At 62.0% G+C, this 56400-nt stretch carries 52 protein-coding genes and 2 pseudogenes (1 of these 54 running past the window's edge); 33 read left to right on the forward strand and 21 right to left on the reverse strand.

Annotated features, from left to right (window positions below; all coding sequences use genetic code 11):
* The 5 genes from gatA to CXK96_RS13135 form a co-directional block, all read left to right on the forward strand.
* On the forward strand, positions 1 to 1164 hold the 3' portion of the coding sequence (gene gatA, locus CXK96_RS13115; protein ID WP_102837054.1) for an Asp-tRNA(Asn)/Glu-tRNA(Gln) amidotransferase subunit GatA. It extends 288 nt beyond the left edge of the window; only the last 1164 of its 1452 coding nucleotides appear in the window; the start codon falls outside the window, past its left edge; it ends in the stop codon at positions 1162 to 1164.
* An 11-nt stretch (positions 1165 to 1175) separates the two neighbouring features.
* Complete coding sequence (gatB, locus tag CXK96_RS13120; RefSeq protein ID WP_102836896.1) at positions 1176 to 2621, forward strand: Asp-tRNA(Asn)/Glu-tRNA(Gln) amidotransferase subunit GatB; 1446 nt, start codon at positions 1176 to 1178, stop codon at positions 2619 to 2621.
* 152 nt (positions 2622 to 2773) lie between these two features.
* Positions 2774 to 3154: a septal ring lytic transglycosylase RlpA family protein gene (locus CXK96_RS13125; RefSeq protein WP_102836897.1), complete on the forward strand. Its 381-nt coding sequence runs from the start codon at positions 2774 to 2776 to the stop codon at positions 3152 to 3154.
* Between the two features lie 28 nt (positions 3155 to 3182).
* Positions 3183 to 4265, forward strand: coding sequence for a calcium/sodium antiporter (locus CXK96_RS13130; protein WP_102836898.1), 1083 nt, complete (start codon positions 3183 to 3185; stop codon positions 4263 to 4265).
* Between the two features lie 37 nt (positions 4266 to 4302).
* Positions 4303 to 5394, forward strand: coding sequence for a calcium/sodium antiporter (locus tag CXK96_RS13135; RefSeq protein WP_102836899.1), 1092 nt, complete (start codon positions 4303 to 4305; stop codon positions 5392 to 5394).
* Positions 5395 to 5411: 17 nt separating this feature from the next.
* Here CXK96_RS13135 and CXK96_RS13140 read toward each other — a convergent pair whose 3' ends face one another.
* The 3 genes from CXK96_RS13140 to CXK96_RS13150 form a co-directional block, all read right to left on the reverse strand.
* The gene (locus tag CXK96_RS13140; protein ID WP_102836900.1) at positions 5412 to 6353 is read right to left on the reverse strand and encodes an AEC family transporter; all 942 of its coding nucleotides are present in this window, start codon (positions 6351 to 6353) and stop codon (positions 5412 to 5414) included.
* Positions 6354 to 6483: 130 nt separating this feature from the next.
* Positions 6484 to 7044 (reverse strand): response regulator transcription factor, encoded by a 561-nt coding sequence (locus CXK96_RS13145; RefSeq protein ID WP_102836901.1) that lies wholly within the window; start codon positions 7042 to 7044, stop codon positions 6484 to 6486.
* 32 nt (positions 7045 to 7076) lie between these two features.
* Complete coding sequence (locus CXK96_RS13150) at positions 7077 to 8333, reverse strand: ATP-binding protein (RefSeq protein ID WP_102836902.1); 1257 nt, start codon at positions 8331 to 8333, stop codon at positions 7077 to 7079.
* A gap of 149 nt (positions 8334 to 8482) precedes the next feature.
* Here CXK96_RS13150 and CXK96_RS13155 point away from each other — a divergent pair, with 149 nt between their 5' ends.
* Positions 8483 to 9178 (forward strand): SIMPL domain-containing protein, encoded by a 696-nt coding sequence (locus CXK96_RS13155; protein WP_102836903.1) that lies wholly within the window; start codon positions 8483 to 8485, stop codon positions 9176 to 9178.
* 158 nt (positions 9179 to 9336) lie between these two features.
* Here CXK96_RS13155 and CXK96_RS13160 read toward each other — a convergent pair whose 3' ends face one another.
* The gene (locus CXK96_RS13160) at positions 9337 to 10500 is read right to left on the reverse strand and encodes a type III PLP-dependent enzyme (protein ID WP_102836904.1); all 1164 of its coding nucleotides are present in this window, start codon (positions 10498 to 10500) and stop codon (positions 9337 to 9339) included.
* A gap of 437 nt (positions 10501 to 10937) precedes the next feature.
* Here CXK96_RS13160 and CXK96_RS13165 point away from each other — a divergent pair, with 437 nt between their 5' ends.
* Positions 10938 to 12521 (forward strand): peptide chain release factor 3, encoded by a 1584-nt coding sequence (locus tag CXK96_RS13165; RefSeq protein WP_102836905.1) that lies wholly within the window; start codon positions 10938 to 10940, stop codon positions 12519 to 12521.
* A gap of 145 nt (positions 12522 to 12666) precedes the next feature.
* Positions 12667 to 13119, forward strand: a complete 453-nt coding sequence (locus CXK96_RS13170) for an REP-associated tyrosine transposase (protein WP_102836906.1) — start codon at positions 12667 to 12669, stop codon at positions 13117 to 13119.
* Positions 13120 to 13245: 126 nt separating this feature from the next.
* Here CXK96_RS13170 and CXK96_RS13175 read toward each other — a convergent pair whose 3' ends face one another.
* The 4 genes from CXK96_RS13175 to ptsP all read right to left on the reverse strand — a co-directional run bounded on the left by CXK96_RS13175 (position 13246) and on the right by ptsP (position 21355).
* On the reverse strand, positions 13246 to 15651 hold the full coding sequence (locus CXK96_RS13175) for a membrane-bound PQQ-dependent dehydrogenase, glucose/quinate/shikimate family (RefSeq protein ID WP_102836907.1): 2406 nt from the start codon (positions 15649 to 15651) through the stop codon (positions 13246 to 13248).
* 123 nt (positions 15652 to 15774) lie between these two features.
* Positions 15775 to 17514: a fructose-specific PTS transporter subunit EIIC gene (locus tag CXK96_RS13180; protein ID WP_102836908.1), complete on the reverse strand. Its 1740-nt coding sequence runs from the start codon at positions 17512 to 17514 to the stop codon at positions 15775 to 15777.
* 20 nt (positions 17515 to 17534) lie between these two features.
* The gene (pfkB, locus tag CXK96_RS13185) at positions 17535 to 18473 is read right to left on the reverse strand and encodes a 1-phosphofructokinase (RefSeq protein WP_102836909.1); all 939 of its coding nucleotides are present in this window, start codon (positions 18471 to 18473) and stop codon (positions 17535 to 17537) included.
* Positions 18473 to 21355, reverse strand: coding sequence for a phosphoenolpyruvate--protein phosphotransferase (ptsP, locus tag CXK96_RS13190; RefSeq protein WP_102836910.1), 2883 nt, complete (start codon positions 21353 to 21355; stop codon positions 18473 to 18475). The genes pfkB and ptsP overlap by 1 nt, the downstream gene beginning before the upstream one ends.
* A gap of 182 nt (positions 21356 to 21537) precedes the next feature.
* Between ptsP and cra the strand changes: the two genes are divergently transcribed.
* From cra to CXK96_RS13220, 6 genes are all read left to right on the forward strand, one after another.
* Positions 21538 to 22527 carry a catabolite repressor/activator gene (gene cra / locus CXK96_RS13195; RefSeq protein ID WP_102836911.1) on the forward strand — a complete coding sequence of 330 codons (990 nt, stop codon included), beginning with the start codon at positions 21538 to 21540 and terminating at the stop codon, positions 22525 to 22527.
* Between the two features lie 66 nt (positions 22528 to 22593).
* A complete protein-coding gene (locus CXK96_RS13200; protein ID WP_102836912.1) occupies positions 22594 to 22899 on the forward strand; it encodes a nucleotide pyrophosphohydrolase in 306 nt (101 codons plus the stop codon).
* On the forward strand, positions 22896 to 23645 hold the full coding sequence (locus CXK96_RS13205) for a methyltransferase domain-containing protein (RefSeq protein ID WP_102836913.1): 750 nt from the start codon (positions 22896 to 22898) through the stop codon (positions 23643 to 23645). Before CXK96_RS13200 ends, CXK96_RS13205 begins: the two co-directional genes overlap by 4 nt.
* Before the next feature lie 18 nt (positions 23646 to 23663).
* Positions 23664 to 24293, forward strand: a complete 630-nt coding sequence (locus CXK96_RS13210) for a DUF4136 domain-containing protein (protein ID WP_102836914.1) — start codon at positions 23664 to 23666, stop codon at positions 24291 to 24293.
* A gap of 30 nt (positions 24294 to 24323) precedes the next feature.
* A complete protein-coding gene (locus CXK96_RS13215; protein ID WP_102836915.1) occupies positions 24324 to 24884 on the forward strand; it encodes a DUF4136 domain-containing protein in 561 nt (186 codons plus the stop codon).
* Between the two features lie 69 nt (positions 24885 to 24953).
* A complete protein-coding gene (locus CXK96_RS13220) occupies positions 24954 to 25403 on the forward strand; it encodes a DMT family transporter (protein WP_102836916.1) in 450 nt (149 codons plus the stop codon).
* Between the two features lie 14 nt (positions 25404 to 25417).
* Here CXK96_RS13220 and CXK96_RS13225 read toward each other — a convergent pair whose 3' ends face one another.
* The gene (locus CXK96_RS13225; RefSeq protein ID WP_102836917.1) at positions 25418 to 26353 is read right to left on the reverse strand and encodes an SdiA-regulated domain-containing protein; all 936 of its coding nucleotides are present in this window, start codon (positions 26351 to 26353) and stop codon (positions 25418 to 25420) included.
* Positions 26354 to 26567: 214 nt separating this feature from the next.
* On the opposite strand from CXK96_RS13225, the gene CXK96_RS13230 reads away from it, so the two are divergent.
* From CXK96_RS13230 to CXK96_RS13255, 6 genes and pseudogenes are all read left to right on the forward strand, one after another.
* Positions 26568 to 26861 carry a hypothetical protein gene (locus CXK96_RS13230; RefSeq protein ID WP_045424622.1) on the forward strand — a complete coding sequence of 98 codons (294 nt, stop codon included), beginning with the start codon at positions 26568 to 26570 and terminating at the stop codon, positions 26859 to 26861.
* A gap of 115 nt (positions 26862 to 26976) precedes the next feature.
* On the forward strand, positions 26977 to 28353 hold the full coding sequence (locus tag CXK96_RS13235) for an MATE family efflux transporter (RefSeq protein ID WP_102836918.1): 1377 nt from the start codon (positions 26977 to 26979) through the stop codon (positions 28351 to 28353).
* Positions 28354 to 28371: 18 nt separating this feature from the next.
* Entirely contained in the window at positions 28372 to 28830 is a 459-nt protein-coding gene (locus tag CXK96_RS13240) for a DUF2214 family protein (protein ID WP_102836919.1), read from the forward strand.
* A 168-nt stretch (positions 28831 to 28998) separates the two neighbouring features.
* Complete coding sequence (locus tag CXK96_RS13245; protein ID WP_102836920.1) at positions 28999 to 30105, forward strand: catalase family protein; 1107 nt, start codon at positions 28999 to 29001, stop codon at positions 30103 to 30105.
* A 228-nt stretch (positions 30106 to 30333) separates the two neighbouring features.
* Positions 30334 to 31164, forward strand: a complete 831-nt coding sequence (locus CXK96_RS13250; RefSeq protein WP_102836921.1) for an NYN domain-containing protein — start codon at positions 30334 to 30336, stop codon at positions 31162 to 31164.
* 105 nt (positions 31165 to 31269) lie between these two features.
* A pseudogene (locus CXK96_RS13255) lies at positions 31270 to 31638 on the forward strand (hypothetical protein); the annotation flags it as partial.
* 257 nt (positions 31639 to 31895) lie between these two features.
* Here CXK96_RS13255 and CXK96_RS13260 read toward each other — a convergent pair.
* From CXK96_RS13260 to CXK96_RS13285, 6 genes are read right to left on the reverse strand one after another with little or no spacing between them, the layout of a single operon-like run.
* Positions 31896 to 32822: an ABC transporter permease gene (locus CXK96_RS13260; protein WP_102836923.1), complete on the reverse strand. Its 927-nt coding sequence runs from the start codon at positions 32820 to 32822 to the stop codon at positions 31896 to 31898.
* Entirely contained in the window at positions 32822 to 33958 is a 1137-nt protein-coding gene (locus tag CXK96_RS13265) for an ABC transporter permease (protein WP_102836924.1), read from the reverse strand. Before CXK96_RS13265 ends, CXK96_RS13260 begins: the two co-directional genes overlap by 1 nt.
* Entirely contained in the window at positions 33951 to 35528 is a 1578-nt protein-coding gene (locus CXK96_RS13270) for an ABC transporter ATP-binding protein (protein ID WP_102836925.1), read from the reverse strand. The genes CXK96_RS13265 and CXK96_RS13270 overlap by 8 nt, the downstream gene beginning before the upstream one ends.
* A complete protein-coding gene (locus tag CXK96_RS13275) occupies positions 35525 to 36628 on the reverse strand; it encodes a BMP family ABC transporter substrate-binding protein (RefSeq protein ID WP_102836926.1) in 1104 nt (367 codons plus the stop codon). Before CXK96_RS13275 ends, CXK96_RS13270 begins: the two co-directional genes overlap by 4 nt.
* A 25-nt stretch (positions 36629 to 36653) precedes the next feature.
* Positions 36654 to 37040, reverse strand: coding sequence for a VOC family protein (locus CXK96_RS13280; RefSeq protein ID WP_102836927.1), 387 nt, complete (start codon positions 37038 to 37040; stop codon positions 36654 to 36656).
* On the reverse strand, positions 37037 to 38047 hold the full coding sequence (locus tag CXK96_RS13285) for an isopenicillin N synthase family dioxygenase (RefSeq protein ID WP_102836928.1): 1011 nt from the start codon (positions 38045 to 38047) through the stop codon (positions 37037 to 37039). Before CXK96_RS13285 ends, CXK96_RS13280 begins: the two co-directional genes overlap by 4 nt.
* A 375-nt stretch (positions 38048 to 38422) precedes the next feature.
* Here CXK96_RS13285 and CXK96_RS13290 point away from each other — a divergent pair, with 375 nt between their 5' ends.
* On the forward strand, positions 38423 to 40567 hold the full coding sequence (locus CXK96_RS13290; RefSeq protein ID WP_102836929.1) for a TonB-dependent siderophore receptor: 2145 nt from the start codon (positions 38423 to 38425) through the stop codon (positions 40565 to 40567).
* 177 nt (positions 40568 to 40744) lie between these two features.
* Here the strand turns inward: CXK96_RS13290 and CXK96_RS13295 are convergent.
* Positions 40745 to 41242, reverse strand: a pseudogene (locus tag CXK96_RS13295) (tyrosine-type recombinase/integrase); the annotation flags it as partial.
* 316 nt (positions 41243 to 41558) lie between these two features.
* On the opposite strand from CXK96_RS13295, the gene CXK96_RS13300 reads away from it, so the two are divergent.
* The 5 genes from CXK96_RS13300 (at position 41559) to CXK96_RS13315 (ending at position 46200) form a co-directional block, all read left to right on the forward strand.
* Positions 41559 to 42059 carry a hypothetical protein gene (locus tag CXK96_RS13300; protein ID WP_102836931.1) on the forward strand — a complete coding sequence of 167 codons (501 nt, stop codon included), beginning with the start codon at positions 41559 to 41561 and terminating at the stop codon, positions 42057 to 42059.
* An 80-nt stretch (positions 42060 to 42139) separates the two neighbouring features.
* Complete coding sequence (locus tag CXK96_RS20645; RefSeq protein WP_146030703.1) at positions 42140 to 42772, forward strand: hypothetical protein; 633 nt, start codon at positions 42140 to 42142, stop codon at positions 42770 to 42772.
* Positions 42773 to 43229: 457 nt separating this feature from the next.
* Positions 43230 to 43679, forward strand: coding sequence for a DUF2231 domain-containing protein (locus CXK96_RS13305; protein ID WP_423835192.1), 450 nt, complete (start codon positions 43230 to 43232; stop codon positions 43677 to 43679).
* Entirely contained in the window at positions 43676 to 44968 is a 1293-nt protein-coding gene (locus CXK96_RS13310) for a PQQ-dependent sugar dehydrogenase (RefSeq protein ID WP_102836932.1), read from the forward strand. Before CXK96_RS13305 ends, CXK96_RS13310 begins: the two co-directional genes overlap by 4 nt.
* 107 nt (positions 44969 to 45075) lie before the next feature.
* Positions 45076 to 46200, forward strand: a complete 1125-nt coding sequence (locus CXK96_RS13315) for a PQQ-dependent sugar dehydrogenase (protein WP_102837056.1) — start codon at positions 45076 to 45078, stop codon at positions 46198 to 46200.
* A gap of 89 nt (positions 46201 to 46289) precedes the next feature.
* Here CXK96_RS13315 and CXK96_RS13320 read toward each other — a convergent pair whose 3' ends face one another.
* Positions 46290 to 47315, reverse strand: a complete 1026-nt coding sequence (locus CXK96_RS13320) for a CNNM domain-containing protein (protein WP_102836933.1) — start codon at positions 47313 to 47315, stop codon at positions 46290 to 46292.
* A 294-nt stretch (positions 47316 to 47609) separates the two neighbouring features.
* Between CXK96_RS13320 and CXK96_RS13325 the strand changes: the two genes are divergently transcribed.
* Positions 47610 to 48068: a hypothetical protein gene (locus CXK96_RS13325; protein ID WP_102836934.1), complete on the forward strand. Its 459-nt coding sequence runs from the start codon at positions 47610 to 47612 to the stop codon at positions 48066 to 48068.
* On the opposite strand, the gene CXK96_RS13330 is transcribed toward CXK96_RS13325, so the two are convergent.
* Positions 48058 to 48564, reverse strand: coding sequence for a carboxymuconolactone decarboxylase family protein (locus tag CXK96_RS13330; RefSeq protein WP_102836935.1), 507 nt, complete (start codon positions 48562 to 48564; stop codon positions 48058 to 48060). The genes CXK96_RS13325 and CXK96_RS13330 overlap by 11 nt on opposite strands.
* Positions 48565 to 48657: 93 nt before the next feature.
* Here CXK96_RS13330 and CXK96_RS13335 point away from each other — a divergent pair, with 93 nt between their 5' ends.
* From CXK96_RS13335 to CXK96_RS13345, 3 genes are all read left to right on the forward strand, one after another.
* Entirely contained in the window at positions 48658 to 49458 is an 801-nt protein-coding gene (locus tag CXK96_RS13335; protein ID WP_102836936.1) for a helix-turn-helix transcriptional regulator, read from the forward strand.
* A gap of 206 nt (positions 49459 to 49664) precedes the next feature.
* Positions 49665 to 50654 carry a GlxA family transcriptional regulator gene (locus CXK96_RS13340; RefSeq protein WP_102836937.1) on the forward strand — a complete coding sequence of 330 codons (990 nt, stop codon included), beginning with the start codon at positions 49665 to 49667 and terminating at the stop codon, positions 50652 to 50654.
* Between the two features lie 93 nt (positions 50655 to 50747).
* Positions 50748 to 51941, forward strand: coding sequence for an MFS transporter (locus CXK96_RS13345; protein WP_102836938.1), 1194 nt, complete (start codon positions 50748 to 50750; stop codon positions 51939 to 51941).
* Positions 51942 to 51962: 21 nt separating this feature from the next.
* Here CXK96_RS13345 and CXK96_RS13350 read toward each other — a convergent pair whose 3' ends face one another.
* The 3 genes from CXK96_RS13350 to rutR form a co-directional block, all read right to left on the reverse strand.
* On the reverse strand, positions 51963 to 52421 hold the full coding sequence (locus tag CXK96_RS13350) for a hypothetical protein (RefSeq protein ID WP_256061617.1): 459 nt from the start codon (positions 52419 to 52421) through the stop codon (positions 51963 to 51965).
* Between the two features lie 78 nt (positions 52422 to 52499).
* Positions 52500 to 52871 carry a VOC family protein gene (locus tag CXK96_RS13355; protein WP_102836939.1) on the reverse strand — a complete coding sequence of 124 codons (372 nt, stop codon included), beginning with the start codon at positions 52869 to 52871 and terminating at the stop codon, positions 52500 to 52502.
* Between the two features lie 116 nt (positions 52872 to 52987).
* Entirely contained in the window at positions 52988 to 53698 is a 711-nt protein-coding gene (rutR, locus tag CXK96_RS13360; protein WP_102836940.1) for an HTH-type transcriptional regulator RutR, read from the reverse strand.
* A gap of 293 nt (positions 53699 to 53991) precedes the next feature.
* Here rutR and rutA point away from each other — a divergent pair, with 293 nt between their 5' ends.
* From rutA to rutC, 3 genes are all read left to right on the forward strand, one after another.
* On the forward strand, positions 53992 to 55080 hold the full coding sequence (gene rutA, locus CXK96_RS13365; RefSeq protein ID WP_102836941.1) for a pyrimidine utilization protein A: 1089 nt from the start codon (positions 53992 to 53994) through the stop codon (positions 55078 to 55080).
* A complete protein-coding gene (gene rutB / locus CXK96_RS13370) occupies positions 55080 to 55826 on the forward strand; it encodes a pyrimidine utilization protein B (protein WP_102836942.1) in 747 nt (248 codons plus the stop codon). The genes rutA and rutB overlap by 1 nt, the downstream gene beginning before the upstream one ends.
* 61 nt (positions 55827 to 55887) lie before the next feature.
* Entirely contained in the window at positions 55888 to 56274 is a 387-nt protein-coding gene (rutC, locus tag CXK96_RS13375) for a pyrimidine utilization protein C (RefSeq protein WP_102836943.1), read from the forward strand.
* Positions 56275 to 56400: the final 126 nt, after the last annotated feature.

Genomic DNA, 56400 nt, shown 5'->3' on the forward strand with positions numbered 1-56400 from the left:
CAAGCACCCTACGACGCCACCGTCGTTGAACGGCTTTCTGCCGCTGGCGCGGTCTCGTTGGGCAAGCTGAACATGGACGAATTCGCCATGGGCTCGGCTAACGAGTCGAGCTACTACGGCGCAGTGAAGAACCCCTGGGACATGAGCCGCGTACCGGGCGGCTCGTCCGGCGGTTCCGCAGCAGCCGTCGCGGCGCGCCTCTTGCCTGCCGCCACCGGCAGCGATACTGGCGGATCGATCCGCCAACCAGCGGCGCTGACCAACCTGACGGGGCTCAAGCCCACCTACGGCCGCGTTTCGCGCTGGGGCATGATTGCCTACGCCTCCAGCCTCGACCAGGGCGGCCCGATTGCCCGCACGGCTGAAGACTGCGCCCTGATGCTGGGCGCCATGGCCGGTTTCGACCCGAAGGATTCGACCAGCGTCGATCAGCCACTGGATGACTATCTAGCCTCGCTGGACAAGCCACTCTCTGGGCTGCGTATCGGCCTGCCGAAGGAGTATTTCGGAAACGGCCTGGACCCCAAAATCGCGGATGCAGTGATGGCGGCCGTTGAGGAGCTAAAGAAGCTCGGTGCAACCGTGAAGGAAATCAGCCTGCCAAACATGCAGCACGCGATCCCTTCCTATTATGTGATCGCGCCAGCTGAGGCCTCTTCGAACCTGTCACGCTTCGACGGTGTGCGCTTCGGCTACCGCTGCGAGAACCCCGTAGACCTGACCGACCTCTACAAGCGTTCCCGTGCCGAAGGCTTCGGCGACGAAGTCCGCCGCCGCATCATGGTCGGCACCTATGCGCTGTCCGCGGGTTATTACGACGCCTACTACCTCAAAGCGCAGAAAATTCGCCGACTGATCAAGAACGACTTCGTCAGCGCCTTCGACGAGGTCGACGTGATTCTCGGTCCAACCACGCCGAACCTGGCCTGGAAGCTTGGCGAGAAAAACAACGACCCGGTGTCGGCCTATCTCGAAGACATCTATACGATCACCGCCAACTTGGCCGGCATCCCGGGCCTCTCCATGCCAGCCGGTTTCATCGACGGCTTACCGGTAGGTGTGCAGCTGCTGGCCCCGTACTTCCAGGAAGGTCGCCTGCTCAACGTCGCTCATCAGTACCAGCAGGTCACCGAGTGGCACAAACAAGCACCGAGCGGATTCTGAGGACGAAAAACATGCAATGGGAAACCGTCATCGGGCTGGAGATCCACGCTCAGCTCGCCACTCAGTCGAAGATCTTTTCGGGCAGCGCCACCACCTTTGGTGCTGAGCCCAACACCCAGGCCAGTCTGGTCGACCTCGGCATGCCCGGCACTCTGCCGGTGCTCAACGCCGAAGCCGTGCGCATGGCTTGCAAGTTCGGTTTGGCGATTGATGCCGAGATCTCTGACAAGAACGTCTTCGCCCGCAAGAACTACTTCTATCCAGACCTTCCGAAGGGTTACCAGACCAGCCAGATGGACCACCCCATCGTAGGCAAGGGCTATCTGGATATCACCCTGGAAGACGGCACAACCCGCCGCATCGGCATCACTCGCGCACACCTGGAAGAGGACGCGGGCAAGAGCCTGCATGAAGACTTCCAGGGAATGAGCGGTATCGACCTCAACCGTGCCGGCACGCCGCTGCTGGAAATCGTTTCCGAGCCGGACATCCGCTCAGCCAAGGAAGCGGTGGCCTACGTCAAGGCGATCCACGCCCTGGTGCGCTACCTCGGCATCTGTGACGGCAACATGGCCGAAGGTTCGCTGCGCTGCGACTGCAACGTATCGGTACGCCCCAAAGGCCAGACCGAGTTCGGTACCCGCGCCGAGATCAAGAACGTCAACTCCTTCCGCTTTATCGAGAAGGCGATCAACCACGAGGTCCAGCGCCAGATCGAACTGATCGAGGACGGCGGCAAGGTGGTGCAGGAAACCCGCCTGTACGACCCGAACAAGGACGAGACGCGCTCCATGCGCAGCAAGGAAGAAGCCAACGACTACCGTTACTTCCCCTGTCCCGACCTGCTGCCAGTGGTAATCGAACAGAGCTTTCTCGACGAAGTGCGCGCCAGCCTGCCGGAATTGCCGGTCGAGAAGCGCGAGCGCTTCGAGCGCGAGTTCGGCCTGTCCGCCTACGACGCTGACGTACTGGCTGCCAGCCGTGAGATGGCCGATTACTTCGAAGCTGTGCAAAGGGTTTGCGGCGACGCCAAGCTGGCTGCCAACTGGGTAATGGGCGAGCTGTCGAGCCTGCTCAACAAGGACAACCTGGCTATTGAGCAGTCGCCGGTTTCCGCCGAGCAACTGGGTGGCATGATTCAGCGCATCAAGGACAACACCATCAGCGGCAAGATCGCCAAGATGGTCTTCGAAGCGATGGCGGCTGGCGAAGGCTCGGCCGACGAGATCATCGAAAAGAAGGGCCTCAAGCAGGTCACCGACACTGGTGCGATCGAAAAGATGCTGGATGAAGTCCTGGCTGCCAATGCTGGGCAGGTCGAGCAGTACCGCGCCAGCGACGAAGCCAAACGCGGCAAGATGTTTGGTTTCTTTGTCGGTCAGGCCATGAAGGCCTCGAAAGGCAAAGCCAACCCCGCTCAGGTCAACCAGTTGCTCAAGAGCAAGCTGGAAGGCTGACCGATACGGGCCCGACAGGGCCCGTTCCTTTGCTGATGCCAACCTCGCCCGCCGCAACTTCATGAGCGAGTGAACGGCCGCGCCCATTGACGATCCAATACTGACGAGATTGACCCGTAACCGCAGCCTGATCCGTTCAGGAAGGATTGCTTATGCAAACCCGAATGCTGACCGCCCCGATCCTGCTCGCCCTCGCCGCTGGTTGTTCCGAGTCGCCGGAGGCGGATGCCACCGAAAGCACCGTTGTCCAGAAAGGCAAGGCTTCGTACTACGCTCGCAGTTTTCAAGGCAAGGAAACCGCAAGCGGCGAAACCTTCAACCAGAACGAGCTGGTGGCCGCACACAAGACGCTTCCCTTCGACACGCGCGTGGAAGTCACCAACCTGGAGAACGGCAAGCAAGTCACCGTACGCATCAATGATCGCGGGCCTTTCAAACCGGGCCGGATCATCGATCTCTCACGAGTGGCGGCGAATCGAATCGATCTGCTCGAAGACGGTATCGCGCCAGTAAGGATCGAAACACTGGACTGATTGCCGAACTGCTTTCTAAGGAACACTGATGAGTTTGATGACCCTGGCCTACCTGATCGGCGGCCTGGTGCTGCTGGTTGCTGGCGCCGAAGCGTTGGTACGAGGCGCCTCCAAACTGGCTGCACGCTTCGGCATTTCGCCACTGATCATTGGCTTGACCGTTGTCGCGTTCGGTACCAGCGCACCGGAAACGGCGGTGAGCATCCAAGCCTCGCTGAACGGCAGCGGGGATATCGCCGTTGGCAATGTGATCGGCAGCAACATTGCCAACATCCTGCTCATCCTCGGTCTATCGGCGCTGGTCGCGCCGTTGGTGGTGTCTCGACAATTGGTGCGCCTCGACGTACCCGTGATGATCGGCGCAGGCCTGCTGACCTTCGCGCTGGCGTGGAATGGTCGCATCAGCCAGCTTGACGGGTTGATCCTGCTCGCGTTGCTGCTGCTCTATACGGGCTTTCTGGTGATCGCCAGCAAGCGGGAAGCACGTGTTCAGGCTGACGAATTTCGGGACGAATACGGCCCAGACCGTAACGCCAAGCCGCTCGGCTGGGTGCTTCAACTGACTCTGGTGCTGGTCGGTCTGGGTTTGCTGATACTGGGTTCAAACCTGCTCATCGAGGGTGCGGTGGCTTTGGCTCGGACGCTGGGATTGTCGGAACTGGTCATCGGCCTGACCGTAATCGCCGTTGGGACATCCATGCCCGAACTCGCGACCTCGCTGCTGGCGGTCTATCGCGGCGAACGCGACATCGCCGTGGGCAATATCGTAGGCAGTTGCATCTTCAACCTGTTGCTGGTGCTAGGTGCCGGTGCTGCGATTTCGCCTGAAGGCCTGTCCATTTCTCCCAATGCGCTGGCGTTCGATCTGCCCGTGATGCTTGCCGTGTTCGCCGCCTGCCTGCCGATCTTTTTCTCCGGTTACCGGATCAACCGCTGGGAAGGCACGATGTTCTTTGGCTACTACGTCGCCTATACGCTTTACCTCATCATGTTTTCCACTGGCCTACCGGCGATCAACCTGCTGCGCCATGCAATGACTTGGTACGTGTTGCCCTTGACCGCCATCACGCTTTTGGTGATCTTTCTGCGCGCCTGGAAACACCAGCGCTAAGTCCCTTCGTTTCCTGTCCCATTTGGAGTTACCCATCGTGTCCGCGATGACGTTTGTTTACTTGATAGCCGGTCTGGTACTGCTCGTGGCTGGAGCTGAGGTACTGGTCCGTGGCGCCGCAAAACTGGCCGCTCAGTTCGGTATCCCGCCGTTGATCATCGGCCTCACCGTGGTCGCTTTCGGCACCAGCGCACCGGAAACCGCAGTCAGCGTGCAGGCCGCCCTTAACGGCAGCGGTGACATCGCCATCGGCAACGTGCTCGGCAGCAACATCGCCAACGTTCTGCTGATTCTCGGCGTGACGTCGCTGGTCGCGCCGCTGATCGTCTCCCGCCAGCTGATTCGACTCGATGTGCCGATCATGATCGGGGCCAGTCTGGTCACCTACGCCTTGGCCTGGGATGGCTCGCTTAGCCGCCTTGACGGCGCACTGCTGTTTTCGGCGGTGATCGCCTACACGGCGTTTCTGATCATCAGCAGCCGCCGCGCCACTGCAGCGGGCACAGCCGACGACGAGTTCGCCAAGGAGTTCGGCCTCGACGAAACACCCAAGCCTTACGCTTCTTTGATCAACGCCGGCCTGGTCGTTGCCGGCCTGGTTCTGCTGGTGACCGGCTCGAATTTCCTGGTGGAGGGCGCCGTGTCGCTGGCTCGCGCACTGGGGCTGTCGGAACTGGTCATCGGGCTGACCGTAATCGCCATCGGCACCTCGCTGCCGGAACTGGCCACCTCGATCCTCGCGGCCATACGCGGCGAGCGTGATATCGCAGTCGGCAACATCGTCGGCAGCAATATCTTCAACCTGCTCTGCGTGCTGGGGCTGGCCTCGCTGGTATCACCCAATGCGATTGGCGTGGCTGCCAATGCATTGGCTTTCGACTTCCCGGTCATGATCGCCGTCGCCCTGGCCTGCCTGCCGATCTTCTTTACCGGTTACGCCATTAATCGCTGGGAAGGTCTGCTTTTCGTCGCGTACTACGTCGCCTATACCGTCTACCTGGTGCTGATCAGCACCGGCCGGCCTTTGGCTGAGGTTTTCGGAGACGCGATGATCGGCTACGTAGTGCCTCTGACCATGGTCACCTTGCTGGTGATCTCCGGTCGGGCCTGGAAGACCCAGCGCAACTGATGCACAGGGCCGGCTGGTCAGATCCAGCCGGCCCAGCCCAGCAGAAACAACCCGGCATTGATGGTCAGCGCCGCGCCGAGCGTGGTGATGACGATAATGGTCGCGGCCAGCTGGTGATTGGAGTTGACCGCACGCGCCATGACGAAGCTGGACGATGCTGTCGGGCAGCCGAAGTAAAGGAACAGAATGCCCAGCTCGGCGCCTCGAAAGCCGCATAGCCAGGCACCCAGCGTTGCCAACGCAGGGAACCAGACCATCTTCATCAGGCTCGAGCTCATCGCCACGCTGCTGCTCTCGCGCAGCACGGAAATCGACAGCGTGCCGCCGATGCAGATCAGAGCCAGCGGCAGGGTCAGCTGAGCGAAATACTGCCCAGACGTCATCAGCCAGTCGGGCAATGCGATTTGCCAGTAGGCGAAAGGTAGCGCCGCAGTCACGCCGATGATCAAAGGGTTGCGCAAGATGCTGCGAATGATCGCCCCCGCATCGGCCTCCCCGTCCGGGCTATAGATGGCCAGTACCACGGCGGACAGGCTGTTGTACAAGAGGATCACCAGACCAGCCAGCACACCGCCGAGGGACAGCCCATAGTCCCCGTAGAGGCTGGTCGCCAAGGCCAGCCCCACTACACCGTTATTGCCGCGAAACGCGCCCTGAACATAGACGCCGCGATCGGCAACCGGACAGCGCCAGATTGCCCAGACCCACGCCAGTAGAAACCCACCCACCGTAGCGCCAACGTAGTAGATCAGCAGTCCTGGCTGTAGCGCAGCGTTCAGGTCCGCCTTGATGACCGAGAGGAACAGCAGGGTTGGCATCGTAGCCTTGAACACCAGTGTCGATGCGGTATGGATGAACGTGGCGTCGATCAAGCGCAGGCGCATCAAGGCGACGCCGATAAACAGCATCACGAATACCGGAGCTGTGACGCTCAGGGTCTGCAGAACCACGGGCAACATGGCGAGGCTCGAGAACAAAAGTCAGAGGACGATACGATAACGACGATGCCGGATCGAGCCTTGGCAGGCTATCGATCCGGCATTGAAAGAACACTGCGCCAACAGCCTGAGCCATTGGCGCTGGGTGCGGTCAGCGCCGCACGGGGCGCTTCTGCAGTTTGCGCTGCAGCGTCCGCCGGTGCATGCCCAGCGCACGGGCAGTCGCGGAAATGTTGCCGTCGTGCTCGGCGAGCACGCGCTGAATGTGTTCCCACTGCAAACGGTCCACCGACATCGGGTTTTCCGGCACCAGCGTATCCAGATCGGCATGTTTGGAAAGCAACGCAGCGAGCACATCGTCAGCGTCGGCGGGCTTGCACAGATAGTTGCAGGCCCCACGCTTGATCGCTTCCACAGCCGTGGCGATGCTCGAATATCCGGTCAGGATCAGCACCTTCATCTCAGGGTCCAGCTCGAGCAGCTTGGGCAGCAGCACCAGTCCGGAGTCGCCTTCCATCTTCAGGTCCAGCACGGCGTAGTCAGGCAGGTCCTGCTTAGCCATCTCCAGGCCCTCTTCCGCCGACCCGGCGATACTGACGTGCAGACCGCGGCGGCTCATGGCGCGTGCCATGACGCGAGTAAAGGTCGGATCGTCGTCTACCAGCAGCAGATGAGGCTGTTCTTCGCCTTCGTGCTGCAACTCTTCGGTCATGTTTGCATTCCTCGCGTAATGATCGCGTCTGGTCAGGCCCGTACCGAGCCGTGCGGCAGACGCAGCTCGGTCAGGGTGCCACCCTCTTCGTGATTGTAAAGCTTCACGGTGCCACCCGCGCGCGTAACGCTTGCCTGACTCAGGAAAAGGCCAAGACCAAACCCCTTGCCCTTGGTCGTGATAAACGGTCTGCCGATTTGCTCGGCAATGGCCAGCGGTACGCCAGCGCCGTGGTCACGGATGGTCAATCTGATCCACTGCGCGTCCCAGTCCAGCCGAATGTCCAGATTGTCCGGACTGGCATCGGTGGCGTTGTTCAGCAGATTGAGCAGCGATTGCCCCAGATCCGCCGGCGGCATCAGCCGCGGGGGCGTGCCCTTGCCGAGGCACTGGAAGCGGTAGGTGGCTTCCGGATGCATCAGGTGCCAGCGCTGTAACACCAACTCGACCCATTCGCGGACGGTCTGCTCGACGATGGCCTGACGCCGATCGGCTTCGGCCGCACGGACCAATTGGCGCAGACTGTCCTTGCACAACTGGACCTGCGATTGCAGCAATGCCAGGTCCTCGCTGAGCTCGGCTGGCTCCTTGTAATCCTGACGCAACTCCTTGAGCAGCACACTCATGGTCGCCAGCGGCGTGCCCAGCTCATGAGCAGCACCGGCGGCCTGGGTCGCCACGGCCAACAGCTGTTGGTCGCGCATGCTTTCTTCACGACGCTGAGCCTGAAGCTGCTCCTGACGCCGCAGTTGTTCGGCCATGCGCGCTACGAAAAAAGTGATCAACGCCGCCGCCAGCGCGAAACTCAACCACATGCCATAGACCAGCAGCGTGGTGCGATCAACCGGCGGCACAATGACAGGGTCATACCAGACCAGCATCAAGGTGTACCCAGCAAGCGCGAGTCCGGACAAGGCCACCGAGTACAGCCATGGCAGCGTTGCTGCGGCAATGGTAAGCGGCACCAGATAGTAGGAAACAAATGGATTGGTCGAGCCGCCCGAGTAATACAACAGGGCGCTGTGGATCAACAGATCGGTTGCCAGATGCCCGGCATATTCAAGCTCGGTGACCGGCCAAGGCCCACGAAGCCGCAACGCCGTACCCAGACAGATCAGCGCCGAAACACCAAGCGTGACCCCCAGATGAAACCACGGCAGACCGAACAGCTGGGTGGCGTAGGCAAGCCCTACCGCGCCTGCCTGGGCAGCCAGCACGAGGACGCGGATCAGGGTGAGCAGACGGAGGTTCTGGCGGCTGGCAGACAGCAGGTGAACGGATGCGTGCATGGGGTCTCCAAAGAAGTCGCGAGTATAACCAAGCCGCCCGAAACACAGCCTGTCTGCGGCAACGCGCCGCACGGAAAAACTGCGCACTCGCGAGCAAAGGGCTAAAGTCTTTGCGCCGCACCGCTGGTGCCTCGAATTCAGGAGCTCTCATGTTCGTTTCCGTTCCGCGCAGCATTGCGCTGCTGGCCTGCATTGCCTGCCTCCCCGCCGTAGCCGATGAGCAACACTACAATCAGATTTCGCTGCGCGCCGAGGCCAGCAGCGAGGTCGCCCAGGACCGCATGCACGTAACGCTGTTCACCGAGTCGCAGCACGAGGACCCTGCGCAGCTGGCAGCGCAGACCACCCGTGCAATCAACAAGGCACTGCAACGCGCCCGGAAGGTAAAAGAGGTCGAGGTCAGCCAGGGCAGCCGTAGCAGTTACCCGGTCTATGAGGAAAAGGGTCAAAAGATCACCGCCTGGCGTGAACGTGCCGAACTGCGCCTGGAAAGCGGAGACTTTGCCGCGCTCTCGAAGCTCACCGGAGAGCTGATGCAAGACCTGCAGATGGGCGGCATGTATTTCAGCGTGTCCGACTCGATCCGCCAACAGAACGAAGACGCCCTGCTCAAGGATGCTGTAACCGCCTTCCGCGCCCGCGCGCAGCTGGCCACCGAGGCGCTGGGCGGAAATGACTACAAGATCGTCAGCCTGAACCTGAACAGCGGCGGCAACTTTCAGCCGGAGATGATGCGCAGCGTATCGATGAAGAGCATGGATGCCATGCCGACGCCTGATGTCGAGGCCGGGACCCGGCAAATCAGCATCAACGCCGACGGCGTGATCGAAGTTCAGATGCCTTGAAGCCATGCCACGCGGCCCGCAGCGGGCCGCGTTTCTAGCGAGCAATGACCCACTATGGGCATCGATCAGCCGACGCTGACAGAGCTGCCGTTGAAGCGGCCGAAAGGCGGAAACAAAAACGCCGCGAACTTCGCGGCGTTTTGTATTAGCGCAGAGGCTTAGATGTAGAAGGCCTTCAACGGCGGGAAGCCGTTGAATTCCACCGCGCTGTAGCTGGTGGTGTAGGCACCGGTGGAGATCCAGTACATGCGATCGCCAATGGCGAGGTTCAATGGCAAACCGTACTTGTAGTTCTCATACATGATGTCGGCGCTGTCACAGGTTGGACCGGCGATCACCACTTCTTCCATTTCGCCCTTCTTCTCGGTCCAGATAGGGAACTTGATGGCTTCGCCCATGGTTTCGATCAGGCCGGAGAACATGCCGACGTCGGTGTATACCCAGCGCTCGACTGCGGTGCGCGACTTTCGCGCCACCAGTACCACTTCACTGACCAGAATGCCCGCATTGGCAATCAATGAACGGCCCGGTTCGAGGATGATTTCTGGCAGTTCGTCGCCGAAGTCTTCCTTGAGGAAGCGGATGATTTCCTCAGCGTAGGTTTCCAGGCTGTTGGTGCGGGTGATGTAGTTGGCCGGGAAGCCGCCACCCATGTTGATCATTTTCAGCTCAATGCCATCTTCTTCCTTCAAGCGCTCGAAGATCACCTTGACCTTGGCAATCGCGGCGTCCCACACCGAGATATCACGCTGCTGCGAACCGACGTGGAAGGAGATGCCATAGGGCTCCAGCTTCAGCTGACGGGCGAGGATCAGCAGATCCATCGCCATGTCGGTCTGGCAGCCGAACTTGCGCGACAAGGGCCAATCGGCCGTGGTCGAGCCCTCGGTGAGGATGCGGACATAAACTTTCGAACCCGGGGCGGCCTTGGCGATGTTGCGCAGATCCGCTTCCGAGTCGGTGGCGAACATGCGCACGCCCTTGTCGTAGAAGTAGCGGATGTCCTTGGCTTTCTTGATGGTGTTGCCGTAGCTGATGCGCTCCGGGCCGACACCACGGGACATGACCTTGTCCAGCTCGTAGATCGAGGCGATGTCGAAGCTCGAGCCCTTGTCACGCAGCAAGTCGATGATTTCGACCGCCGGGTTGGCCTTCACGGCGTAGTAGACCTTGGCAAACTCGAAACCGGCGCGCAGATCGTCGTACGCCTTGTCGATGGTTTCGGTATCGATGACCACAAACGGCGTCTCGTGCTGGTCAGCGAAGGACTTCATCTTCTGGAAAGTGGATCGGGAATAGTAGTCTTCGATCTTGATCGACATGCAAGGCTCCAAATCGGGAAACGTAAAGTCGGATTAGGGGTGAGCAAGAACGCCTGATCAGTTTCCCCACTTTGGTTCGCCTACTTCCCAAGGCATGTCGCCGAGTATCATGGCCAAATCGTCGCAACCGCGCGGCGACCTGGTGAATCCTGATCTCTCGTCGTCAGTACTTGAGCCGGATGGATCGTTGCCAGCATGGACGTTCGGGCGCGAACTTTAGAACCACAGCTGTTTCAGATCAATGAAAAATCCGCACTCACTCCCTTTTTTATCGCTCCAGGCAAACCTACCGTATTCAAACCGACAGATACGCTGCGGGGATGTTCCATCCGTCTCGCCCCGCGGCGGCTGAGCGGGCTTCAGCCACGGCAGTCCTCCGGCGCCCTTTGCGCTATAATCGCCGGCTTTTTCCGACACGTTTTCATACCGGGACCGCCATGACCTCTCAGGCCGCCGAAGTCGCGAAGCGCCGCACCTTCGCCATCATTTCCCACCCCGACGCGGGCAAGACCACCATCACCGAGAAGCTGCTGCTGATGGGCAAGGCCATTGCCGTGGCCGGTACCGTGAAGTCGCGCAAATCCGACCGTCACGCGACCTCCGACTGGATGGAAATGGAAAAGCAGCGCGGCATCTCCATCACCACCTCGGTGATGCAGTTCCCCTACCGCGAGCACATGATCAACCTGCTCGACACCCCCGGCCACGAAGACTTCTCGGAAGACACCTACCGCACCCTGACCGCGGTGGACTCGGCACTGATGGTCCTCGACGGTGGTAAAGGCGTCGAGCCGCGCACCATCGCGCTGATGGACGTCTGCCGCCTGCGCGACACGCCCATCGTCAGTTTCATCAACAAGCTCGACCGCGACATCCGTGACCCCATCGAACTGCTCGACGAGATCGAAGCGGTCCTGAAGATCAAGGCAGCCCCGATCACCTGGCCGATCGGCTGCTACCGCGACTTCAAGGGCGTGTATCACCTGGCTGATGACTACATCATCGTCTACACGCCGGGCCACGGGCACGAGCGCACCGACGTCAAGATCATCCAGAACCTGGACTCCGACGAAGCGCGCCAGCACATCGGCGATGAGTACGACCGCTTCGTCGAACAGCTCGAGCTGGTCCAGGGTGCCTGCCACGAGTTCGACCAGGACGAGTTCATCAAGGGCCAGCTGACCCCGGTGTTCTTCGGCACCGCGCTGGGCAACTTCGGCGTCGACCACGTGCTCGATGCGGTCGTCGACTGGGCCCCGCGCCCTCTTCCGCGCGCCGCCAACGAGCGCGTGGTCGAGCCGGTTGAAGAAAAATTCACCGGCTTCGTCTTCAAGATCCAGGCGAACATGGACCCCAAGCACCGCGACCGCATCGCCTTCATGCGCATCTGCTCGGGCAAGTACGAAAAAGGCATGAAGCTGCGTCACGCCCGCATCGGCAAGGACATCCGCATCGCCGACGCCCTCACCTTCTTCTCCAGCGAGCGTGAGCAGCTGGAAGAGGCCTGGGCTGGCGACATCATCGGCCTGCATAACCACGGCACCATCCAGATCGGTGACACCTTCACCGAAGGCGAAAACCTCGGCTTCACCGGCATTCCGCACTTTGCTCCCGAACTGTTCCGCCGTGTGCGCCTGAAGGACCCGCTCAAATCCAAGCAGCTGCGCCAGGGCCTGCAGGAACTGGCTGAGGAAGGCGCCACTCAGGTGTTCTTCCCCGAGCGCAACAACGACATCATCCTCGGCGCGGTCGGCGTGCTGCAGTTCGACGTCGTCGCCAGTCGGCTGAAGGAGGAGTACAAGGTCGAGTGCGCCTACGAGGCAATTAACGTCTGGTCCGCGCGCTGGATCGAGTGTGATAACGAGAAGAAGCTGAAGGAATTCAGCGACAAGGCCTACGAGAACCTGGCGGTCGATGGTGGCGGTCACCTGACCTATCTCGCGCCGACTCGGGTGAATCTGAGCCTGATGGAAGAGCGCTGGCCGGATGTGAAATTCAGGGCGACGCGCGAGCATCATTGAGTCAGCAACACGCCAGCATGCATGCATCAAAGGCTTCGCGAGCAAGCTCGCTCCTACGGCCAACATAGCGACCTTGTAGCAGCGAGCTTGCTCGCGAATGAGGTGACGATCGCTCTCCCAGCTATCAACAGAAGGACGCAACGGAATGCGCTTTCATGGACGGGACTTACGCAAAGGGCGAGTCAGCCTCCCAAACCAGGCCTACGTACTGACCTGTGTAACGCTGGACCGATCGTCCATCTTTATAGAGGCAGGCGCAGCGGCGACACTGGCGCGTGAGATTCACATGATCGGCAATTCCGGACCCGTTCAGTCTTTAGCCTGGGTCGTCATGCCCGACCATCTGCATTGGCTCGTGCAGCTGAAAACTGGTTCGCTCAGCCAGGTGATGCAGAGCCTAAAATCGCGGAGCGCAATCACCACCAACAGGCTTCGTGGCGACCATGGCCCGATCTGGCAAAAGGGTTACCACGACAGAGCCGTCCGTAGTGAGGAAGACCTGCGCAACGTTGCCCGGTACATCGTCGCGAACCCGCTGCGCGCCGGGTTGGTCAAGCGCCTTGGTGATTACCCGTTCTGGGATGCGGCCTGGTTGTGACGAGGCTGCTGGTCGACGTTAAACAGCTTCGCGAGCAAGCTCGCTCCTACATCCGCAGTCCAAGCCCCACGCTGTATCTGTAGGAGCGAGCTTGCTCGCGAATAGCCGTTGAACCAGCTCGCCTTGCTACTGCTCCTCCTCCAAGGTAAAAGCCACCACCGAATCCCCAATCTTCGTCCCGAACGACCCGTGTCCGCCGGCCACTTGCACCACGTACTGCTTACCGGTCTGCTCGGACACATAGGTCATCGGCGTGGCCTGGCCGCCGGCTGGCAGGCGCGCTTTCCAGAGCTCTCTGCCGTTCTGCAGGTCATAGGCGCGAAGGTAGTAGTCCAGCGTACCGCTCATAAAAGCCACGCCACCTGCCGTCACGATGGGCCCTCCGAGCGCGGGCGTGCCCACAGGAAACGGAAGGCCAAGCGGCGCGCTGTCGCGGCTGGTGCCGTTCTTGTGCATCCAGACCTTTTTCATGGTGCGCAGATCCACGGCGGTGACATAGCCCCACGGCGGGCTCTGGCAAGGCAGGCCCAACACTGATAGCAGAGGCTTCAGGCTGACCATATAGGGCGCACCAAGATTGGGTTGCAGGCCGGTCTCACCACCGCCGGTGCGCGCTTCGGGATCGACCTCGCTGCGCTTGTACATCTTCGAGACGAATGCCAGGTAATTAGGCGCACCGAACAGCAATTGCCGACTCGGATCGACTGCCACCGATGGCCAGTTGAAGGTACCAACGTTGCCTGGATAGATCAGCGAGCCCTTCTGAGAGGGCGGCGTGAAGTCGCCCTCATAGCGCAGCTGACGGAACTGGATACGGCACATCATCTGATCCAGCGGCGTCCCGCCCCACATGTCCTTCTCGTACAGCGGCTCCTGCGGCGCATAGGTCAGCGCCGAGACCGGCTGAGTGGGCGCGGTGAAATCGCCATAATCGGTGCCTTGCGGTACAGGCACCTCTGTGACCGGCACGATGGGCTCACCTGTACGGCGGTCTAGCACATACAGGTCGCCGCGCTTGGTCGGCTGGATGATGGCAGGCACTTTGCCTTCCGGCCGGTCGATGTCGACCAGCGTTGGCTGGGAGGGCAGATCGCGGTCCCAGAGATCATGGTGAACAGTCTGGAACTCCCAGCGTACCTGGCCGGTTGCCAAGTCCAGCGCAACCAGGCTGTCGGTAAAGCGCTCAGCCTGCGCGGAACGCTCGATGGCCCACTGGTCCGGTGTCTGGTTGCCGGTAGGGATATAAACCAGGCCGAGGGATTCGTCGGCCGTCGCAGTCGTCCACCAGTTCGGCGTGCTGCGCGTGTAGGTTTCACCTGGCGGCAACGGCTCGGTGGCGTCCGGATTGCCCGGATCGAAATTCCAGACCAAACGACCTGTGTTCACGTCGTAGGCGCGAACCACGCCGCCGGGCGAATCCACAGCGCCGTTATCGGTGACGGCACCGCCAATGATGACCAGCTTTTCCGTGACCACCGGCGGCGATGTCGGTAGATAAACGCCCAGCGCGCCTTCGCCCAGCCGCAGCTTCAGATCGACCACACCGCCGTTGCCGAAATCCTCACAGGGTTTGCCATCCTCGACGTCGAGGGCGACCAGCGTGGCGTCGTTGGTGGGCAAGAACAGCCGACGCGCACAGCGAGCCGCGGGTTGATTTGACTGACCGCCATTCGTTGCTGCGGCGAGATAGCGGGCCCCATCGTGGTAGGCCAGACCACGGCAGGTCATGTGTTGGTAGTATCCGGCCTCACGGTTGATATTCGGGTCATAACGCCAGCGCTCTTCGCCGGTATCGGCATCAATGGCGATAGCGATGCTGTGCGGCGTGCAGATAAACAGGCTATTGCCCACCTTGAGCGGTGTGACCTCATAGGTGAATTCGCCCGGATCGTTCGGCCCCGGCAGGTCGCCGGTGTGGTATTCCCAGGCTTTAACCAAGTTGCCGACGTTATCCGGCGTGATCAGGTCAGCAGTGGAATAGCGGTCGCCTTGTTCCGATCCGCCGTACGAGGGCCATTCGCTATTCGAGCGACCGGCCTGGCCCTGTGGATCCCGACCCTGCATCTGCGCATCGCTGAATTCGCCCGAGATCGAGTGGTAATCCTGCGTCAGCGAGTAGCCCGCCATCAGCGCACCGGCCAGCAAGCCGATCCCGAGCAACCCGCTCGCGCCATCTCGCCAGACCAACCGGTCGCTGACGTAGCGATTGACAAAGGGCAGGATCAGCCAGAGGCCGAGGATGCACCAGAGATCAATCCGCGGCGCCAGCTGCCACCAGTCGAAACGCACCTCGTATAACGTCCACGCCAGAGTCGCCAGCAGCAACACCGCGTACAACCAGATCGCCGCACGGCGGCGTGCCAACAGCAAACCGGCCACCACTAGCAAGCCAATGCCAGTCAGCAGGTAGTACCAGGAGCCACCGAGCACGGCCAGGTAACCACCCCCGCCTGTCATCAGCACACCCAGCACCAGAACGACGACGGCCGTCAGGGTGATCCGCAAGGGCCGCGGCCCATAATCGATGCTCATGTAAAACGCTCCAGCCGGTTGGGTCTAAATCAAAAAGGCCGGTGAAACTTCCTGACACAAGTTTCGCCGGCCTTAAGTGGATGCGGCAGCAGGGCCTTTAGTTCAGCGGTTTCGGTCTGCCGATCAACTCGCCGCACTTACGGCAAGCGGCTGAGCTTCCGGCCGCTTGATCACCGCATAGATCAGCCCGGTCACCAGGCTGCCCGCGAGGATCGCGACCAGGTACAACAGCGCATGATTGATGGCGTTAGGGATCAGCAGCACGAACAGCCCACCGTGAGGCGCCAGCAGCTTCGCGCCGAAGGCCATGGACAGCGCGCCGGTCAGGGCGCCGCCAGCGATGCTGGCCGGAATCACCCGCAGCGGGTCTTTCGCCGCAAAGGGAATCGCGCCTTCGGAGATAAAGCAGCAGCCCAGCACCAGCGCCGCCTTTCCGGCCTCGCGTTCGGTCTGTGCGAACTTGCGTCGCGCAATCAGCGTGGCGATGCCCATGCCGATTGGCGGCACCATGCCTGCGGCCATGGTGGCGGCCATCGGCGCGTAGCTTTGCGACGCAAGCAGCCCGACCGAGAAGGCGTAGGCCGCCTTGTTCACCGGCCCACCGAGGTCGACGCACATCATGGTGCCGAGCAACAGCCCGAGCAGGATGGCGTTGGAAGTGCCCATGGTGTCGAGGAACTCGGTCAGCCCGGCGAGCAGCTTGGCCACCGGCGTGCCGACGATGTAGATCATGACCAGGCCAGTCACCAGGCTCGCCAGCAGCGGGATGATCAGGATCGGCTTGAGCGATTCGATACTGGCTGGCAAGGGAATCCAACGACTGACGGCCTTGGCTGCATAGCCCGCGACGAAACCGGCAATGATGCCGCCGATGAATCCGGCGCCGAGCGTGCCCGCCAGCAAACCGCCGATCATGCCGGGCGCAAGGCCGGGTCGGTCAGCGATGGAGTAGGCGATATAACCCGCCAAGAGCGGCACCATCAACTGGAAGGCCGTTTCGCCGCCGATCTTCATCAGCGCGGCGGCCAGCGTTCCCTCTTCCTTGAACGCCTCGATGCCGAAGACAAACGACAGCGCGATCAGCAGGCCGCCGGCGACGACCATCGGCAACATATAAGACACGCCGGTCAGCAGGTGCTTGTAGACGCCTGTCTTCTCACCTTTCTGTTCACCACCAGCATCACTTGCCGCAGCGCCACCGCTGAGTACAGCGCCCTCCTTCAGCGCACGGTCCAGCGTTGCCTCGGGTTGTTTCAGAGCGACGCCGGTGCCGCAGCGATACACGCGCTTGCCGGCGAAGCGCGCCACGTCCACCTCGATATCCGCAGCGAGCAACACCACATCGGCGTCCTCGATGGCCTGGGGTTCGAGCACGTTACGTGCGCCCACCGAGCCGCGCGTCTCGACCTGCAGGTCATAGCCTTTGCGGATGGCAGCCTGTTGCAGCGCTTCGGCTGCCATGAAGGTGTGCGCGACTCCGGTGGGGCAGGCGGTGATGGCGACCAGTTTGGGCTTGCCGGTGGCGGGCGTGGGCTCGGCATCATCTGCCGCCTGCAACTCGGTCGCCGCCTCGGCAGCGCCGCGCAGGAAGGCTTCCGGATCGAGCAATGCTTCGGATGGCGTGGACTGGGCGACGCGCTTGCCGACGAAGCGTTGCAGCGATAACGGTCCGGTCTTTACCACGACGACCAGGTCGGCGTTGGCGATCTGTGCGGGAGTCAGTGGCGAGCCGATGGCCTTGGGGTCGTGGACTTCCACGGCGGTCGACCAGCCCAGACGCTGGGCCGCCGCTTCAAGCAGGCGTGACGTCAGCACGCTGGTGACCATTCCGTTGGGGCAGGCCGTGACGATGAGAAGATTCATTCCTTCACCTCTTGTTCGATTTATTGGCTCAGCGGCTGGAGGCGCACAGCGGCCTCGAGGTCGGCCAGTTGTGCCGTGTCGGTGATACCAAAGCCGACCTGCCCGACTGCCTGCGCAGCAATCGCGGTGGCCTGCGCAAGGGTGCGCTCGGCGGGCCAGCCTTCCAGCAGGCCGTGGAGAATGCCGGCCAGCAGCGAGTCACCGGCGCCGACGGTGCTGACGACCCGAACCTTGGGCGGATGGGCGTGCCATGCCGCGTTCGGCGAGAACCAGCTCACCCCATCGGCACCCTGGGAAACCACCACATGTTCGATGCCTTCGGCTTGCAGACGTCGCGCTTCGGCGGTCAGCTCCGACGACTTGCTCAGCGCGATGCCACGGGCCTCGCCCAGCTCCTCTTCGTTGGGTTTGATCAGCCAGGGCGAGGCCGACAGGCCTTCACGCAGGGCGTCGCCACTGGTGTCCAGCGCCACCCGCACGCCGAGCGCTTTGAGCGTGTTGAGCAGCTGGACGAACCACTGGCTGGCGATGCCGCGAGGCAAGCTGCCAGCGACCACCACCAGGTCATGGACAGGCGCCAGGCGCTCCAGGCGGGCCAGCAGCTCGGCGCAGTGCGCCTCGCTCACCATCAGCCCCGGTCCGTTGATGTCGGTGACCTGCCCACCCGCTTCGGCCAGTTTGATGTTGCTACGGGTATCACCCGGCACGCGGACAAATTCGTCGGCAAAGCCCCGTGCGGCGAACAGCTGCTCGAAGGCTTGCGGGTTGCCTTCGCCGAGAAAGCCGGTGACGGTCAGTTGATGACCGAGATCAGCCAGCACCTGCGCCACGTTGAGGCCCTTGCCTGCAGCATGCACCTGCAGGCTGTCGCTGCGATTGACCTCGCCCAGGCGCAGCGACGGCAGCTGCACCGTCAGGTCGAGGGCCGGATTAAGCGTGACAGTGAGGACGCGGGCCATCAGCAGTGCTCCCCAACGAAGGCGCGAACTTCATGTGCACCGGGCAACATCAGCGCTTGCTTGGCCAGTTGCTGGCAGGCGGCAAAATCCAGCTCGCGCACCCGCGCCTTCACAAGCGCAATACTGCGCGCCGACACGCTGAGTTCATCCACACCCAAGCCCACCAGCATTGGCACCGCCAGCGCATCAGCAGCCAGCTCGCCGCAGACGCCGACCCACTTGCCATGGGCGTGAGCGGCCTCGACGGTCATGCCGATCAGGCGCAACACGGCCGGGTGCAAGCCGTCGGCCTGCCCCGAAAGCGTCGGGTGCCCACGGTCGATGGCCAGGGTGTACTGAGTGAGGTCATTGGTGCCGATGCTGAAGAAATCGACCTCCTGCGCCAGCACCGGCGCGATCAGCGCAGCGGAGGGGATCTCGATCATGATGCCGACCTGCAGGTCGGCCACTGGCAGCTCCTGACGCAGGCGATCGACCATGGCCTTGGCGCTGCGCCATTCGTCAATGTTGCCGACCATGGGGAACATGATCCGCAGCGGACGGCCCTCGGCCGAGGCGAGCAAGGCGCGTAGCTGGGTTTCGAGAATGTCCGGACGCTGCAGGCTCAGGCGAATGCCGCGCACGCCGAGGAAGGGGTTTTCTTCGGCCGGCATCGGCCAGTACGGCAGCGGTTTGTCGCCGCCGACATCCAGGGTTCGCACCACCAGCGGACGGCCTTCGAGGGCTTCCAGCACGCGGCGGTACTCGGCCTCCTGGGTGGCCTGATCCGGCGCCTGGGCATGGTTCATGAACACCAGTTCAGTACGCAGCAGGCCGATGCCCTCGGCCCCCATCGCCACCGCTTCAGGCGTCTCGCCCGCTGCGCCGATGTTGGCGGCGATTTCCACCGGATGGCCGTCTCGGGTGATGGCCGGCTCCAGGCGTCGCTCATTTGCCAGGCGCTTGCGCTCCTCGCGGGTAGCGCGCTCGCTACGGGCCTGTTCCAGCTGCGCGTCGGTCGGCGCGACCAGCAGCTCGCCGCGCTCGCCATCGAGCAACAACAAGGTGTTGGGTGCCAGCCCGAGCACACCCGGCCCGGCGCCGACAATGGCGGGAATACCCAGCGCGCGGGCGATGATCGCGCTGTGGGAGGTGGCGCCGCCGCCAGCGGTGAGGATGCCAGCGACGCGCTGGGCATTGAGCGTGGCGACGTCCGAGGGCGCTACCTCGTCCATCACCAAAATGTAGGGTTCGTCCGGCGCCTGCTCGGCTTCGACACCGGTCAGACAGGCCAGCACGCGGCGACCCACATCACGCAGGTCCGCAGCACGCTCGGCCAGCAGCTTGTCGTGCAGGGCTTCCTGCTGCTGCGCTGCGCTGTCGATTTCCTCCATCCAGGCTGCTTCGGCGCTCAAGCCCTTCTGCAAGCGCACCTGGACTTCTTCGCGTAGCGCCGGGTCTTTTAGCATGGCCTGGTGAGTGGTGAAGATGTCGCGGATGCTGGCGACCTGGCTTTCCTCGATCAGCGCGCCGATTTCCGCATGAACCTTGTCCAGCGCGGCATCCAGCCGCTGTAGTTCAGCTGCCGGCGACTCGCCGCGTTTGGGGTAATCAATCACCTGCGGTTTGCGCACCAGCACCGGACCGATGGCAATGCCCGGCGACGCGGCGATGCCGTTCACCTGCTCACCGGCGCGCAGCGCGGCCTGCTCGATGGCTGACGCTGCAGGCCCCTCGGTGATCTCGAGGGGCTCGCTCGCGTTCCCCGCCACCGGTAGCGGTTCGATCTCTTCGCCCAAGCCTTCCTCCACGGCGCGCACCAGCGCCGGCAGCGCATCGCCGGCAATGCCGGGCTCGGCCATGAATTCCAGAACCTGACCGCGCTGCGCGCCCATCGCCAACAGTTTGCTCAGGCTCTTGACCGACACGCCGGCGTTTTCGCTGCCAGCCTGACGGACGCGAATCTCTCCCTCGAAGGACTGGGCAATTTCGGTGAGCACCTTGGCCGGGCGCGCGTGCAGACCATGGGCGTTGGCCAGCGGCACCTGCGCGCTTGGCCAGTCGGCGGGCACCTCGCCGCCCAGAGCTTCGAGCACCGTGCGGCTGGAAGTCGCCTGACTCAGCTCCTGCCCGCGGCCTTCGATCAGCAGGTTGCACAGCCGCTCGAGCATGGCCTGATGCGCCTCACCCATGCTGGCCAACACGAACAGCCCATTGAGCGGCTGGCCCTGATGCTCGAGATTCGAGACTGGCGTGACGAAAGCGAGGCCAGGACGCTGCACCGACTGCTCGCTGCTGAGCCACCACAGGCCATCCCCCAGCGGCAGCGACTGGCCGAGCGGCAGACTGGCATTGAAGCCAGGCTCCACGCATTGCGCCCGCTTGAGCAGCTTGACGCCCTGCCAGGCCAGCTCATCGAAGTCATCGGCGACGACGCCCAGCCCGACCAGCTCGCCATCGAGCGCCAGTGCCTGCGGCGCACCCTGCAGCAGATCAATGATCGCCTCGGGGCTCTGCGCCTTTTGCAGCGCCTCGCTCAGATCGCCTTCGCCCAGCGCTCGGGTCAACAGCTGCAGCAACCGCAGATGCTCATCCGACCGCGCGGCAATGCCGATGGCGAGGTACACCTGCTGACCGTTTCCCCAATCCACACCGGCGGGAAAGTGCAGCAGCCGCACACCGGTGGTGAACACCTGATCGCGGGTCTCCGGCGTGCCGTGGGGAATCGCGATGCCCTGACCGAGAAAGGTCGAGCCCTGCGCTTCGCGCGCGCGCAAACCGTCGAGGTAACCGGGCGCCACCAGCCCGTCGGCGACCAGCACCTCGCCCAGCAGAGCCAGCGCCGCGGGCTTATCTGCTGCGGCTTGATGCATGTGGATGTGCTGTGCATTCAACTCAAGCATGGGAGAACTCCTGCGGGGCTCGCGATTGTTGTGGCCGACGGCTGCGCCGGCATTGCCCGAATCCTGGGCTGGCGCTTCAGACCGAAAGACTGCTGAAACGTTTCACCTAAGGCTGGCACATTACGCAATATTGGGTAATTCTAGAAGCCCGATTTCATACCACCCGTCTCAGGACCCTCTGTTTGAAACTGACCGACATCGCCCGCCTTGCTAACGTTTCGGTAACCACGGCCAGCTACGTGCTCAACGGCAAGGCCGCTCAGCGGCGGATCAGCGCGGCCACGGTCGAACGGGTGATGGCCGTGGCTGAACAGCAGGGTTTTCAGCTCGACCAGCAGGCTGCCGGCTTGCGCCGAGGACAGTCGCGCACGCTGGGCTTCGTTGTTCCGGATCTGGAGAACCCCAGTTATGCACGCCTGGCCAAGCTGCTGGAGCAGCGGGCGCGGCAGCGCGGCTACCAGCTGCTGATCGCCGGAACCGATGACGAGCCAGACACCGAGCGTCAGGTCATTCAGCTGCTGCGCTCGCGCCGCTGCGATGCCTTGATCGTCGCCAGCTGCCTGCCAGAGGACGACGCCAGCTATCAAAAACTGCTCGCTGCAGGCCTACCGGTAATCGCCCTCGACCGGGCGCTGGATGCGGAGCATTTCTGTTCGGTGGTCAGCGCCGACTGCGAGGCGGCGGTGCAATTGACCCGCTCGCTGCACCTCCCGTCCACCGCCCACATCGCATTGATCAGTGCACGGCCAGCCCTGCGGATCAGCCAGCAGCGCGAGGAAGGTTTCCATCGCGCCTTGGCTAATCATTCTGGTCAGGTCAGCGTGCTGCGGGCCGAGCAGTTCAGCCGTGCCTGCGGGCGGCAACAGATGCTGACCCTGCTCGATAAAGGGCCGCTACCTGACGCCCTGATCACCACCGCATACGTGTTGCTCGAAGGCGTCTTCGATGCGCTGCGCGAGCGTGATCTGCTGTGGCCGGACAATCTGCAACTGGCCACTTTTGGCGATGCGCAATTGCTGGATTTCCTGCCAATCAAGGTCAACGCGATCTCCCAGCAGCATGAGCAGATCGCCGAACAAGCGTTGAGCCACGCGATTCGCGCCATCGAGCAGAACGACTATCGCCCCGGCGTTATCGCCATCGAACGGGTCCTGAAACAGCGCCGTCATTGACGCCCCTTGCGGGCGCCGACGCGCTGGCGGAAGCTTGTCGCCTTTCAACGAGCCGCCCTAGCCCAGATGAACATCGAACAGATCACCCAACGCCTGCACGCGATCCGCGATCAGAACGAGTGGCAGCGTTATCACAGCCCGAAAAACCTTGCGATGGCCGCCAGTGTGGAAATGGCCGAGCTGGTGGAAATCTTCCAGTGGCAAACTGAAGACGAGTCGCGCCAGCTGCCAAGCGACAAACTCGCGCATGCCGGCCAGGAGGTTGGCGACATCCTCATGTACCTGCTGCTGATGTGCAGCGAGCTGGGCATCGACATGGAGCAGGCCTTGCTGGCCAAGCTCGCCGACAACGAGCGGCGGTTCGCCCGATGAGCGACCGGCATTTCGATGAGCTGGCGACGCGCTTCGCCGAGAAAATCTACGGCGGCGCCAAGGGCGCAATCCGCCTCGCCGTGCTGCAGGCGGATCTCACCGAGGTACTGCCAGAGCGGCCTTTGCGCGTTCTGGACATTGGCGCCGGGCTTGGTCACATGAGCCTGTGGCTGGCGCAGCAGGGCCATCAGGTGACGCTGGCCGAACCCGCCGAACCCATGCTCGAAGGCGCTCGCAAGCAGTTCGCCGAAGCAGGCCAGACCGGTACGTTTATTCAGGCGCCCTGGCAGGATGTGGAAAGCCACGTCGAAGGTCGTTTCGATCTGGTCATCTGCCATGCGGTGCTGGAATGGCTGGCCGAACCGCAAGCGATCCTGCCGGTGCTGCACCGCCTGATCGCCGAAGACGGCTGGCTGTCGCTGGCCTTCTACAACCGCGATGCGCTGATCTATCGCAATTTGCTCAAGGGCCATTTCAAGAAGTTGCGCACCCAGACCTATGCCGGCGAGCGTCAGAGCCTGACCCCGCAACAGCCGCTCGACCCGCGCGAACTGGCGGCGCAACTCGCACCGCACTGGCAGGTCGAATCAACCAGTGGCGTGCGCGTATTCCATGACTACATGCCCGCCGATTTCCAGGCTCGCACCGAGGCTGCCGACCTGATCGAGATGGAGCTGGCCTACCGCCGCCATCCGACCTTCGCCGGCCTTGGGCGTTACCTGCACTGGTTGTGTCGGCCGCTCTGAGCCGACCGGGAGGTCCCGATGTCGATCCGCCCTGCGCTGCCCCTGTTTTACTCGCTGCTTGGATTGAGCCTCGCGGCGTGCCAGGGCAGCAACCCGTACACCAACGACTCTGCGCCGATTCCACCGGCTCCGCCCATCGAACGCATCCAGTCGCCCACCTACCCAGCGGCGCCGCAGGACTTTTCCAGCTACCAGAACTGGAGTTGGCGCAACCCTCCGGCGGGTACGGCTTCGCTGGGTGCCGAGGAGCTGCAGGAAATGATCTCCGGCGCGCTCGATCAACGCGGCTTGCGCCCGGCACCAGCCGGCGCCAAGGGCGATGTGCAGATCAGCGCCAGCGCACAGATGGAGACGCGCGTGCGGCAGGTCTACGATGACTATGGCCCCCGAGTAGGCGTCGGTGCAGGGCGATATGGTGGTTACGGCCCGGGGTATAACACCGGCTACGGCATTGGCGGCAGCACCCCGGTGGTGCGCAACTATGAAGAAGAAGTGGTCACGGTGCGCATCGAGATGATCGACAGCGGCTCTGGCCAGACCGTCTGGAGCAATCGTGCCGAGGCCCGCAGTGGCGGAGATCAGGCCGAACGCAAGGACGCCGCGCGAGAAGCCGTGAACCGGGCGCTCGCCGATTATCCGCCGCGCTGAGATTGCGTAATTTGCCTAAGGAGAACCGAGATGCTCCGTTCACTGCTGATGCTGCCCCTGCTGCTGGTGCTGGCCGCCTGCCAGAGCACCCAGGTGCAACGCGACTTCGACCCGCAGCGCGACTTTTCCGCCTACCGTACCTGGAGCTGGAAAGAGCCGGCCCTGCAGTACCGGCCCGATGATCCGCGCATCAATAGCGACCTGACCGAACAGCGCATTCGCAGCGCCGTCAGCGAACAGCTGGATCAGCGCGGCCTACGCCAGCCAGCGTCAGGCGCGCAACCGGATCTGTTGGTGCAGGCCTGGTTTCTCGTCGATGAGCGCAGCCAGCAATACACCACCTCGTCGATCGGCGCCTGGGGCGGCCCCTGGCACGGTTACTGGGGTGGCCCAATGATCGCCGACACCCGCACCATCCACTATCAGGTCGGCACCTTGCAGCTGGATTTGTATGACGCTGACGACGGCAAGCTGGTTTGGCGCGGCAGCGCAGAACAGGTCCTGCGCGACAACCCCGGCAGCCCTCAGGAGCGGGCGGGGATGTTCCGCGAAACCGTCAACAAGGTTCTCTCACAATACCCGCCGCGCTAGCATTGTCGGCTGGCTTCCATTCAACCCGCCGTCATGGCGGGTTTTTATTTCGTTTTCGGAGACATTCGCATGCCTGTCGCAGCCTGGTGGCTTCTCGTAATGCCATTGATTGCCGGGGCTTTCCTGCCCCTACAAGCCGGCATCAACGGACAGGTCGCCAAGCACTTCGGCAGCGTCATGGGCGCGGCAATGCTCTCCTTTGCGGTGGGCACCGCGGCGCTGCTCTGTGTCGTGTTGTTCCAGCGAGACATGCCGGGCATCCAGGCGTTACGCGGGCTTAATTGGTATCACTGGTGCGCCGGCCTGCTGGGCATGTTCTTTATTGCCACCGCCGCCTTTGCCGGGCCGCGCATCGGTGCGCTGCTGTTCATGGCACTGGTGCTGGCCGGGCAGCTGGGCATGGCGCTGATGCTGGATCATTTCGGCTGGGCCGGCTTTCGCCAGTCGTCAATCAGCCTGGGCAAGCTAGGCGGGTTGGTGCTGATTTTCGCAGGCGTCTGGATGATCCGCCGCGGCTGAGCGCGGCGGTCGAGCTATTTGCGCTCGAAGGCGTAGAACAGGTTGGGCTCGCTGACCAGATACAGGTCGCCACGGTCGTCAAAGGTCATGCCTTCAGCCTGAGGAACGCTGTTATCGAGACCGGCGAAGCCGCTCCACAGTGAGCGGAAGCTGACCAGCTCGCCCTCACTGTCGAGTTCGAGCATCATCTTGGCTTCGTCGCTGAGCAGCACCAGGTGGCCGGTGCGCTCGTCGTAGTGAACCGAGGCGAGATCGCTGGCCATGTCTTTGTCTTCGATCCAGGCTTCGCGGTCGATGACGTTTAGATTCAGCTGCCCGTTGAAGCTGGCCTTGATGCCCTGGATCTCGTATAGCTTGCGCGGCGAATGTTCCTTCACTACAAACAGTCGATCACCGGCACGGTCGTAGCCCAGTCCCTCGAAGCCCGCGTTATCCGACGCGCCCATCGACAGCGACACAGCCGCGTAATCCTCCCGCACCAGCTCACCAGGACGCGTCGGCACCGGCAGGATCACAATCGACTGGCTGCGTTCCTCGGCAACCGCCAGCAGGTTGTCACCCAGGTAGGTGACCGCTTCGACATCGATGAAGCCCTTGAGCGGATAACGGGCAATGAATTCGCCATTGAGGTCGAGCGCGATCAGCTCTTCCGGGTTGTTCACCACGGCCCAGAGTTGGTTGCGCTGCTCATCGAAGGTCAGCCCGGAAAGGTTGTTGCCGACGGTCGCAACCGGCTTTGCCTCGACGCGCACCTGATACTCGGGCAACCAGAGGCTGCGCGCCTGATGAGTCTCTGCATGCCAGGCTGACTGCAGCGCATAGAACACACGCTCATCGAGATGAAAGGTGGCAGCCGTGTGCAGCAGCCCGGCGGCCAACATTCCCAATGCCCAGACCTGCGGGCGAACCTCGGACAACCAACGCGGGCGGGTACTGGTAGCAGCTGGCATCGTCTTTCTCTCGTGGGGCGCTAGCGAGATAGCCTGATCAGGAAGGGTTGCAATTGCATGACGGCGCGCATTACAGCGACGATCAGCCTGCTACTGACCCACCACCGCGGCTGCGGTTCAATCTCAACACCGGGAACTGCCAGCCGGATTGGCAGCCCAAGGGACCAGGGAACGGCTGCGCTTGCGGCCGCGGATCGTCACGCAGGAGTGCAGCATGCAGGTGGAAAGCTTTTTCGAATGGTTGGGCCAGGCGCTCGGCACCGTGATTCGTTACATCGTCGATGCGCTCAGTGGATTTTTCGGACTGTTCGCCGATGCTGGCGCCAACTTTCTCGAGGGCCTGTCGCGCACCCTTGGCATGGACCGCTCACTGATCAGCCTTATTGCACTGGCTATCGGCCTGATGCTGCTGGTCGGAGCCTTTCGCGCGTTTTTCCGCCGCTCGATTATCGCTGGGGTGATCTATCTGTTTCTCGGGCTCTGGCTGTTGAGCTGGTTGATTCACTGAGCCACTCGTAGCGCCCAGCATCATCGGCAACGGGGCCGAACAGGTTCCAGCCCCATCACTCGGCTGCGCTCCGGACCCTCGCGACGTATCATGCTCGGCTGTTCTGGAGCCCTTCATGTTATTGACCGCCTGGCGGCACGCCCCCACCCATAAACGGGTCTGGGCGCTGGCTGCGCCGATGATTCTGTCCAACCTCTCGGTGCCGCTGGTGGCACTGGTCGACAGCGCCGTCATCGGCCACCTGCCGCATGCGCATCAGCTGGCGTCGGTCGCCGTCGGCGGCAGCCTCTATACGCTGCTGGTATGGGTCATGGGCTTTCTGCGCATGGGCACCACCGGCTTCGCCGCCCAGGCCGCCGGGCGCGAGGATGGCGGCGCGCTGCGCCAGGTGTTGCTGCAAGGGTTACTGCTGGCGCTGGGCTTCGCCCTGCTGTTGAGTTTGGTCGCCCTGCCACTCAAAGGCTACGCACTGCAGCTGATGCAGCCCTCGGCAGAGCTGGACAGCCTGACCCAGGCCTATTTCCACACCCGCCTGTTCGGCCTGCCGGCAGCCCTGGCGAGCCTGGCACTGATCGGCTGGTTTCTCGGCACCCAGAATGCCCGCGCACCGCTTGCCATCCTGCTGACGACGAACCTGATCAACGTCGCGCTGGACCTGTGGTTCGTCATCGGGCTGGAGTGGGGCGTGGCCGGTGCGGCACGCGCCTCGGTCATTGCCGAATGGGGCGGTGTGCTGGTCGGTCTCGCGCTGACCCGAGGTGCACTGTTGCGGTACGCCGGACATCTCGACCGTCGCGCGCTGCGCCTGTGGGCCAGCTGGCGCCCACTGATGTCAGTCAATCGGGACATCTTCCTGCGTTCGCTGGCGCTGCAGCTGGTGTTCTTCCTCGTCACCGTACAGGGGACGCGGCTGGGCGATGCGACGGTGGCGGCCAATGCCTTGCTGCTGAACGGTTTGATGCTCACGGCGCACGCACTGGACGGCTTGGCCCATGCAATCGAAGCGCTCAGTGGCCATGCCATCGGCGCCCAGAGCCGCACCGAGCTGCGTCGGATCCTGACCGTTGCCGGCGGCTGGTCGCTGCTGGCGAGCCTGGCCTTCGGCCTGTTCTTCCTGCTGGGCGGCGAGCTGTTCATCAGCCTGCAGACCGACATCCCCTCGGTACGCGAGACCGCCACGACCTATCTGCCCTATCTCGCCGCGCTGCCCCTGGTTGCGGTCTGGAGCTATCTGCTCGATGGCTTGTTCATCGGCGCCACCCGCGCGCGGGAAATGCGAAACGCCATGCTGCTAGCCGTCCTGATTTCGTTACCATTGGGCTGGCTGCTGCGTGGCATGGGCAATCACGGATTGTGGTTGGCCTTCCTCGCCTTCATGCTCCTGCGGGGTCTGTGCCTGGGGAGCATCGCCAGACGCCTGCAACGCCAAGGGCAATGGTTCGCTTCGACCCATGCGGCGCCAGCTGTGAACGCCGCAGCGCAACAACCCTAACCAAAGGACCTTCAGAAAATGGCCTATGCCGTCGCCGCCTACCTGCACTTTGTGGCGATCTTCCTGCTGTTCTCCCTGCTGGTGCTCGAGCACCAGCTGTTCCGCCTGCCGCTGAACTTCAAGCGCGCCCGCAGCCTGTTTCGCGTGGATCTGGCCTTCGGTATCGCGGCAGGCCTGGTGCTGCTGACCGGCGCCGCAAGGGCGATGCGCTATGGCAAGGGGCTGGACTACTACCTCAATAACAGCTTCTTTCACGCCAAGATCGGCTTGTTTGTCGCTGTCGCGCTGCTGTCGATCTACCCCACCGTAACCTTTCTCAAGTGGCGTCCGGCACTGAAGGCCGGCCAGGTCCCGTCGATCACGCCTTCGGCTGCGCGCTGGGTGAAAACGGTAATCCGCATCGAGCTGCTTGCCCTGCTGCTGATCCCTCTGCTGGCGACGTTTATGGCGCGCGGGCTTGGCGTGATTCCGCAGTAGGCCCGCCATCTTCTGGCCGCTCGGTCAATTCCTGCCTGCGAGGCTGATCTGAGCGTCCGCGTTGGAACAGCGGCGAAATTCTTCGAAAACGATTCCAGACATCGACTGTCGACTCAAGACCGCGGCGCAGCAGTTCATAAGCCCGCATCACCCGACGGAGCCGAGCCGATGACCGAACGCCTGAGCATAACGCCCCTCCCTTTCAATCCCGATTTCGAGCAGGTGCCGGACGATGAGTCCGAGACCATTTCCGGTCTGATCCAGGCGATGCGCGAGATCGCCGAGACGACCTTTGCTGACGGTGGCCATGCCATTCGCAGCGTGCATGCCAAGAGCCACGGTCTGTTACAGGGCGAAATCGAGGTGCTGCCCGACCTGCCGCCGGAACTGGCCCAGGGTGCTTTCGCCAAACCAGGAAAGATGCCGGTGGTGATGCGCTACTCGACCAACCCAGGCGACATTCTTGATGACAAGGTTTCGACCCCGCGCGGGCTGGCGATCAAGCTCATCGGCGTCGAGGGCGAACGCCTGCCCAACAGCGACGCCGAGGTCACCCAGGATTTCGTCATGGTCAACGCGCCGGCCTTCATGGTGCCGACGCCCAAGGACTTCCTCAAGTCAGTGAAGCTGATCGCCAAGACCACCGACCGCGCGCCCCGCGCCAAGCAAGCGCTGTCTGCTGCCCTGCGCGGTGCCGAGAGCCTGGTGAAAAAAGCCGGCGGGGAAAGCGCAACGCTCAAAGGCATGGGCGGTCACCCCACCACCAACCTGCTTGGCGAGACCTACTACACCGTGGTCCCGGTGCTCTATGGTCGCTATTTCGCCAAGCTTTCGCTGGTCCCGGTGTCCCCGGAGCTGAAAGCCTTGACCGACCAGAACGTCGACCTGAAGGACAAGCCGAACGGCTTGCGCGAAGCGATCAACGACCATTTCGCGAAACACGGTGGCACCTGGGAGCTGCGCGTTCAGCTGGCCACTGACATTGAGAAGATGCCCCTCGAGGACGCCAGCGTGGTCTGGCCAGAAGACGCCAGCCCTTACGTCACCGTTGCGCGAGTCGAGGTGAAGCCGCAATCAGCCTGGAGCGATGCCCGCGCGGCAGTAGTAGATGATCAGATGTCCTTCAGCCCTTGGCACGGCCTCGCGGCACATCGCCCACTCGGCGGCATCATGCGTTCGCGCAAGCCAGCCTACGAGATGTCATCGGAGTTTCGCGCACGTCACAACGGCTGCCCGATGCATGAGCCCAAATCGCTGGATCAGCTGCCGAGCTGATTGACCCAGCGTTGAAACGACCACGCCCCGCCAGCGTTGCCGGGGCGTGTTCACATCAGGGCCAAAGTTTCTGGCGTTCGCCTGAGTGATGAATCTCACTGCCGTGAACTTGGCCGCTCAACCGCGAGGTAGCGCCGGCCTGCTGCCACCGACTCGCCAGTCAACCCTGCCCTGGCTCCCGGCTGCATCTGGCGCTATGGTCGGCACACCTCCATCCAGGGACGAATCATGGCCGCCAAACCCAGCAACACCCGTCAGCAGATTCATCTTGCCGTACTCATCGACGCCGACAATGCCCCCGCCGCCATCGTCGAGGGGTTGTTCGAGGAGATTGCGAAATATGGCGTCGCCAGCGTCAAGCGCATCTATGGCGACTGGACCAAGCCCAACCTGGGAAGCTGGAAAAAGGTCCTGCTCGACTACTCGATCCAGCCCATTCAGCAATTTGCCTACACCTCAGGCAAGAACGCCACTGACAGCTCGCTGATCATCGATGCGATGGACTTGCTGTACACACGTCGCTTCGACGGATTCTGCCTGGTGTCCAGCGACAGCGATTTCACCCGCCTGGCCGCTCGCCTGCGCGAGGAAGGTCTGACGGTGTATGGCTTTGGCGAACAGAAGACGCCCTCGCCCTTCGTTTCCGCCTGCGACAAGTTCGTCTACACCGAAATCCTTCGCGCCGACGCACCCAAGTCCTCTCAGGAGCCGCCGGGCAACGGCGACAAGACACCTGCTCCGGTGTCTGCAGAGAAGAGCGACGACGACGCCAAGAGCAGCGAAAAGAGCAGCCAGGTCAAAGCGCAGAAGGCTCCGGTGGAGTTCATCGCCAAAGTGCTGAGCGACATTGCCGATGATGAAGATGACTGGGTGCAGCTCGGCGAACTCGGTTCCAACATCAGCAAGCTCCGCCCCGCCTTTGACCCACGCCTGTACGGCTTCAAGAAACTCAGTGACCTGATCAAATCGCATCCCAAGCGCTTCGAACTGGAGGCAAGAGGGACCACCTCGACCGGCGGAAAGGCGCTGTATGCCCGAAATCTCAAGTCGAACAAGTAGCCTCGACTGAGAGAGGCCTGGCATCGCGCAACCAAATCGGCGTGCGGCACCGAACCCTCACCCATCGAACCCTTCTAAGCAAGCATCGACTTCAAGGAGGTTTCCATGACCAAGGCACTGCTCACTACCCTAGGTTTAGCCCTTTGCGCCCCTGTTGCGTTTGCCCAGACACCCAAGCCCGAGGTGATAACTCACCTCAACGGGATGGATATCGAGGTCAGCGCCATGGGCGTGCCGACCTCGACCACCGAGGCGGGCGGTGAGCTGGTGGGGATTCGGGCGGTCAAGGTGATGAACAACACGGGCGACACCGTGACCTGCGAATTTCATGTGCCGGACGATGCGCGGGCGGATACCTCCGCCCCGCCCGTTTTCACCGTGAGCCCGAACACCCAGCGCGTTGAGCGGGTGCCGGGCGAATACTCCCCCGACCAGCCCTTTGCCGAACTGACCTGCCGCGGCGCCGCGCAAAGCATCGGCACGCCAACGGTCGAACAGACCAGCGAGCCGGAAGCCCAGCCGGCTGCCGGCACCCCGCTCGAAACCGAGGCTTCACCAACGCCCGCCAGCGAAACGCCAGCCGACTCGACGCGGTCTCGCGAAGGGGCGAGCCGCGATCGTTGATCCGGATCGGTCGGATGATGCGCCCGAAAACTACGGGCGCATCGGCTGCCACACAGTGCCCGTGAGTCTCCGCTTCAGGCGGACGGCAACCAGAGACTATGGCGTTGCTAGCGCCGCTCTTCGCGGATGAAGGGAATACCCAGCGCGCCCGGCTGATTGCCGCTGACCTGCTTGCCGCTGGCCACCCAGATCATCACCGCCAGGGTTACGGCGTAGGGCGTCATCAGCACGAAGTACTGCGGCAGGCGCACGCCAGCGGCAGCCAGCTGCGGGATTAGCGCCTCGATGCAGCCGAACAGCAACGCACCGGCCAGCGCCTTCCACGGCGACCAACGCGCGAAGATCACCAGCGCCACGGCGATCCAGCCACGGCCACCGGTCATGTCGGCAATCCACAGTTTGGTACTGAGCACCGAGATATAGCCCCCCGCGAGGCCGATCAGCGCGGAGCCGGCGAGAATCGCCGCCAGCCGGTAGCCCATTACGGAAATGCCCGCCGCATCCGCCGCCTGTGGGTTCTCCCCGACCGCGCGCATCCGCAGCCCTGTCGTGCTGCGTGCGAGAAAGGCGACCACCGCGAGCACGATCAGGGGCGTCATGAACACCAGCGGGTTCTGCACGAAGACTTTGCCCATGAGCGGCAACTCCGACAGCGGCCACAGCTCGACCGCGTCCAACCCCTTCACCGGCTTGTTGGTCCAGTCCAGCAGCGTGCCGAGCAGCCCGGTCAGCCCCTGGCAGAAGAACACCAGTGCCAATCCGGCGATCACCTGGTTGATCCGCAGCACCAGCACCATCAGTGCGAACAGCAACGACACCACCGCGGCTGCAACCATGGCCAGGAAAAGGGAGATGCCCGGCGTGCCGTAGGTCAGCTGCGCGCCGATACCGGCCAACGCGCCGACCAGCATCAGCCCTTCGGCCCCCAGCGACAGCACCCCGGCACGCTCGGTGAGAATCAGCCCCAGCGCCGCGAGGGCGAAAGGCACGGCGAAGTCCGGTGTGTTCCCAAGCCAGTTGGCGATCATGTCCATCAGCTTTCGCCTCCCTGAACGCGGCGGATACGGTGGCGGATAAAGAAATCCGAGGAGGCGACGCAGATCACCAGGATTGCCTGGATCAGCTGCACCATGGAAAAGGGGATCTGGTAGAACACCTGCAAGCTGCGCCCGGCAACGAAGAGCATCGCCATCAGCAATGCCACCACCAGCGCGGCCAGCGGATTGTTGCGCGCGAGAAAGGCAATCAGGATGCCGGAGAAGCCGTAGCCCTGGTAGAACGACTGGGTCAGCCGTCCTTCCTGCCCCGCCGTGACCATAAACCCGGCGATACCCGCCATGGCGCCAGAGATCAGCACCGTGCCGATGATCATCTTCTGCACCGGCACCCCGACTGCCCCCGCCACCCGCGGATTGGCATCGACGAAGCGCAGGTACAACCCAGCGCGGGAAATGCCGAGAAACCACAGCGCCAGCAACGCGACGACCACCGCCAGCGGCACCGCGGCACTGATGCCCTCGAACAGTTCGGGCAAGCGCTCGAACGGCTGAAACTGCGGCGAATAAGGAAACGAACTCTTCGGGTCCTTCCAGCTGCCGTAGAGCAGGTGCAGCAGGAAGTTGATCGCCAGGTAGTTGAGCATCAGCGTCGAGATAATCTCGTTGACCTTCAGCCGCAGCTTGAGCAGCACCGGCGCCAGCGCCCAGAGCAGCCCACAAAAGATCGCCGCTGCCAGCATCAGCGGCAGACGCAGCGTTTGCGGGCCGACCTCGAACAGCGAGATCGCGGTGGCACCAATGGCGCCCCATATCATCTGGCCTTCCAGGCCCAGGTTCCAGAATTTGGCGCGAAACGCCATGCACCCGGCCAGGCCGACGAGAATCATCGGCGAGGCCTGGAACAACACGGCCTTCAGGCTCTGCGCGTCGAACACCGTGAGGATGACGAATTCGTTGAGCAGCTCGCCGGCCGGCACCCCGGCGGCGACCAGAATCGCGGCGGAAATGCCCAAGCCGAGCAACAGCGCGGCCGCGATGATCAGCGCCTGCCAACGCCAGGCCAGCTGCTGACGGATCTCCAAGGCGTAGCGACGCGCCAGCAACGGCTGTTTTGCACGCTTCGCCACTGAGGCGGCCTGCTCCAGCATCATCGGGCGTACCTGTTCATTCATGGTTTGCCCCTTCAGTTGTCAACTCTGCTTGGCCCTGTTCGTCGTGACTCACCATGGCCCGGCCGATTGCCTGCCGGTCAGCCGGGCGGTCGAATTCGGCCACCATGCGCCCGCCACTCATCACGCCGATGCGGTCGGCCAGGGCCAGCACTTCGTCGAGGTCTTCACTGATCACCAGCACAGCCGCGCCGGCGTCGCGAGCGGCACGCAGCCGGCCGTGCACCGCAGCAGTGGCGCGCACGTCCAACCCGCGGCTGGGGCTGTGCACCAGCACCAGTTGCGGGTCGCGGGAAAATTCGCGGGCAATCACCAGCTTCTGCGCGTTGCCCCCGGAGAGCAGCGCAGCTTTCTGTTTCAGCGAACGCACGCCCTGCACATCGAACCCGGCCACCGCCTCGGCGGCCTCTGCTTCCAGGCGCTTGCGCCGCAGATTGAAGAAAGAACCGTAGCGCCCGTTGTGAACCTGCCCGACGCCGAAGTTCTCGGCCACCGACAGCTCGCCAGCCAGCGCCGTGCCGTAGCGGTCAGCCGGGATTGCGGCGATGCGCAGCTGGCGCCGCTGTTCCGGGCTGGCCCGGCGCAAGTCGCCGAAGCCCGCCAAGTCCAGCGTGCCCTGGCAGGCCTCCGGCAACCCCATCAGCACGTTGGCCAGTTCGCTCTGGCCGTTACCACCGACACCGGCAACGCCATAGATCTCGCCGGCACGCAGGCTCAGCGTCACGCCATTTAGCGCGCCGTGTTCGCCTGTCCCGGTCGAACGCAGATCGCGTACCTGCAGCCGCACTTCACCCGGCGTCGCCGGCTGATACTCGCTGGCCGGCGCGGAATCACCCACGGTCAGGCGCACCAGTTCGGGCACCGAGACCGTCTGTGGGTCGAGGGTTTGAATCGTCCGTCCGCCGCGCATCACGGTGACGCGGTCGGCAAAGCGTTTCACATCGCTCATCTTGTGGGTGACCAGGATCACCGCCGCGCCCTGGCGGGCAAAAGCACGCACCGTTTCCAGCAGGCGCTCGGCTTCCCCATCGGTCAGCACCGCTGTTGGCTCGTCGAGAATCAGGATCCGCGCCCCCGCCAGCAGTACCTTGAGAATTTCCACCCGCTGTTGCTCGGCCACGGACAGTGACTCGGTGACCTGCTGCGGGTCGATGGTGAAACCCAGCTCTGCTGCCTTGTCGCTGATCCGCTGCTCCAATGCGGCCAAGCGCTGCCGATGGCTGCCCGCGAAAGCGTGGTTACCCGGCCCTTCGGGCAGGGCCAGCTGAATGTTCTCGGCCACGGTAAAAGGCTTCACCAGCTTGAAATGCTGATGAACCATGCCGATGTGGTAGCGGCTCGCATCGCGCGGGCCGCTGAGCCGCACCGCGTTGTCATTGATCAACAGCGATCCGCTTTCCGGTGCGTACAAGCCAGCGGCGATGTTCATCAGCGAGGATTTACCTGCGCCGTTCTCGCCAAGCAGCGCGTGCACTTCGCCCCACTTGGCGGTGAAGTCTGCCTGGGACAGGGCCATGAAGCCGTCGAACGACTTGCTCACCCCGGTCAGCTGGATCGCGTTGAGGTTGCTCATTGCTGGGTGATCACTCCCTTGACGAACCAGTCCATCTGCCACAGCGCAGGGTCGGCCATGACCTCGCCGGCGGCGATGCGCTCGGTGCCGTCACGGTCGACCATGGGCACGGCATAGATCTTCTTCTCGCCTTTGAGCAGCTCTTCGCGGGCGGCCATGATCTTCGCCTTATCCGCTTCGGAAACCGCCGGGCCGCAGCAGGCCGCGTCGGTGCCGCCCTCGGCCATGGACAACAGCGCGCCGTTCTCCGGTGGCGTCCAGTTGCCCGCACTGATCTTTTTCAGCTCCGGTGCAAGGAACTTGTCCCACACCCAGACTGATGAGCAGACGGTGGCGTCCGGGGCGAACTCGCGCATGTCTCGGTGGTGGCCGGTGCCGTGCACGCCGCGCTCCTGGGCGACGATCTGCGGCGTCGGGCTATCGACGTGTTGGCCGAGCACATCAGCGCCGGCGTCGATCAACGCCATGGCGGCGGCGCGTTCCTTGACCGGATCGTTCCACGCGCCGGTATAGACCACGGTGACAGTGGCCTCCGGGTTGATCTGCTGGGCGCCGAGGGCAAACGCATTGACCGTCCAGTTCACCTGGCCGAAGGGATTGGCCGCAACAAAGCCGAGCTTGCCGGTCTTCGACGCCGCGCCCGCCGCCATGCCGCACAGGTACTGGCTTTCGTAGGTACGGCCGTAGAAGGATTCGAGATTGCCGCTGTTGGTGGTGCCCGAGCCGTTGAGGAACGCCACGTCAGGGTATTTTTCGGCCAGCTCTTTGAAGGTGTCCGAGTAGCCGAAGGCGGTGCCGATGATGACGTTGGCGCCGCGCTGGATGAGGCGGTCCACGGCCGGGCGGATCGAAGAGGCGTTCTCCGGCACGCTTTCGACGTACTGGATCTTGGTATCCAGCTCGGTTTCGAGCTTCTGCCGCGCCTCATCAAAGGCCTGGGTCCAGCCGCCGTCATTGCGCGGGCTGATGTAGAGCATGGCGATCTTCGCCGGTTTATCGAGGGTCAGCCCCTCACTTTCCTGCGCCGAGGCGACGCCAACAGTCGTCGCCAGCCCGAGAGCCACCGCCGCACACAAGGTCCGTTTCATCTGATTGAGCATTCTTGGTCTTCCTGAGGTTGGCACGTCAAAGCATGTGGTTGATGCGAAACACGTTGTTTTCCGGGTCCAGCAGCACCGCCTGATACCAGTGGTAATAGGTCTCGTAGGGTGCCTTGATCAGCGTCGCGCCCATGGCGACGGCAACGGGCACCAGGCGATCGACCTCGTCTTTCGAGTCGACGTCGATGTTCAGCAGGAATTTGCAGCCGCGCGTGTCGGCGTACTCATCCAGATGCAGCAGTTCGTAGGCGTCCGGCGCGTTGAAGCCTATGCAGCTCTTGCCGGTATCCAGCCCGCGAAAGATCGGTGAGGCGATCTCGGGAATGTTCCGGAAGCCGAACAGCTCGAGGTAGAAGCCGCTCAGGGCTTCGATGTCGCGGGCGAAAACGTTGACGTAGGACAGCGTGCTCATGCGACCTCCAGGCCTTTGCCGAAGGTGGTCTGCTTGACGAACTTGGAGAGCAGGTTGTCGCCGGAGGTGACCGGCGCGTGGCGCGGCGAATTGGCCGCGCTGCAGCAGCCCGGCAGGCACTCGATCAGCGCGTCGTAGTTGGGCTGATGGAAGAACACCAGCGACTGGCGACCGTTGTCGACGGGGCTGTCGGCTGGCGGGTTGACGACCCGGTGCAGCGTGGAAATCCACTGGTCGTTGGTCCACTGCATCATCAGGTCGCCGATGTTCACGGCAAAGCCGCCTTCCACGTAGGGCACATCGACCCATTCGCCCTGGCGATTGCGCGCCTGCAGACCGCCGAGGGCATTGTCCGGCTTGACGATGGTCAGGCTGCCGTAATCGGTGTGGGCGCTGGCGCGCAATTGCCCGGGCTCCACCGCGCCCTTGACGTCCGGGTAGCTGAGGCTGCGGAACATGCTGATGTGCTTGTCGATCTTGTCGTCGAAGAAGGTTTCCGGCAGCTCCAGCGCCAGGGCGAAGATGCGCATCAGCGACTGCGACAGCTCACTCATGGCAGCGAAGTATTCTCGATAGGTCTGCTCGAAGCCTTCGATGCCGGTGGGCCAGACGTTCGGCGCGAAATGCGGGCCGGCTGCGGCGCAACGGTAGTAGTCCTCATCCGGCACATCGCTAGGCCCGATGGAAAAGGATTCCTTGAGATCGCCGGGCGCCGCCTCCTCCATCGAATACGACAGACTCTCTTCGGCGATGGCGCTATAGCCGCGCACCATTTCCGGGCTGGGCCGGTCGACCTTACGCTTTTCCGGCAACGGCAAGGCGAAGAACTGCCGCGTCAGCCGCGACACGCGCTCAATCAGTTCTGTGGGGATCTGATGGTTGGTGATGACCAGAAATCCAATGTCGCGGCAGGCCTGGTCGACGGCCCTGGCTACCTGGGCCTTGCCCTCCGGGGTACCGGAAAAGTACGGCGCCAGGTCGATGATGGGAACGTATTGCAGAGTCATGGATGACGCACTCCTCTGTCGCAAGGCTGAACCTGAGCGCGTCGCCAGTGGCGCAGGCGCTTCTCTGTTTGCACGCCGCCGTCCGCTTGCACGCTAGGACGACAGGAGAGGACAGAGCAGAAAGCGTGCCACCGATTCAATTGGATTAGAGATCAATGACTTAACTGCCCAGCGATGCAAAAGCGGATCAAATGGTCCGCTTCGGAGCACTTGGTTTGTGCGTCAAGCACGAAAAGCGGGCGCTCACCACAAGCAGGTTGCGGCCGTCACAACGCATCCGGCTGTCGACCTAGTAGTCACGACTTATTGATAATAGTTATCAACAGCTATAGCATCTGCACCCCTCCGCTCGAAGCCCCCAAAGGAAATGCCTCAATGCGTCGACTTCTCGTGCCTGTACTGTCGCTACAGGCGCTCGCCGCCACCGCTTACGCTGCCGAAAAACCGGAATCAAACAACGAGCCCATCGCGCTTGAGCAGATGGAAGTCACCGCCACTGGTGCCGAGCGCGGCGACGGGCCGGTAGATGGCTATCGAGCAACCCGCTCGGTCAGCGCGACGCGCACCGACACGCCGATACACGAAATCCCACAGTCGATCAGCGTGGTCCCGGGACAGGTCGTGGAAGACATTGCCGCCACGCGCCTTGAAGACGCGCTGGACTATGCCGGCGGCGTCGAGCGCGGCAACAACTTCGGCGGCCAGGGCCTGACTGAGTTCCTGGTGCGCGGCTTCAGCTCCCAGGAGTTCTACCGCAATGGCTTCGCCATCAACCGCGGCTACCCCAACATGCCGGACGCCGCCACGATCGAACGCATCGAAGTGCTGCGCGGCCCGGCCTCCATGCTGTATGGCCGTGGCGACCCGGGCGGCACCTTCAACATCGTCAGCAAGCAACCGCAAGCCGAACGTCGTACCGTACTGGGCAGCCAGTTCAACACCGAAGGGCTGCGTCGCGGTACGCTGGATACCACGGGTGCGCTGGATGAGCAGGCCGCATTCACCTACCGCCTGAACCTGGTGGCAGAAGGTGGCGACAGTTTCCGCGATGACGTCGAGAGCGAGCGATACAACGTCGCCCCGGTGCTGCGTTGGCAGCTCAACGAGGACACATCAGTAACCCTCGAAGGCGACTACCTGCACAACCGCCATCCGCTCGACCGCGGCGTCACCCGCTACGCCAACCAGCAGAGCAAGCTGCCGCGTGATCGATTCCTGGGCGAGGAAGCCGCTGGCAAGCTGACCAACGAGAACGCCACCACCCAACTGCGCATCGAGCACCTGCTCAATAACAGCTGGACGCTGCGCGGCGGCGTTCAGTATCTCGACGGCGAGATTTACGGCGGCGCCGTGGAGAACAACAGCAACAGCTACGCCCTGGGGCTCGCTCCAGGCGCAACCACGGTCGGCCGCAACTATAACGAGCGCTGGCTGAACTGGAACGACGTCAACGTTCAGGCCAATGCCGAAGGCAACTTCGACCTCGCTGGCTTTGCTCACACCCTGCTGGTGGGAGTCGAGTACGACAAGTTCAACTACAACTCGTTGATCATCCGCTCGCCGGGCGGTGGCGCGTACCCGATCGACCTGTACAACCCGGTGCATGGCCGGCCACTGCCAGCGCTGACCCGCACCACTACCCATGACAGCGAGACGCTTAACTCCTATGCCTTCTACCTGCAGAATCAAGTCGCGCTGACCGAACGCCTTACAGCACAGGTGGGCGCCCGTATCGAGCGCTTCGAGCAGACTTACGAGGACAAGCTTCCAGGCGCTGAGGACTGGGACCAGGCGCATAACGCTGTCACGCCGCGCATTGGCCTGATCTACGACCTCACCGAGGAATTGGCGGTATACGCCAACACCTCACGCTCGTTCAAACCGAACCGTGGGGCCGATCGCCTCGGCAACTCGTTCGACCCGGAAAAAGGTGTCGCCCACGAAGTTGGCATCAAATACGACATTGCCGATCGCGACCTCAGTCTGACCGCGGCCGTCTTCCATATCGTCAAGGAAAACGTGCTGACCAATGACCCGCTGGACAGCACTCGTAGCATCGCCGCTGGCGAAGTGCGCAGCCGCGGCTTCGATATCAGCCTGGCCGGCAATATAACCCCCCAGTGGAGCGTGGTCGGCGGCTATGCCTATGTCGACGCCGAAGTCACCGAAAGCACCAGCGCCACCATGCCGGCCGGGACTCGTTTGGGTAACGTACCGAGACACAGCTTCAATCTGCTGGACACCTACGAGTTCGACGGTGGCCCGCTGGCTGGCCTAGGCGTAGGTGTTGGGCTGAAATATGTCAGCGAGCGCCAGGGCCAGACCAGCAACAACACGTTCGACATGGACGCCTACACCGTAGTCGACCTGCTGGCCTACTACCCGCTGACCGACCGCGTTCGCCTCAACCTTAACCTCGATAACGTATTCGACGAAGAGTATTACGAGCGTGCCTGGAACGTCTGGGCCTACCCAGGAGCCCCGCGCACCCTGCAAGCCGGCATTTCCATCGAACTGTAACCGCCCGCCGTTTCTCGGAAAGCGGACTGTCGCTTTCCGAGACGGCGTTGTTAGCTACGTTCTCTCCCCAGCATGAAGCGCCCAGTTTCACAGCGTGAGGTTAACGACGCGCTATATCGGTTCTCTGCGGCGACCATGGAGCCCTCGCCGAAAAGCCAGCACCGCATCCAGCCTTTTCTATAGTCGATCCAGCGGGCTCAACACAGCTAGACCACCTCGATTCAGCACGTGTGTGTAGATCATGGTTGTCTTGACGTCAGCGTGACCGAGCAGCTCTTGTACGGTGCGTATGTCCTGGCCGCTTTCCAATAGATGCGTCGCGAAGCTGTGGCGGAGCGTACGCGGCGTTGCCAACTTCGCAATCCCCGATGCCGTTACCGCGCGCTTGAAGGCGCGCTGCACCCGCTTCTCATCCATATGGTGACGGCGTACGGCCCCGCTGCGCGGGTCCACTGACAGTCCCGTCGCTGGAAATACATACTGCCAAGCCCACTCCCAAGGAGCCTTGGGGTATTTACGAGACAAAGCGTCCGGGAGATAGACATCCCCGTTGCCTTCAGCCAACGCCTGTTGATGCATCACCCGCACCCTCGCGAGGTGGAGCCTAAGAGGCTCGATCACACTAACAGGCAGCACCGTGACGCGATCTTTTTGCCCCTTACCTCTGGGCAGAATACTATTCAGCAGTACGGTGAATAGCGGACACAGGCGCCTTCCTATTCTCCCCTAAGGAAACTCAAGTCTTAGATAAAATTCATGACAACTGAAAAAATCGTTATGGAAGATACTTGAAGATATAAACAGTAGCCTGGCGGAAGCAAAGCAGCGCTTAAGATTAATGGCGGATCTCAAATAAGACGTAAAAATCAAGCTGCCCTAATTACAATAATCCGCCCAGATCGTTCGCCTCGCTCTCTGGGAAGGGTTAAAGCCCGCCCTTAACTTTGATGACTGAAAACTGTTATTTCTTCATCGCTCTCGGATTAAAAACATGACCGAACACTCGTTTCACTCATCATATCGTGAAAAAATAATTGAACATTTGCTAATTGGCGAATTATTAAGAGTCTCGTGGAAAAACAAAGATTTTAGCTTAGAAGTTTCAAAGCCTGAAGTTGACAACGCCGGATACGATATCATTGCCGAAGCAAATGGGATTATCAGACACATACAACTCAAAGCTACATTTATCGGCTCATCAACCGCAACGCATAAAGTTCATATTTCTCTCGCAAAAAAACCATCCGGCTGCGTAGTCCTGGTGCATTTCAACCGCGAAACGCTCGAGCTGGGGCCTTACTTCTATTTCGGCGCAGCGCCAGGCCAGCCACTTCCGAGCGTTGAATATCTTAAAATCGCCAAACACACCAAAGGGGATGCCACCGGCATAAAATCAGAACGACCGAACATTCGCGTTCTGAACAAAGGTAGCTTCAGAAAATTACTAACCATAGACGAGCTGTATAACGTGCTATTTTTTGCGAACGCGTAACGATATTATCGAGCTGCCCCGCCTCACATGGAATGGGCTAATGCTAGCCACTAATCATCGCCGGAATCTTTCAAAGCATCATGATCAATGAAAAACAATTACTACGAGCTATAGAGACTGGATTCAAAAACGCAAAGCATAAATCAAAAAGAAGGGTTGATATACCCAGCCAGCTCATATCAACAATATTTGTTCACGAAGTTTCAAAATCTATACACCAGAATATTTTCGACACAACGCACGAACTAAAAACCATAGGCGTGAGCGACGAACTTGTAAGAATCTCTGGTGAATGGCTACTAGACTGCTGCATTGTCAGAACAGACCACTCATTCATACACAAGATAGCATTTGCTCTTGAATCAGAAAGCAATACGAGTAAAAAGTCATTCGACGAAGATTTTGCGAAGCTAATGCACGTCAACTCAGATACTAAACTCTACCTTAACGGCCTAAACCAGATCACTACCAGCGGCATTAACAAGTATATAGAAAACCGCTTACGTTACGCAGAATCAATTTTAGGCTCAGGAAACTACGCGACCGAAAACTTTTATTTCGGTTTCTGGCCTTCACCAAAACAGCAGAAGCAGGGACTTCCTTCATTTTGGAATCTATTCGAAATACACCAACACCTTGACGCAATCCACCTTTATAAGTATGCAAACGGCAAATTCATAAAGGTCACACCAACCTGCAGTGAATTCTTATGACGGGTAGTCCTCTACCGTAAAGTTCAAGCATTGGTTCAATCACTTGCCCCGCACACTAGGATTGGCTAAGGATGCTCTGAAGCCCTGTAATTCCGGCCGACTTCAGCCCGCCAATTTTTAAAGCGACATATTGATCAAGAAACGATCAGATCGTCCGCTATTTCTTATTTTTTTGCAGCCGCGAGCTTCTCCTGGCAACCAGTGCCTGCACTACAGGCGCACCGCTCCTGTATTCGCCAGTAGATGTCGGTGCGCCATTCACACAGAGCGAACAGCGTCACCAAGGCTGTGCTGATGCCGCCCGATTCACTCCGCTTTAAACAAGCGCCTCGTCGATACAAGTGAACTTACCCCCCAACGGCACGATCCCCATTAATGCACAGTCAGAGCGAGCCAGGCAGCAGGCGCATCCGCGCGATGCATCAGGCCCGGATCGCCCAGCGATGAGGATGCCTCCGTGACCGTTATCACCCACAGCACGCACCACACGACACACAGTACTTCCCGTCATGTACCGAACCCGGTTCACGCGACGTTGCTCGCCGGGACCGTTCCGCTGTTTCTAGGCGGCCTGCTAAGTGATATCGCCTACTTTCAGACCTATGAGATTCAATGGACCAATTTCGCGTCGTGGCTGGTTGCCGGCGGCCTGGTTTTCTGCGGATTGGCGATCGTGTTCGCGCTGGTCAATCTGGTCAAAGCCACGCATAAGAATGGGCGGCCGCTGATCTATCTACTGTTGCTGGTCGCCACTTGGGTGCTGGGCTTTTTCAACGCGCTGGTACACGCCAAGGACGCTTGGGCGAGCATGCCATCCGCCCTGATCCTGTCAGTGATCGTGACCCTTCTTGCCTGCGCGGCGACTTGGGTCGGCTTTACCAATCTACGTTCGGGAGGTGAAGCATGAATTACGCAGGCCCACTGAGCGCCCTGACCGTGGCGCTGTTCTTGAGCGCCTGCGGCGGCGCGGACCAGGACATCGCCTCGGTAAAAGGCGAAAACCCCAGACTAGACGAGCCTCAGCGCGGACTGTTGCCCAGCATGACGATTGCCGACCCTGTCGGCTGGGGCGATAAGAAGCCAACCGTTCCCGAGGGTTTCACGGTGAGTGCGATCGCGACCGATCTGCAAATCCCGCGGCAGACCCTCGTATTGCCGAACGGGGACATCCTCGTGGCAGAAGGCCGCGGAGGCAATGCGCCCAAGCTCAGGCCTAAGGATGTGATCGCCGGTTACATCAAGGCAAAGGGCACGACTTCGGTCAAAAGCGGCAATCGCCTGACCCTGCTACGTGATGCGGATGGCGATGGCGTCTATGAACTGCAGAAAGTGTTTGCAGACGACCTCAACGCGCCGTACGGCCTGGCGCTGGCCAACGGCAACCTCTACATCGCCAATCAGGATGCGCTGGTGCGCTTCGAGTATCAGGAAGGTCAGACCGAGGCCAGTGGCGAGCCGGTGAAGGTCACCGACCTGCCCTACCGGATCAACCATCACTGGACCAAAGCACTGACGGCGAGCCCGGACGGACGCTTCCTGTATGTGGGCATTGGTTCGAACAGCAACATCACCGAACGCGGGATGGAGGCTGAAGTCGACCGGGCGATGATCTGGCAAATCGACGCAGAAACCGGCGCTCACAAGCCTTACGCAACGGGCCTGCGCAACCCAACAGCACTGACGATTCGCCCCGACACGGACCAGCTGTGGGCGGTGGTGAACGAGCGGGACGAGCTTGGTCCGAATCTGGTCCCTGACTACCTCACCTCGGTACAGGAAGGCGGCTTCTACGGCTGGCCCTATAGCTACTGGGGGCAGAATGTCGACGAGCGCGTGCGCCCACAAGACCCGGATCTGGTCGCCAGGGCGATCAAACCTGACTACGCGCTAGGCCCGCACGTGGCGGCGCTGGGCGTGGACTTCTCGTCGCCGGTCATGGGTGAAAAATTCGCCGAAGGCGTGTTCGTCGGCGAGCACGGCAGCTGGAATCGCGAAGATCCGTCCGGTTATCAAGTGGTGTTCGTGCCCTTCAGGAACGGAAAACCCTCGGGCGAACCGGTGGATTTCGTGACCGGGTTTCGCACCGCCGAAGGAACGCACGGCAGGCCGGTGGGCGTGACGGTCGATCCGAAGGGGGCGCTCATCGTCGCGGACGACTTGGCTAACATCGTATGGCGGGTGACCCGGACACAGTAATGCCCACGACCGGCTGCGCTGGGCGAGATGGCCAACACAGGTTCCAGCACAGCTCGAATGGCCCCAGTGCGGTTTTACTGGGGCCTGATTTTTGGAGACAGATGGCGATGAAAAAGCTTTCGTTGAAGATCCTTAGCGCTGTGGCTGCCGGCGCGGCTTCCCTCGCCATTGCCGCACCCGCTACGGTTGAGAAGAGCCAGTGGCCATTTAGCGTGACGCCACGAGCCAGCTTCTCCGAACCCTGGGCCATGACCTTTCTGCCGGACGGTACGGCATTGGTCACGGAAAAGCGCGGTGCGCTCAAGCACGTCGACGTAAAGACCGGAACGGTTCATGAGATCACCGGCGTGCCAGAGGTGGCCTATGGCGGTCAGGGCGGGCTGGGTGACGTCATCCTTCATCCGGATTTCGCACAAAACAACGTCATCTACCTCAGCTATGCCGAGCATGGTGAGGACGGCAACCGGGGCGCAGCGGTCACCCGCGCAACCCTGAAGCGGAGCGCCGACGGCGGCGAGCTGTTAGACCCGAAAGTGATCTGGCGACAGTCGCCCAAGGTTTCCGGCAAAGGCCATTACGGGCATCGTCTCGCGTTCGGCCCGGACGGCAAGTTGTGGATCACCTCCGGGGAGCGGCAGAAATTCACGCCCGCGCAGGACATGAACGCCAATCTCGGCAAAGTGATCCGCCTGAACGAAGACGGCAGCGTGCCGGCTGACAATCCGTTCGCGGACAAAGGCGGCGTGACCGCGCAGATCTGGTCGCTGGGGCATCGCAATCCTTTGGGGATCGCCTTCGATGGGCAGGGACGCCTGTGGGAACACGAAATGGGCCCGGAAGGCGGCGATGAGTTCAACCTGATCCAGAAAGGCGGCAACTACGGTTATCCGGAAGTCTCTAACGGCGACCACTACGGCGGCCGCCCGATTCCCGATCACGACACGCGCCCCGAGTTCATCGCACCGAAGGTTTCCTGGACGCCGGTGATCTCCCCTGCAGGTCTGATCATCTATGACGGCGACCGGTTTGCTGACTGGAAAGGTGATGCGTTTATCGGTGGCCTGTCGGCCGAGGCTTTGGTCCGTGTCACCTTGAACGGTGAAGAAGCTAGCGAGGCCGCACGGTACAACATGAGAACGCGCATCCGCGAAGTCGAACAAGGCCCGGACGGAAGCGTCTGGTTGCTGGAGGATGGCGACGGGGGTCGCTTGCTGGAATTGCAGCCGAAGTAGGACGGATAAAGGCGCCGCCATGTTGGACGGCGGCGCTGGTTGAGGTCATCAGCGGAACGCTTAGTGATGTCCACGTTTCCGCTCGCAGATCAGTTTTGGCGTGCTCTCTTGATCCGGTGATCCCAGCGGCGCTTGGCGAAGCGGCGCATGTTGGGGATGTCATCGGTTTCGTCCATGATCGGCTTGCCGATGATGGTTTCCATGATGTCTTCCAGCGTAACCAGCCCACGCCAGCTACCGAACTCGTCGTAAACCAGGCACATGTGCTGACGCTCGTGCAGCAGCTGCGTCATGAGGTTTTCGACGCTCGTCATTTCCGGCGCTACCCGCAGCGGCTTCATGATCGTCGAAACCGGAGCCTGGTCGTCCGGCGCCGCCAGGGCGTCATAGCGGAACACAAGGCCCAGCGGGCTCTCGTCATCGCCAATCACCGGGTAGCGCGAAAACTGGCTGTCAGCGACCTTTTCCTTGAACGCTTCGATGCTGGTGTCCGGCGAGGTGTAATCGCAGACCGTGCGCGGCGTCATCACGTCGCGAACCTTGATGTCGTGCAGGTCGAGGATATTGCGGATGACGCGCTGCTCGTCCTCGTCAAGGCTCTTGTTCTCGCGACCAAGCACTGTCAGGGCTTTGATCTCCTGACGGATATCGTGCTCAGGCTCTTTGCCGCCGACGAGCCGCATGATCATGTCCGACATGAAGATGAAGGGTTTGAGGACCCAGATCATGCCATTGAGAATCGGCGGCAGGAACGGCGCAAGGGTGCGCCAGTAGCGGGCGCCGATGGTCTTGGGAAGTATCTCGGACAGCACCAGGATCAGCACCGTCATCAAAGCGGATGCGATACCGACATAGCCATTGCCGAACACCACGGTGACCTGCGCCCCGACGCCAGTCGCGCCGACGGTGTGGGCGACGGTGTTGAGCGTCAGGATCGCAGCCAGCGGCTGGTCGACCTTGTCTTTCAATTCTTTCAAACGTTCATAAAGCTTCGGACGGGAAGCCTTTTGATGAGCGATGAAGCTGGGCGTTAGTGACAGCAGCGCAGCCTCGAGGATCGAGCAGATGAATGAAACGAGGATGGATAAGACAGCGAACGCTATCAGGAGGGTCATGTAAGAAAGGTTTCGTTGCTCATGGCAGGCCAATTTACAGCAAAGCGGGCAAACGTTAGCCGGCTTCGACGATGGGCTTGCAACATTTGATTTCTCCAACCTCAACGCTCACGCGGGGACACTGAGTTCGACGACACGGGCCTATGACGGGTTCGCCCCCATGTTGTTGAGGCTGGCAAGCGCGGCGGGCCGTTCCGTTCAAGCCTCCAGCTTGTTTGCAGACAGCATCCTCGGCTAGGGTGCGTCCCTCGAAGAGACAGCCATTCAGGAGCAGGCGAATTGATCAGGACAGGGATGTTGGCGTTGAGTCTGCTAGGGGCGCTCACGACGCAGGCGGCCGAACAACGGGTCTATCTCGTAGCAACCATGCAACTGGATGGTTCGAGCCTGGCGCAGAGCATTTTCCTGCATGAACCAGACATCACCGAGCTGGACGGCTGCATCGAAGCAGTGCGCGAAGGCCAGCGCGCCCGTGACTGGCAGAAATACCACCATGTGTTCCGGAGCGACCGCCTCAAGGGGTTTTCCGGCCATATGCAATACCGCTGCGCCTTGAGCGATCTTCGCTTCAACGTCTGGCGAGACGGGCCCCGCTACAACCGGCCTTACCTGATCAGCGTCGATGGGCAGGCCATGCTCAGCGCAGCGCGAACGTCGAGCCAGGCCCAATGCATGACTCAACTGCGGGCGCTTCCTTCGTCCAGGCAGGCGCAGAGCTTCTGCGCCATGAGCAACCAGGACCTCAAACCTTGAGCCGCCCGCCTTTCCAGCCAGGCGGCAGGGGGTTGTACCATTCCGGCTGATAGCTGCCCGGCACCGGCGCGAAGGACACACCAAAGCGGTTCCAGGCATTGATGGTCGCTATCGCCAGCGTGAGGTTGGCCAGCTGGGCCTCGGAAAATTGCTGGCGCACCTCATCGAACAGGGCTTGCTCTATACCGTTTGGCAGCAGCGTATTGGCCTCGGCCCAGGCCAACGCGGCGCGTTCTCGCTCAGTGAAAAAAGGCGTTTCGCGCCAGGCACTCAAGACATAGATGCGCTGCTCGGTTTCACCGATGGCGCGGGCGTCCCTGGTATGCATGTCGATGCAGAATGCACAGTGATTGATCTGCGATACGCGAATCTTCACCAGCTCCATCAGCGGTTTGTCGATACCGTCTTCGCGGCGGCTTTGCCGTGCCAGGTAAGTTTCCAGCCCAATCATGGCGGTCATTACGTCGGGGGCGGCGGTCTGGTAGTTCATGCGCATTGGTGTCACTCCTCGGTTTGAATATGCAACCAAGGCTACGCAGACCACAGGCTGCGCTATTGTAGATTTTCGACATCCTCCAACGGGCCCGTCATGTCCGATTCCGTCCAAGGCCGCCTGCCCTCCCTTCAGGGTTTCATCACACGTCCGCCAAGCCCGCCGCTGGCTGCGTACGTGCAGCGTTTCTGGTGGGTGGAAGGCGACGGCTCGCAGACCTTCGTCGAGCAGATGCTGCACCCGGACGGCGGCAGTGGCGTCATCTTCAACTTTGCCGACCCGCTGAATTTCGATGGCACTCAATGCAGCCTGCGGACGCTGATCGCTGGCCCGCAGCTGGCCAGCGCACGCCTCCAGCTGGTCGGTGAAGTCAGGATGATGGGCGTACGCTTTCACCCCGGCATGGGCGACGCGGTATTCGGCATCGGTCTCGACGAGCTGGCTGGATTCCACGACGCCAGCTGGCCCAGGCTTGGCCTCGCGCACCTGATCGATCAGCTGGCTGAACTGGAACGGGACGCGCAGCAGGCTGTGGTCGAGCGCGAACTGCTCTGGCGCCTCAGAGCAAGCCAAGCGCGTCGCACGCCGGTGCAACAGCTGCTGGCGCAGATCGCGGCCGAGGGCGGCCGTGCCCGCCTGACCGACCTGCTCCAGAGCGTACCGCTCGGCCAGCGGCAACTGGAACGCCTGTTCCGCCACCAGGTGGGGATGACGCCTAAGCAGTTCAGCCGCATTCAGCGTGTGGCCCTGGTACGCAATCAGCTACGCACCGGCCAGCCGCTCCTCGATACCGCCCTCGCCTGCGGCTACAGCGACCAGGCGCACTTCATTCACGACTTCAAGCGCGTGGTAGGCATGACACCGGGGCAGTATCGGTTGCGGGCCAAGAACAGCTGAGCCCAGGCCGCAATCGAAACAGAGCCGTCCGCTTGCCGATCCCACGTAACCCGCAGCGCCCGTATGCAGACGTCACGCGCCACTCGTAGGGGCGATGGTGGTGAATGGCCGCCCGCAGCAGTTCTGGCAAGATCCGTGGGAACCTTGTCATTGCGACAGATGCGTGTCGGCAGCAGACTGCAGGCATCTTCCCTGAGAGGTGTTCCATGGACACCACGCGCACCGTCGCCTGCCTGATCTACCCGGATGTCATGAGCCTGGACGTCACCGGCCCAATGCAGGTGTTCGCCTCCGCGAACGTGGAGCGGCAGCGTCAAGGCCTGCCGCGCCATTACGAGCTGATGCTGCTCGGCGCCAGCGCCGGCCCGGTCGCGACCTCGGCGGGGCTGAAGCTGGTGGCGGATGCGAGCTGGGCCGAGTGCGATCCCGCCACGCTGGATACGCTGCTGGTGCCGGGCGGCGTCGGCGTGGATGTGCAGAAGCATGACCAACCGCAGCTTGACTGGCTGCGAAGGGCAGAACCCAGGGTACGCCGCCTGGGATCGGTCTGCTCCGGCGCGCTGATCCTGGCCGAAGCGGGTCTGTTCGACGGGCGCAAGGCAACCACGCACTGGGCTGATCTTGCCGCCCTGGGCTCGTACCCGGCCATCGAGGTGCAGGGCGATCGGCTGCACACCTACGACCCGACCGACTCGCAGGCGGCGCACCTGTTCAGCTCGGCGGGCGTTACCGCGGGCATTGATCTGGCGCTGGCCCTGGTGGAGGCGGATCTGGGCCGCGCCCTGGCTTTGGCAGTCGCCCAGCGTTTGGTGATGTTCCTGCGTCGGCCAGGCGGACAGACCCAGTTCAGCCCGCTGCTGATGGCACCGACCAGCAGTGTGGCGCGTCTGTCCGCGCTGCTGGAATGGATTCCCGGGCATCTGGGCGACGATCTTTCTATCGAAGCACTGGCCGCCCAGGCGCACATGACGCCGCGCACTCTCTGTCGCCTGTTCAGCCAGGAAACCGGCATAGGGCCGGGGCAGTACATCGAAAGGGTGCGTCTGGAGGCCGCGCGCAACCTGCTGCTCGACGCGCAGGCCTCGATTGCGACGGTGGCGCGGCTAACCGGTTTCGGTCATCCGGAAAATCTCAGGCGCAGCTTTCAGAAACACCTGTCAGTCAGCCCGCGAGAGTTTTACCAGCGCTTCGGCTGACGCCTCGTCCGACCTCACTCACTGTTCACCAGCGCGCTCGGCATCTGGCCAGGCAGCGCTGTGCCCGCTCGTCCCCCTCAAGGAGCCGCACCTATGTACCTACTGCTCAACAATCCGCAGGTCCTGCGCCTGTTCATTGCCCAAGCGTTGTTCTGGTCATGCTCGATGACCGGGATCATATTCACCGCCATCGTCGGTCTGCGCCTGGCACCCGCGGCGGGGCTCGCTACCTTGCCGCTTGCCCTGCTGATGCTTGGTGGCTTGCTCGCCCTGCAGCCGCTAGCGGGGCTGATGCAGCGCCGCGGCCGGCGGGCCGGTTTTCTGATCGGTGCCTTGGCTGGCGTGTTGGGCGGGCTGATCAGCGCGCTGTCGCTCTGGCTCGACAGCTTCACCCTGCTGTGTCTCGGCGCGTTGCCGATCGGTGCCTACCAGGCTTCAGCCATGTTCTACCGCTTCGCCGCGCTGGAAGCGGTGAGTGACGCCTTCAAGGGTCGCGCCACTGCCTGCGTGATCGGCGGTGGCGTATTGGCCGCGCTGATAGCGCCCACGCTCGGCCATATGGCGCGCGATATCACTGCCGTCCCCTTTGCCGGCACCTATCTGCTGATCGCCAGCCTCGCAGCGCTGGGCGTACTGATACTTGCAGGCTTGCCGGCGAGCAGCGGTGCACCAGCTGCTCACGATGCCCTGCCCGCTGTCAGTTGGCGGGCACTGCTGTCGCGGCCGACCATTCGCGCCGCGGTGCTGACCACTGCCGCCGGCCACGGTCTGATGATCTTGGTGATGAACGCCACGCCCTTGGCGATGCATGGCGAAGGCCTGAATCTGCAGGCCAGCGGGCAAGTCATCCAGTGGCACATGCTCGGCATGTTCCTCCCGGCTTTCGTCGCCGGGCCGTTGGTGGACCGCTGGGGCTGCCGACTGGTCGCCTGCGGCGGCGCGGCCCTGCTGATCGTCAGTGCGATAGTCGCGCTGCTCGGCATCACCCACTGGCACTTCATGATCAGCAGCTGCCTGCTCGGCGTCGGTTGGAACCTGATGCTGGTCGCCGGCACCACGCAACTCGGCCACGGGCATGCGCCGAATGAGCGGGCCCGGGCACAAGGACTCATGGAGCTGAGCAACGGTGGCGTCGCCGCAGTGATGTCGTTCGCTTCCGGTGCGCTGATCGCCCAGGCTGGATGGGCCGCGGTGAATATCGGGCTGCTGCCGATCGTGACGCTTGTGGTTCTGGTGCAGATCGCGCAATGGGATCGGCGGAGGCAGCCAGCCGAGAGGAGCCTGTAGCTGCTGACACCTTCGCAGAGGTCAGCTTCGCTGCAAGGGACGACTTACCCGCCCTTGAAAAAGGAAGGCTCCGCTGGCCTCCAGCGCAAGCTCCAGCGAACGGGCCTGCTTTCGGCTCGAAGTAACCCGGAAGCGGATGTAGCAGCGTTCCTCGAGAAACGCCTGTCGCCCCGCCTCCGTGCGGAGATCATATCCATCGGCACAACCAGCGAAGTACAGGTGCTTCGCCAATATCGACTGTGTGCTTCTGACATCGGAGGGGTTTTCCCAACTGCCACCGGGCTTGAGCACCAACCGACTCTGGCGCGACCTGCGATGCTGAATCAGCCGCTTGCGCAGGTTGACGCCGATCCCGACCTTTAGCGCTTCGCCATCGTTCGTGTGGATCTCGTAGATCCCTGGCAAGGCAGGGACGTTTTGTTCGATCTCCGAGAATCGGATATCCATCGCTGGGAATGAAGCGCTGTCTGCGTGGGTCATTGAGCCGTAGATATCCGGGTGCGATACAAAAAACAGGAATGAGGTTGGTCGAATTGGAAACCCACTGAGCCCAACCCATCAGGCATCGCCAATGTCTTCGCCGAACATCATCCGATGTCCTTCGGGCGTCGCAACGCCAAACTCGCGCATGCCCCATGGCTTGTCGGATATCGGCTGGAAAATAACGGCGCCCCGCTGCTGGTATCTGGCGTAAAGCTCATCAATGCCGTCGCAGTTAACGTATGCGAAATAGGCGTGCTCATGGGTATCACGGGCCGACACTTCGTCCGGGCAGTGCCCGAGCATCACGTGAAAATCCCCGAGGCTGATGAATGACCAGCCCTCGACGCGGAATCGCACAGAGAAACCAAGCACGTCGAGAAAGTAGTGCTCGGTTTTCTCCAGGTCATCTACGGCGAGCACGTGCTGGGTGGCTTTAACGGTGAACACTGAAAAGCTCCTTGAAGGATGGATACAGGAGAACTGCGGTACGGCTACGCTTCAGCGGCCAGTTGATCAAGGGCTTGCTCATGTTCGGGCTCCTCCGGCTGGAGCCCGATGCGCTGTCAGCGCGGTCTGACGCCATCCAGTATCAACGCCTGCAAGCTCTTGAGCGTTTGCTCGAAGAATGCCGGATCATCCAGCGTCTTGCCGGCGACGGCTTCGATCTGCACGCGGAAGTCGGCGTAGTGCTGGGTGGTTGCCCAGAGCGAAAAGATCAGATGATGAGGACTGACTGCCGCCAGCTTGCCGGCATCTATCCAGGCCTGGATCACGGCGACCTTGTTCTCGACAAGCTCACGCAAGGGCTGCTCCAACTCGCCCAACAGCAACGGCGCGCCTTGCATGATCTCCATGCAGAACAGCCGGGATTCTTCGGGATGGTCGCGGGAGAGTTCGAGCTTGACGCGCAAGTAGTCGCTGATCGCCTCGATCGGGTCCTGCTCGGCTGAAAACGCCTGCAGCGGCCGCAGCCAGACCTCGAGCAGTTGCCGCAGCACGTTTATATAGAGGTCTTCCTTGCTGCCGAAGTAGTACAGCAGGTTGGTCTTTGACACGTCGGCCTGGGTCGCGACCTGATCCAGGCTGGTGCCGTGCAGGCCGAAGCGCGAAAAAAGCCCAAGGGCAGCGCTGAGGATGGTGGCCCGCTTGCTCTCGATCATGCGGGCACGGCGGTCCACTGCGCTGGCACTGGGAACACGTGTCGCGCCCTTTTTCTTGGCGGTTTTGCCGGCGGTCAGGCGTCGGCGTGGAGCTGTTGGGGTCTGGTCTGTCACTGCATTACCGGATGGGGGCAAACGGGACGTTACTGTAGCGCGCCAGAGGTCAGTGCGGCACAAGCAGACGCTCTGCAAGCTGTTTGCGCGCTTTTTGCGCAACGGAGGGGCCGCCCGCACAAACCAGGTGCTCTGTTTCGGACCAAATGGTCTACCCAGCCACCAAGTACAGATCCATCTTATTGATATATATGTCAATTCAACTTCTGGCCTGCTTTCTGCTAAAGCCTCTGTGACCCTGCCCGCCACGTTCGGGCAGCGCTTTCTAGCCATTGCGTACAGAGGTGCTTCCCATGGATGTTGGTGTTTTCATTCCGATCGGCAACAACGGCTGGCTCATTTCCGAAAACGCGCCGCAGTACATGCCGACCTTCGAACTCAACAAGGCCATCGTGCAGAAGGCCGAGGGCTACGGTTTCGATTTCGCGTTGTCGATGATCAAGCTGCGCGGCTTTGGCGGTAAGACCGAATTCTGGGAGCACAACCTGGAGTCCTTCACGCTGATGGCGGGGCTGGCGGCTGTCACCAGCAAGATCCAGCTGTTCGCCACCGCTGCTACCCTCACCCTGCCGCCGGCCATTGTGGCGCGCATGGCCTCGACCATCGACTCGATTTCCAATGGCCGCTTCGGGGTGAATCTGGTGACCGGCTGGCAGAAGCCCGAGTACAGCCAGATGGGCATGTGGCCGGGCGACGAATTCTTCGGCAACCGTTACCAGTACCTCGGCGAGTACGCTCAGGTATTGCGCGATCTGTGGGCTACCGGTCATAGCGACTTCAAGGGCGAGCACTTCCAGATGGAAGATTGCCGCGTCAGCCCCATGCCGCAGGCGGACATGAAGATCATCTGCGCGGGCTCTTCGGATGCCGGCATGGCGTTCTCGGCGCAATACGCCGATTACAACTTCTGCTTCGGCAAGGGCGTGAACACGCCGACCGCCTTCGCGCCAGCCACGGAGCGGTTGCTCAAGGCCACCGAGAAAACCGGTCGCAACGTGACTTCCTGTGTGCTGTTCATGGTCATTGCCGACGAGACCGACGAAGCCGCCCGCGCCAAGTGGGAGCACTACAAGGCTGGCGTCGATCAGGAAGCCATCGCCTGGCTGGGCGAACAGGGCGCGGCGGACAAGACCTCCGGCAGCGACACCAACATCCGGCAGATGGTGGACCCGACCTCAGCGGTGAACATCAACATGGGCACCCTCGTCGGCTCTTACGCCAACGTCGCCAGGATGCTCGACGAGATCGCCACGGTGCCTGGCATGCAGGGCGTAATGCTGACCTTCGATGACTTTCTAGAGGGCATAGAAGCCTTCGGTCAGAAGATCCAACCGCTCATGCAGAGCCGTCGCCATATCGAGCACCTGAAGGAGTCCGCCTGATGAGCGCCGCCGAGCATTTTTCAGGCTACGGCCTGGATCCAGCTGGCGCCACGCTGAAGCTACCGGCTCGCCCCGAGCCGCTGGCGATCAAGGCGAGTGAGACCGCGCTGGTCGTGGTGGATATGCAGAACGCTTACTCCACAAAGGGCGGGTATCTGGATCTGGCCGGCTTCGATGTGTCGAGCACCGGGCCGGTGATCGAGAAAATCCTGCAGGCGTTGGCCGCTGCGCGAGCGGCGGGCATCCAGGTGATTTTCCTGCAGAACGGCTGGGACGCTCAGTACGTTGAGGCCGGCGGTCCGGGTTCGCCCAATTGGCACAAGTCCAACGCCCTGAAAACCATGCGCAAGCGCCCCGAGCTGGGCGGCACACTGCTGGCCAAAGGCGGCTGGGATTATCAGTTGGTGGATGAACTGACGCCGCAGCCCGGCGACATCGTGGTGCCCAAGCCGCGCTACAGCGGGTTCTTCAACTCGCACTTGGACAGCACCCTGCGCGCCCGTGGCATCCGCAATCTGGTGTTCACCGGCATTGCCACCAATGTGTGCGTGGAATCGACGCTGCGCGATGGCTTCCACCTCGAATATTTCGGCGTGGTGCTGGCCGATGCTACCCATCAGGCCGGGCCGGAGTTCGCCCAGCAGGCAGCGCTATACAACATCGAGACGTTCTTTGGCTGGATCTCCAGCGTGGACGATTTCTGCAGCACCTTCGCCCAGGTCGAATCCACTGCCACTGCTTCTTGATTCATAACGACAGTGCCGCAACGCAGCGGCCCCAGACATCGCCTTGCAAGGAATCACCGACATGCCCAAGCAATCCATCATCCCAGCCGGCTCCGGCAAACCGCTCGCGCCCTACGTCCCCGGCTCCATGGCCGATGGCGTGGTCTACGTCTCCGGCACCCTGCCCTTCGACAAGGACAACAACGTCGTTCACGTCGGCGACGCCGCCGCCCAGACCCGCCACGTCCTGGAAACCATCAAGGGCGTCGTCGAGGCCGCCGGCGGCAGCATGGACGACGTCACCTTCAACATGATCATGCTCACCGACTGGGCCAACTACGCGAAGGTCAACGAGGTGTATGCCGAGTACTTCCCCGGCGAGAAGCCCGCACGTTATTGCATCCAGTGCGGTCTGGTGAAACCCGAGGCGCTCATCGAGATCGCCAGCATCGCGCACGTCGGCCAATAGCAACGCGCGAAACGCCACGCTGAAGCGCAGGGCGGCTGGGTTGGCCATCAGTTAAATCGGCTCGGCCAGCAGCCTCGTGCTTCCTCTGCCAGACATCCATAGGTGCTGTTGGCGAGCATCCGGCGT

Origin of the sequence: Stutzerimonas stutzeri, assembly GCF_002890895.1 — a bacterium.
Lineage (GTDB): Bacteria > Pseudomonadota > Gammaproteobacteria > Pseudomonadales > Pseudomonadaceae > Stutzerimonas > Stutzerimonas stutzeri_AB.

Excerpts from the sequence above, each read along its gene's own strand:
- CXK96_RS13265 (WP_102836924.1), bottom strand. The coding sequence starts at position 33,958 with ATGAATGAACAGGTACGCCCGATGATGCTGGAGCAGGCCGCCTCAGTG.
- CXK96_RS13225 (WP_102836917.1), bottom strand. The coding sequence starts at position 26,353 with ATGCCAGCTGCTACCAGTACCCGCCCGCGTTGGTTGTCCGAGGTTCGC.
- CXK96_RS13130 (WP_102836898.1), top strand. The coding sequence starts at position 3,183 with ATGAGTTTGATGACCCTGGCCTACCTGATCGGCGGCCTGGTGCTGCTG.
- CXK96_RS13275 (WP_102836926.1), bottom strand. The coding sequence starts at position 36,628 with ATGCTCAATCAGATGAAACGGACCTTGTGTGCGGCGGTGGCTCTCGGG.
- CXK96_RS13310 (WP_102836932.1), top strand. The coding sequence starts at position 43,676 with ATGAATTACGCAGGCCCACTGAGCGCCCTGACCGTGGCGCTGTTCTTG.
- CXK96_RS13315 (WP_102837056.1), top strand. The coding sequence starts at position 45,076 with ATGAAAAAGCTTTCGTTGAAGATCCTTAGCGCTGTGGCTGCCGGCGCG.
- CXK96_RS13335 (WP_102836936.1), top strand. The coding sequence starts at position 48,658 with ATGTCCGATTCCGTCCAAGGCCGCCTGCCCTCCCTTCAGGGTTTCATC.
- CXK96_RS20645 (WP_146030703.1), top strand. The coding sequence starts at position 42,140 with ATGATCAATGAAAAACAATTACTACGAGCTATAGAGACTGGATTCAAA.
- CXK96_RS13205 (WP_102836913.1), top strand. The coding sequence starts at position 22,896 with ATGAGCGACCGGCATTTCGATGAGCTGGCGACGCGCTTCGCCGAGAAA.
- CXK96_RS13230 (WP_045424622.1), top strand. The coding sequence starts at position 26,568 with ATGCAGGTGGAAAGCTTTTTCGAATGGTTGGGCCAGGCGCTCGGCACC.
- CXK96_RS13175 (WP_102836907.1), bottom strand. The coding sequence starts at position 15,651 with ATGAGCATCGATTATGGGCCGCGGCCCTTGCGGATCACCCTGACGGCC.
- CXK96_RS13300 (WP_102836931.1), top strand. The coding sequence starts at position 41,559 with ATGACCGAACACTCGTTTCACTCATCATATCGTGAAAAAATAATTGAA.
- CXK96_RS13170 (WP_102836906.1), top strand. The coding sequence starts at position 12,667 with ATGCGCTTTCATGGACGGGACTTACGCAAAGGGCGAGTCAGCCTCCCA.
- CXK96_RS13345 (WP_102836938.1), top strand. The coding sequence starts at position 50,748 with ATGTACCTACTGCTCAACAATCCGCAGGTCCTGCGCCTGTTCATTGCC.
- CXK96_RS13260 (WP_102836923.1), bottom strand. The coding sequence starts at position 32,822 with ATGGACATGATCGCCAACTGGCTTGGGAACACACCGGACTTCGCCGTG.
- CXK96_RS13320 (WP_102836933.1), bottom strand. The coding sequence starts at position 47,315 with ATGACCCTCCTGATAGCGTTCGCTGTCTTATCCATCCTCGTTTCATTC.
- CXK96_RS13325 (WP_102836934.1), top strand. The coding sequence starts at position 47,610 with ATGTTGGCGTTGAGTCTGCTAGGGGCGCTCACGACGCAGGCGGCCGAA.
- CXK96_RS13350 (WP_256061617.1), bottom strand. The coding sequence starts at position 52,421 with ATGACCCACGCAGACAGCGCTTCATTCCCAGCGATGGATATCCGATTC.
- CXK96_RS13250 (WP_102836921.1), top strand. The coding sequence starts at position 30,334 with ATGGCCGCCAAACCCAGCAACACCCGTCAGCAGATTCATCTTGCCGTA.
- CXK96_RS13145 (WP_102836901.1), bottom strand. The coding sequence starts at position 7,044 with ATGACCGAAGAGTTGCAGCACGAAGGCGAAGAACAGCCTCATCTGCTG.
- ptsP (WP_102836910.1), bottom strand. The coding sequence starts at position 21,355 with ATGCTTGAGTTGAATGCACAGCACATCCACATGCATCAAGCCGCAGCA.
- CXK96_RS13165 (WP_102836905.1), top strand. The coding sequence starts at position 10,938 with ATGACCTCTCAGGCCGCCGAAGTCGCGAAGCGCCGCACCTTCGCCATC.
- CXK96_RS13180 (WP_102836908.1), bottom strand. The coding sequence starts at position 17,514 with ATGAATCTTCTCATCGTCACGGCCTGCCCCAACGGAATGGTCACCAGC.
- CXK96_RS13140 (WP_102836900.1), bottom strand. The coding sequence starts at position 6,353 with ATGTTGCCCGTGGTTCTGCAGACCCTGAGCGTCACAGCTCCGGTATTC.
- rutC (WP_102836943.1), top strand. The coding sequence starts at position 55,888 with ATGCCCAAGCAATCCATCATCCCAGCCGGCTCCGGCAAACCGCTCGCG.
- CXK96_RS13235 (WP_102836918.1), top strand. The coding sequence starts at position 26,977 with ATGTTATTGACCGCCTGGCGGCACGCCCCCACCCATAAACGGGTCTGG.
- rutA (WP_102836941.1), top strand. The coding sequence starts at position 53,992 with ATGGATGTTGGTGTTTTCATTCCGATCGGCAACAACGGCTGGCTCATT.
- CXK96_RS13340 (WP_102836937.1), top strand. The coding sequence starts at position 49,665 with ATGGACACCACGCGCACCGTCGCCTGCCTGATCTACCCGGATGTCATG.
- CXK96_RS13285 (WP_102836928.1), bottom strand. The coding sequence starts at position 38,047 with ATGACTCTGCAATACGTTCCCATCATCGACCTGGCGCCGTACTTTTCC.
- CXK96_RS13160 (WP_102836904.1), bottom strand. The coding sequence starts at position 10,500 with ATGTCGATCAAGATCGAAGACTACTATTCCCGATCCACTTTCCAGAAG.
- CXK96_RS13200 (WP_102836912.1), top strand. The coding sequence starts at position 22,594 with ATGAACATCGAACAGATCACCCAACGCCTGCACGCGATCCGCGATCAG.
- CXK96_RS13240 (WP_102836919.1), top strand. The coding sequence starts at position 28,372 with ATGGCCTATGCCGTCGCCGCCTACCTGCACTTTGTGGCGATCTTCCTG.
- CXK96_RS13245 (WP_102836920.1), top strand. The coding sequence starts at position 28,999 with ATGACCGAACGCCTGAGCATAACGCCCCTCCCTTTCAATCCCGATTTC.
- CXK96_RS13290 (WP_102836929.1), top strand. The coding sequence starts at position 38,423 with ATGCGTCGACTTCTCGTGCCTGTACTGTCGCTACAGGCGCTCGCCGCC.
- CXK96_RS13215 (WP_102836915.1), top strand. The coding sequence starts at position 24,324 with ATGCTCCGTTCACTGCTGATGCTGCCCCTGCTGCTGGTGCTGGCCGCC.
- CXK96_RS13280 (WP_102836927.1), bottom strand. The coding sequence starts at position 37,040 with ATGAGCACGCTGTCCTACGTCAACGTTTTCGCCCGCGACATCGAAGCC.
- CXK96_RS13125 (WP_102836897.1), top strand. The coding sequence starts at position 2,774 with ATGCAAACCCGAATGCTGACCGCCCCGATCCTGCTCGCCCTCGCCGCT.
- CXK96_RS13220 (WP_102836916.1), top strand. The coding sequence starts at position 24,954 with ATGCCTGTCGCAGCCTGGTGGCTTCTCGTAATGCCATTGATTGCCGGG.
- CXK96_RS13330 (WP_102836935.1), bottom strand. The coding sequence starts at position 48,564 with ATGCGCATGAACTACCAGACCGCCGCCCCCGACGTAATGACCGCCATG.
- CXK96_RS13155 (WP_102836903.1), top strand. The coding sequence starts at position 8,483 with ATGTTCGTTTCCGTTCCGCGCAGCATTGCGCTGCTGGCCTGCATTGCC.
- CXK96_RS13210 (WP_102836914.1), top strand. The coding sequence starts at position 23,664 with ATGTCGATCCGCCCTGCGCTGCCCCTGTTTTACTCGCTGCTTGGATTG.
- CXK96_RS13270 (WP_102836925.1), bottom strand. The coding sequence starts at position 35,528 with ATGAGCAACCTCAACGCGATCCAGCTGACCGGGGTGAGCAAGTCGTTC.
- gatB (WP_102836896.1), top strand. The coding sequence starts at position 1,176 with ATGCAATGGGAAACCGTCATCGGGCTGGAGATCCACGCTCAGCTCGCC.
- CXK96_RS13150 (WP_102836902.1), bottom strand. The coding sequence starts at position 8,333 with ATGCACGCATCCGTTCACCTGCTGTCTGCCAGCCGCCAGAACCTCCGT.
- pfkB (WP_102836909.1), bottom strand. The coding sequence starts at position 18,473 with ATGGCCCGCGTCCTCACTGTCACGCTTAATCCGGCCCTCGACCTGACG.
- rutB (WP_102836942.1), top strand. The coding sequence starts at position 55,080 with ATGAGCGCCGCCGAGCATTTTTCAGGCTACGGCCTGGATCCAGCTGGC.